Origin of the sequence: Gordonia aquimaris (genome assembly GCF_026262595.1) — a bacterium.
Taxonomy (GTDB): Bacteria; Actinomycetota; Actinomycetes; order Mycobacteriales; family Mycobacteriaceae; genus Gordonia; species Gordonia tangerina.
Window position 1 is genome coordinate 56,386 of sequence record NZ_JAPKFM010000017.1, and the last position, 55,672, is coordinate 112,057.

The 55,672-nt window shown below is 66.9% G+C and carries 58 protein-coding genes, 4 tRNA genes and 2 pseudogenes (1 of these 64 cut by a window edge); 35 read left to right on the top strand and 29 right to left on the bottom strand.

Translation table 11 applies throughout. The annotated features are described in order from the left end of the window. Positions 1-119: 119 nt before the first annotated feature. From OSB52_RS15905 to OSB52_RS15915, 3 genes are read right to left on the bottom strand one after another with little or no spacing between them, the layout of a single operon-like run. A complete protein-coding gene (locus OSB52_RS15905; RefSeq protein WP_266062669.1) occupies positions 120-932 on the bottom strand; it encodes a mycofactocin-coupled SDR family oxidoreductase in 813 nt (270 codons plus the stop codon). Positions 933-977: 45 nt separating this feature from the next. Next, entirely contained in the window at positions 978-1,598 is a 621-nt protein-coding gene (locus OSB52_RS15910) for a TetR family transcriptional regulator (protein ID WP_266062670.1), read from the bottom strand. A gap of 19 nt (positions 1,599-1,617) precedes the next feature. Continuing rightward, positions 1,618-3,852, bottom strand: a complete 2,235-nt coding sequence (locus tag OSB52_RS15915) for an MMPL family transporter (RefSeq protein ID WP_235725797.1) — start codon at positions 3,850-3,852, stop codon at positions 1,618-1,620. Positions 3,853-4,043: 191 nt separating this feature from the next. Here OSB52_RS15915 and OSB52_RS15920 point away from each other — a divergent pair, with 191 nt between their 5' ends. Together OSB52_RS15920 and OSB52_RS15925 are read left to right on the top strand one after the other, a co-directional pair. After that, positions 4,044-4,667, top strand: coding sequence for an alpha-ketoglutarate-dependent dioxygenase AlkB (locus OSB52_RS15920; RefSeq protein ID WP_235725796.1), 624 nt, complete (start codon positions 4,044-4,046; stop codon positions 4,665-4,667). A 101-nt stretch (positions 4,668-4,768) separates the two neighbouring features. Continuing rightward, positions 4,769-5,320, top strand: a complete 552-nt coding sequence (locus OSB52_RS15925; protein ID WP_266062671.1) for a hypothetical protein — start codon at positions 4,769-4,771, stop codon at positions 5,318-5,320. A gap of 41 nt (positions 5,321-5,361) precedes the next feature. Here the strand turns inward: OSB52_RS15925 and OSB52_RS15930 are convergent, their stop codons facing one another. The 10 genes and pseudogenes from OSB52_RS15930 to OSB52_RS15975 all read right to left on the bottom strand — a co-directional run bounded on the left by OSB52_RS15930 (position 5,362) and on the right by OSB52_RS15975 (position 15,114). Continuing rightward, positions 5,362-6,237, bottom strand: coding sequence for an oxidoreductase (locus OSB52_RS15930; protein WP_266062672.1), 876 nt, complete (start codon positions 6,235-6,237; stop codon positions 5,362-5,364). A gap of 74 nt (positions 6,238-6,311) precedes the next feature. Beyond that, positions 6,312-8,012: an adenylate/guanylate cyclase domain-containing protein gene (locus OSB52_RS15935; protein WP_372475369.1), complete on the bottom strand. Its 1,701-nt coding sequence runs from the start codon at positions 8,010-8,012 to the stop codon at positions 6,312-6,314. Between the two features lie 186 nt (positions 8,013-8,198). Continuing rightward, positions 8,199-8,747, bottom strand: a complete 549-nt coding sequence (locus tag OSB52_RS15940; protein WP_235725793.1) for a YceI family protein — start codon at positions 8,745-8,747, stop codon at positions 8,199-8,201. 119 nt (positions 8,748-8,866) lie between these two features. Next, positions 8,867-9,625: an SDR family oxidoreductase gene (locus tag OSB52_RS15945; RefSeq protein WP_266062673.1), complete on the bottom strand. Its 759-nt coding sequence runs from the start codon at positions 9,623-9,625 to the stop codon at positions 8,867-8,869. Then, a pseudogene (locus OSB52_RS15950) lies at positions 9,622-10,418 on the bottom strand (enoyl-CoA hydratase/isomerase family protein). Before OSB52_RS15950 ends, OSB52_RS15945 begins: the two are co-directional and overlap by 4 nt. Positions 10,419-10,518: 100 nt before the next feature. Then, positions 10,519-11,121 carry an NUDIX hydrolase gene (locus tag OSB52_RS15955; RefSeq protein ID WP_372475368.1) on the bottom strand — a complete coding sequence of 201 codons (603 nt, stop codon included), beginning with the start codon at positions 11,119-11,121 and terminating at the stop codon, positions 10,519-10,521. A 90-nt stretch (positions 11,122-11,211) separates the two neighbouring features. Next, positions 11,212-12,243: a hypothetical protein gene (locus tag OSB52_RS15960; protein ID WP_235725804.1), complete on the bottom strand. Its 1,032-nt coding sequence runs from the start codon at positions 12,241-12,243 to the stop codon at positions 11,212-11,214. Between the two features lie 140 nt (positions 12,244-12,383). Beyond that, positions 12,384-12,791 carry an STAS domain-containing protein gene (locus tag OSB52_RS15965; protein ID WP_235725791.1) on the bottom strand — a complete coding sequence of 136 codons (408 nt, stop codon included), beginning with the start codon at positions 12,789-12,791 and terminating at the stop codon, positions 12,384-12,386. Between the two features lie 191 nt (positions 12,792-12,982). After that, the gene (locus OSB52_RS15970; protein WP_235725790.1) at positions 12,983-13,735 is read right to left on the bottom strand and encodes a 3-hydroxybutyrate dehydrogenase; all 753 of its coding nucleotides are present in this window, start codon (positions 13,733-13,735) and stop codon (positions 12,983-12,985) included. Then, a complete protein-coding gene (locus tag OSB52_RS15975) occupies positions 13,732-15,114 on the bottom strand; it encodes an MFS transporter (protein WP_266062674.1) in 1,383 nt (460 codons plus the stop codon). The genes OSB52_RS15970 and OSB52_RS15975 overlap by 4 nt, the downstream gene beginning before the upstream one ends. Before the next feature lie 117 nt (positions 15,115-15,231). Here OSB52_RS15975 and OSB52_RS15980 point away from each other — a divergent pair, with 117 nt between their 5' ends. Then, positions 15,232-16,185: a LysR family transcriptional regulator gene (locus OSB52_RS15980; protein WP_266062675.1), complete on the top strand. Its 954-nt coding sequence runs from the start codon at positions 15,232-15,234 to the stop codon at positions 16,183-16,185. 18 nt (positions 16,186-16,203) lie between these two features. On the opposite strand, the gene OSB52_RS15985 is transcribed toward OSB52_RS15980, so the two are convergent. The 3 genes from OSB52_RS15985 to OSB52_RS15995 form a co-directional block, all read right to left on the bottom strand. Further along, positions 16,204-16,277, bottom strand: a tRNA-Phe gene (locus tag OSB52_RS15985). A gap of 39 nt (positions 16,278-16,316) precedes the next feature. Beyond that, positions 16,317-16,390: transfer RNA gene (locus tag OSB52_RS15990), tRNA-Asp, on the bottom strand. Between the two features lie 53 nt (positions 16,391-16,443). Further along, positions 16,444-16,516: transfer RNA gene (locus tag OSB52_RS15995), tRNA-Glu, on the bottom strand. Positions 16,517-16,705: 189 nt separating this feature from the next. On the opposite strand from OSB52_RS15995, the gene OSB52_RS16000 reads away from it, so the two are divergent. Both OSB52_RS16000 and OSB52_RS16005 read left to right on the top strand, forming a co-directional pair. Next, entirely contained in the window at positions 16,706-17,170 is a 465-nt protein-coding gene (locus OSB52_RS16000) for a hypothetical protein (RefSeq protein WP_235725787.1), read from the top strand. A gap of 81 nt (positions 17,171-17,251) precedes the next feature. Further along, positions 17,252-17,327, top strand: a tRNA-Lys gene (locus OSB52_RS16005). Between the two features lie 227 nt (positions 17,328-17,554). Here the strand turns inward: OSB52_RS16005 and OSB52_RS16010 are convergent. Then, positions 17,555-18,652 (bottom strand): annotated as a pseudogene (locus tag OSB52_RS16010) (site-specific integrase); the annotation flags it as partial. A gap of 2 nt (positions 18,653-18,654) precedes the next feature. After that, positions 18,655-19,170: a helix-turn-helix domain-containing protein gene (locus OSB52_RS16015; protein ID WP_266062676.1), complete on the bottom strand. Its 516-nt coding sequence runs from the start codon at positions 19,168-19,170 to the stop codon at positions 18,655-18,657. 162 nt (positions 19,171-19,332) lie between these two features. On the opposite strand from OSB52_RS16015, the gene OSB52_RS16020 reads away from it, so the two are divergent. The 19 genes from OSB52_RS16020 (at position 19,333) to OSB52_RS16110 (ending at position 33,273) form a co-directional block, all read left to right on the top strand. Beyond that, complete coding sequence (locus OSB52_RS16020) at positions 19,333-19,596, top strand: hypothetical protein (protein ID WP_266062677.1); 264 nt, start codon at positions 19,333-19,335, stop codon at positions 19,594-19,596. Positions 19,597-19,698: 102 nt separating this feature from the next. Then, positions 19,699-19,935: a hypothetical protein gene (locus tag OSB52_RS16025; protein WP_266062678.1), complete on the top strand. Its 237-nt coding sequence runs from the start codon at positions 19,699-19,701 to the stop codon at positions 19,933-19,935. Beyond that, positions 19,932-20,111 (top strand): hypothetical protein, encoded by a 180-nt coding sequence (locus OSB52_RS16030; protein ID WP_266062679.1) that lies wholly within the window; start codon positions 19,932-19,934, stop codon positions 20,109-20,111. The genes OSB52_RS16025 and OSB52_RS16030 overlap by 4 nt, the downstream gene beginning before the upstream one ends. Then, positions 20,108-20,284 carry a hypothetical protein gene (locus tag OSB52_RS16035; protein WP_266062680.1) on the top strand — a complete coding sequence of 59 codons (177 nt, stop codon included), beginning with the start codon at positions 20,108-20,110 and terminating at the stop codon, positions 20,282-20,284. The genes OSB52_RS16030 and OSB52_RS16035 overlap by 4 nt, the downstream gene beginning before the upstream one ends. Further along, entirely contained in the window at positions 20,281-20,604 is a 324-nt protein-coding gene (locus tag OSB52_RS16040) for a hypothetical protein (RefSeq protein ID WP_266062681.1), read from the top strand. The genes OSB52_RS16035 and OSB52_RS16040 overlap by 4 nt, the downstream gene beginning before the upstream one ends. Next, a complete protein-coding gene (locus OSB52_RS16045) occupies positions 20,601-20,849 on the top strand; it encodes a hypothetical protein (RefSeq protein WP_266062682.1) in 249 nt (82 codons plus the stop codon). Before OSB52_RS16040 ends, OSB52_RS16045 begins: the two co-directional genes overlap by 4 nt. A 1,124-nt stretch (positions 20,850-21,973) precedes the next feature. After that, the gene (locus OSB52_RS16050; protein WP_266062715.1) at positions 21,974-23,347 is read left to right on the top strand and encodes a DNA primase family protein; all 1,374 of its coding nucleotides are present in this window, start codon (positions 21,974-21,976) and stop codon (positions 23,345-23,347) included. Between the two features lie 452 nt (positions 23,348-23,799). Further along, a complete protein-coding gene (locus OSB52_RS16055; RefSeq protein WP_266062683.1) occupies positions 23,800-24,123 on the top strand; it encodes a WhiB family transcriptional regulator in 324 nt (107 codons plus the stop codon). A 2-nt stretch (positions 24,124-24,125) separates the two neighbouring features. Then, a complete protein-coding gene (locus tag OSB52_RS16060; RefSeq protein ID WP_266062684.1) occupies positions 24,126-27,995 on the top strand; it encodes a phage tail tape measure protein in 3,870 nt (1,289 codons plus the stop codon). Next, positions 27,995-28,282: a hypothetical protein gene (locus OSB52_RS16065; protein WP_266062686.1), complete on the top strand. Its 288-nt coding sequence runs from the start codon at positions 27,995-27,997 to the stop codon at positions 28,280-28,282. The genes OSB52_RS16060 and OSB52_RS16065 overlap by 1 nt, the downstream gene beginning before the upstream one ends. Before the next feature lie 38 nt (positions 28,283-28,320). Continuing rightward, the gene (locus OSB52_RS16070; protein WP_266062687.1) at positions 28,321-28,662 is read left to right on the top strand and encodes a hypothetical protein; all 342 of its coding nucleotides are present in this window, start codon (positions 28,321-28,323) and stop codon (positions 28,660-28,662) included. Continuing rightward, positions 28,662-28,820 carry a hypothetical protein gene (locus tag OSB52_RS16075; RefSeq protein WP_266062688.1) on the top strand — a complete coding sequence of 53 codons (159 nt, stop codon included), beginning with the start codon at positions 28,662-28,664 and terminating at the stop codon, positions 28,818-28,820. The genes OSB52_RS16070 and OSB52_RS16075 overlap by 1 nt, the downstream gene beginning before the upstream one ends. Beyond that, positions 28,807-29,415: a hypothetical protein gene (locus OSB52_RS16080; protein WP_266062689.1), complete on the top strand. Its 609-nt coding sequence runs from the start codon at positions 28,807-28,809 to the stop codon at positions 29,413-29,415. Before OSB52_RS16075 ends, OSB52_RS16080 begins: the two co-directional genes overlap by 14 nt. A 2-nt stretch (positions 29,416-29,417) precedes the next feature. Continuing rightward, complete coding sequence (locus OSB52_RS16085; protein ID WP_266062690.1) at positions 29,418-29,693, top strand: hypothetical protein; 276 nt, start codon at positions 29,418-29,420, stop codon at positions 29,691-29,693. Then, entirely contained in the window at positions 29,674-30,171 is a 498-nt protein-coding gene (locus OSB52_RS16090) for a hypothetical protein (RefSeq protein WP_266062691.1), read from the top strand. Before OSB52_RS16085 ends, OSB52_RS16090 begins: the two co-directional genes overlap by 20 nt. After that, positions 30,155-31,645 (top strand): terminase large subunit domain-containing protein, encoded by a 1,491-nt coding sequence (locus tag OSB52_RS16095; RefSeq protein ID WP_266062692.1) that lies wholly within the window; start codon positions 30,155-30,157, stop codon positions 31,643-31,645. The genes OSB52_RS16090 and OSB52_RS16095 overlap by 17 nt, the downstream gene beginning before the upstream one ends. 212 nt (positions 31,646-31,857) lie before the next feature. Next, positions 31,858-32,319, top strand: a complete 462-nt coding sequence (locus OSB52_RS16100; RefSeq protein WP_266062693.1) for a P-loop NTPase family protein — start codon at positions 31,858-31,860, stop codon at positions 32,317-32,319. Next, positions 32,303-32,830 carry a helix-turn-helix domain-containing protein gene (locus OSB52_RS16105; RefSeq protein ID WP_266062694.1) on the top strand — a complete coding sequence of 176 codons (528 nt, stop codon included), beginning with the start codon at positions 32,303-32,305 and terminating at the stop codon, positions 32,828-32,830. The genes OSB52_RS16100 and OSB52_RS16105 overlap by 17 nt, the downstream gene beginning before the upstream one ends. Further along, on the top strand, positions 32,827-33,273 hold the full coding sequence (locus OSB52_RS16110) for a hypothetical protein (RefSeq protein ID WP_266062695.1): 447 nt from the start codon (positions 32,827-32,829) through the stop codon (positions 33,271-33,273). Before OSB52_RS16105 ends, OSB52_RS16110 begins: the two co-directional genes overlap by 4 nt. 411 nt (positions 33,274-33,684) lie before the next feature. On the opposite strand, the gene OSB52_RS16115 is transcribed toward OSB52_RS16110, so the two are convergent. Next, positions 33,685-35,556 (bottom strand): NHL repeat-containing protein, encoded by a 1,872-nt coding sequence (locus tag OSB52_RS16115; protein ID WP_266062696.1) that lies wholly within the window; start codon positions 35,554-35,556, stop codon positions 33,685-33,687. Positions 35,557-35,846: 290 nt separating this feature from the next. Here OSB52_RS16115 and OSB52_RS16120 point away from each other — a divergent pair, with 290 nt between their 5' ends. Genes OSB52_RS16120 through OSB52_RS16130 form a run of 3 tightly spaced genes read left to right on the top strand, consistent with a single transcriptional unit; the run spans position 35,847 to position 38,727 of the window. Then, complete coding sequence (locus OSB52_RS16120) at positions 35,847-36,587, top strand: (Fe-S)-binding protein (protein ID WP_235725770.1); 741 nt, start codon at positions 35,847-35,849, stop codon at positions 36,585-36,587. Positions 36,588-36,646: 59 nt separating this feature from the next. After that, complete coding sequence (locus tag OSB52_RS16125; RefSeq protein WP_266062716.1) at positions 36,647-38,095, top strand: LutB/LldF family L-lactate oxidation iron-sulfur protein; 1,449 nt, start codon at positions 36,647-36,649, stop codon at positions 38,093-38,095. Further along, on the top strand, positions 38,092-38,727 hold the full coding sequence (locus OSB52_RS16130; protein WP_266062697.1) for a LutC/YkgG family protein: 636 nt from the start codon (positions 38,092-38,094) through the stop codon (positions 38,725-38,727). Before OSB52_RS16125 ends, OSB52_RS16130 begins: the two co-directional genes overlap by 4 nt. Here the strand turns inward: OSB52_RS16130 and OSB52_RS16135 are convergent. Both OSB52_RS16135 and adhP read right to left on the bottom strand, forming a co-directional pair. Beyond that, positions 38,714-39,634 carry an alpha/beta fold hydrolase gene (locus OSB52_RS16135; protein WP_266062698.1) on the bottom strand — a complete coding sequence of 307 codons (921 nt, stop codon included), beginning with the start codon at positions 39,632-39,634 and terminating at the stop codon, positions 38,714-38,716. The genes OSB52_RS16130 and OSB52_RS16135 overlap by 14 nt on opposite strands. Before the next feature lie 57 nt (positions 39,635-39,691). After that, positions 39,692-40,723, bottom strand: coding sequence for an alcohol dehydrogenase AdhP (gene adhP, locus OSB52_RS16140; protein WP_235725766.1), 1,032 nt, complete (start codon positions 40,721-40,723; stop codon positions 39,692-39,694). Between the two features lie 181 nt (positions 40,724-40,904). Between adhP and OSB52_RS16145 the strand changes: the two genes are divergently transcribed. After that, a complete protein-coding gene (locus OSB52_RS16145; RefSeq protein ID WP_235725802.1) occupies positions 40,905-41,816 on the top strand; it encodes an alpha/beta fold hydrolase in 912 nt (303 codons plus the stop codon). 41 nt (positions 41,817-41,857) lie between these two features. Here the strand turns inward: OSB52_RS16145 and OSB52_RS16150 are convergent, their stop codons facing one another. From OSB52_RS16150 to OSB52_RS16175, 6 genes are all read right to left on the bottom strand, one after another. Continuing rightward, a complete protein-coding gene (locus tag OSB52_RS16150; RefSeq protein ID WP_235725763.1) occupies positions 41,858-42,793 on the bottom strand; it encodes a CopD family protein in 936 nt (311 codons plus the stop codon). 7 nt (positions 42,794-42,800) lie between these two features. Next, the gene (locus tag OSB52_RS16155) at positions 42,801-43,346 is read right to left on the bottom strand and encodes a copper resistance CopC family protein (protein WP_266062717.1); all 546 of its coding nucleotides are present in this window, start codon (positions 43,344-43,346) and stop codon (positions 42,801-42,803) included. Next, the gene (locus OSB52_RS16160) at positions 43,339-44,064 is read right to left on the bottom strand and encodes a DUF1775 domain-containing protein (RefSeq protein WP_266062699.1); all 726 of its coding nucleotides are present in this window, start codon (positions 44,062-44,064) and stop codon (positions 43,339-43,341) included. Before OSB52_RS16160 ends, OSB52_RS16155 begins: the two co-directional genes overlap by 8 nt. Positions 44,065-44,179: 115 nt before the next feature. Beyond that, positions 44,180-44,707 (bottom strand): YtxH domain-containing protein, encoded by a 528-nt coding sequence (locus OSB52_RS16165; protein WP_266062700.1) that lies wholly within the window; start codon positions 44,705-44,707, stop codon positions 44,180-44,182. 100 nt (positions 44,708-44,807) lie between these two features. Then, complete coding sequence (locus tag OSB52_RS16170; protein WP_266062701.1) at positions 44,808-45,551, bottom strand: GntR family transcriptional regulator; 744 nt, start codon at positions 45,549-45,551, stop codon at positions 44,808-44,810. Positions 45,552-45,571: 20 nt separating this feature from the next. After that, positions 45,572-46,723: an acyl-CoA dehydrogenase family protein gene (locus OSB52_RS16175; protein ID WP_235725757.1), complete on the bottom strand. Its 1,152-nt coding sequence runs from the start codon at positions 46,721-46,723 to the stop codon at positions 45,572-45,574. Between the two features lie 201 nt (positions 46,724-46,924). Here OSB52_RS16175 and OSB52_RS16180 point away from each other — a divergent pair, with 201 nt between their 5' ends. The 3 genes from OSB52_RS16180 to OSB52_RS16190 are packed head-to-tail and all read left to right on the top strand — an operon-like array spanning position 46,925 to position 49,923. After that, complete coding sequence (locus OSB52_RS16180; RefSeq protein ID WP_266062702.1) at positions 46,925-47,770, top strand: HpcH/HpaI aldolase/citrate lyase family protein; 846 nt, start codon at positions 46,925-46,927, stop codon at positions 47,768-47,770. Then, the gene (locus tag OSB52_RS16185) at positions 47,767-48,765 is read left to right on the top strand and encodes a MaoC family dehydratase (protein ID WP_266062703.1); all 999 of its coding nucleotides are present in this window, start codon (positions 47,767-47,769) and stop codon (positions 48,763-48,765) included. The genes OSB52_RS16180 and OSB52_RS16185 overlap by 4 nt, the downstream gene beginning before the upstream one ends. Positions 48,766-48,780: 15 nt before the next feature. Beyond that, positions 48,781-49,923, top strand: coding sequence for a CoA transferase (locus OSB52_RS16190; RefSeq protein ID WP_266062704.1), 1,143 nt, complete (start codon positions 48,781-48,783; stop codon positions 49,921-49,923). A gap of 76 nt (positions 49,924-49,999) precedes the next feature. Here OSB52_RS16190 and OSB52_RS16195 read toward each other — a convergent pair whose 3' ends face one another. After that, the gene (locus OSB52_RS16195) at positions 50,000-51,157 is read right to left on the bottom strand and encodes a CaiB/BaiF CoA transferase family protein (RefSeq protein ID WP_235725801.1); all 1,158 of its coding nucleotides are present in this window, start codon (positions 51,155-51,157) and stop codon (positions 50,000-50,002) included. A gap of 191 nt (positions 51,158-51,348) precedes the next feature. Here OSB52_RS16195 and OSB52_RS16200 point away from each other — a divergent pair, with 191 nt between their 5' ends. From OSB52_RS16200 to OSB52_RS16215, 4 genes are read left to right on the top strand one after another with little or no spacing between them, the layout of a single operon-like run. After that, on the top strand, positions 51,349-52,425 hold the full coding sequence (locus OSB52_RS16200; RefSeq protein WP_266062705.1) for an MBL fold metallo-hydrolase: 1,077 nt from the start codon (positions 51,349-51,351) through the stop codon (positions 52,423-52,425). Further along, positions 52,422-53,183, top strand: coding sequence for a crotonase/enoyl-CoA hydratase family protein (locus tag OSB52_RS16205; protein ID WP_266062706.1), 762 nt, complete (start codon positions 52,422-52,424; stop codon positions 53,181-53,183). Before OSB52_RS16200 ends, OSB52_RS16205 begins: the two co-directional genes overlap by 4 nt. Positions 53,184-53,239: 56 nt before the next feature. Next, positions 53,240-54,157 (top strand): LysR family transcriptional regulator, encoded by a 918-nt coding sequence (locus tag OSB52_RS16210; RefSeq protein ID WP_266062707.1) that lies wholly within the window; start codon positions 53,240-53,242, stop codon positions 54,155-54,157. Between the two features lie 4 nt (positions 54,158-54,161). Then, positions 54,162-55,046, top strand: a complete 885-nt coding sequence (locus tag OSB52_RS16215; protein WP_266062708.1) for a LysR family transcriptional regulator — start codon at positions 54,162-54,164, stop codon at positions 55,044-55,046. A 13-nt stretch (positions 55,047-55,059) separates the two neighbouring features. On the opposite strand, the gene OSB52_RS16220 is transcribed toward OSB52_RS16215, so the two are convergent. After that, a protein-coding gene (locus OSB52_RS16220; protein ID WP_266062709.1) for an acetyl-CoA C-acetyltransferase crosses the window boundary here: on the bottom strand, positions 55,060-55,672 show its 3' portion. The gene runs 611 nt beyond the window's last position; only the last 613 of its 1,224 coding nucleotides appear in the window; its start codon lies off the right edge, out of view; its stop codon occupies positions 55,060-55,062.

Sequence of the window (55,672 nt, forward strand, 5' to 3'; positions counted from 1 at the left end):
GGACGGGCGCCGCTACCCAACCAACGACACGGGCGGCCGTGCATGGCGTGGCACGCCGCTACCCAACGAGGAACGGACAGCGGGCTCGCAGGCTTGCGCCGACTGATCCGGTGAGACCGTCAGAAGTACTGGGCCCCACCATCAATGGAGATGTGCTCGGCGGTGATGAACTTCGATTCGTCGGAGGCGAGGAACGCGACGACGTTCGCGATCTCCGACGGCTCGGCGACGAACTGGTTGAGGAAGGTCATCCCCATGCCGGCCAGGCGCGGATTGGCCGCGTTGGTCTCCTCGATCCGCGCGACCATCTGTCCGGAGCCCATCGGCGTGGCGACGGCACCGGGGTGGATGCTGTTGACCCGGATGTCGTGATTGCCCAACTCCGCAGCGAAAGCCCGTGTCATCCCCACCAACGCATGCTTGCTGGTGGTGTAGTGAACCATGAAGGGCTGCAACTTCTTACCGGCCAGCGAGCTGGTCAGGATGACCGATCCGCCACCTCGCTCGATGAGATGCGGCGCGGTCGCCGTGACGGTGTTCCACACGCCGATGACGTTGATGTCCATCACGTCGCGGAAGCTGGTCGGAGTCACCTCGTCCCAGGTCTCCGGAATGCAGATGCCGGCATTCGCCACCACCACATCCAAGCCGCCGACCATGGCGACGCCCTCGGCGACGACCTCCCGGAGCGCCTCGAGATCTCGCACATCGCATTGCCGCAGGTGCGCCGCGGCGCCCTGCTCCTCGACAAGACGACGGGTCTCGTCGAGGTCTTCCGGGGTGGCCGGGTCATACGGTACGCTGGGCAACGGGCCGGCGATGTCGACGCCGACGATGGTCGCCCCTTCAGCTGCGAGTCGGACGGCGTGGGCACGGCCCTGGCCGCGGGCCACACCGGTGATGAAGGCGATTTTGTGGTCGAGTCTTCCCATGGTGTGAAGTCCTTTCGTGAGCCGATGCCCGAACTGGTCTCCCACTCAGAGCGGCAGACCCTGTTCCAGCAGATCGACCGCGTTGAGCAGGGTGGCGAGCAGGTCGTCGTCGGTGGGGTCATCCCTGGATTGTGCGAAGTGAAACATCACTCCGCCCGCGGCGGCAATGAACACCCGTAGGCGAAGGTCATCGGACTGCACGCCCAGGTAGTCGGCGAAGAAGTCTGTCGCCTCCGAAATCGCTCTGTCGCTTTCGATCTGGTAGGCGGTTCGCAGCGTCGGCTCGGACTGGATCAGCCGCATGCGTGCGGAGTTGCTCACCCACTCGTCGGCGGTCCCGATGCGGAACATCTGTCCGATCAACCGGCGCAGCAGATCGAAATGCCCCAGCCCGGGCGGGATGGCGGCGATTGCGTCGTGCCGAGCTTCCTCCAGATCGTCGGAGATGACGACCTGCTCCTTGGAGGCGAAGTACCGGAAGAACGTGGTGTGAGAGACCTCTGCCTCGCGCGCGATCTGCTCAACTGTCGTGTGGGTGTAGCCGTACTCGGCGAACAGCTTCATCGCCGCGTCGCGGATCGCTTTGCGGGTGCGAATCTTGTTCTTCTCCCGCAAACCGATCCGACGCCCCGGGCCGCAGCCCGGGGACGTCGTCGGTGTGGCCATTTGTCGGTGACCTCCCTGATCAGGTCGCCGGGGCGACCGCCTGCCGCTCGTTGTCGGCATCGAGGTGTTCGAGCCCGCGGTCGCGGACCGCACCACCCTCGATGTCGAAGTTCACCACAAGACGATCCAACCACTTCGGCAGCCCCCAGGCGCGATCACCCAGCAGAGCGATGATCGCCGGCACCACCATCATCCGGATGATGAAGGCGTCGAACGCCACTGCCACCGCAAGCGAGAAGCCGAGCATCTTGGCCGTGGTGTCAGGCGCGAGCATGAACGCGGCGAACACGCTGATCATGATGATCGCGGCGGAGGTGACCACACGCGCACCGTGCCGATATCCGGCGATGATGGCGTCCTTGGCGGACATCCCGTGGATGTACTCCTCGCGCATTCGGGTCACCAGGAACACCTGATAATCCATCGCCAGGCCGAACACCACGCCGATCAGGAAGATCGGCAGGAACGACAGGATGGGCTTGGTGTTGTCGATCAGGCCCAGTGCGCCTTCCTGGAAGAAGAGCACCGTCATGCCGAAGGTGGCGAGCACGGAGAAGATGAAGCCGAGGGTGCCGATCAGGGGCACCCAGATCGAGCGGAAGACGCCGATCATGATCAGGAATGCCAGCCCGACCACGACCACCAGATACGGGATCAGCGCACTGTCGAGTTTGGCCGACAGATCCGACAGGATCGCCGTCTGCCCACCGACATGCAGTTCCACCCCGGCGGCTTCGGCGGTGGGCGCGTAGTCGCGGATCGTCTCCATCAGATCGTGCGTTGCGGCATCCGATGGCGCGCTGATCGGCGTCACCGAGATGAGTGCGGTGTCCGCTCCCACCTGTGGCTGCGGTGTTCCGTTACCCATCCAGGTGAGCGTGGCGGCGTTGGCCACGTCGTCGAGCGTCGCGATATGTTCCACGGCACTGTCGGCCGCAGCGCTGACGTCACCGTCTTCGGTGTGCAGCACCACCAGCAGCGGCCCGTTGATGCCCTCACCGAAACCGCGCTGCAGCAAGGTCTGCGCCTGCGCCTCGTCGTCGCTGGTCAGCGACATGCCGAGTTCCATCTTGGACATCGGGATCGCGGCCAGAGCCAGCACGGCGAGCCCCGCGACGATGAACGGGATCGGCCGATTGACCACTCTGCGACCGACTTTGACGCCCACGGTATCGAAGGTCGCACTCTCCTCAGCGTGCTTGATCCACGGTATGCGCGGGGTGAAGGCGAATCGGCCGACCGCGCCGAGCAGCGCCGGGATCAACGTGAGAGCTGCGACCACCGCCATGAACACGGCGACCGCGGCGCCCATACCCATCTGGGTGATCAGCGGGATGCCGATGACCATCAGGGCTGCGACGGCGATGATCACGGTGAGGCCGGCGAAGACGACGGCCGATCCGGCAGTGCCGACCGCTCGGCCGGCCGCATCGGCGGGATCACCACCCCGCATGCGCTCGGTCCGGTAGCGGGACACGATGAACAGCGCGTAGTCGATCGAGACGGCGATGCCGAGCATGGTGACGATCGCGGTAGCGGTCTCGTTGATGCTGAGGAACTCCGCCGACAGCGTGAGCAGCATGATGGTGATCATCACGCCCACCAGGCCGGTGACCAGCGGGATGAATGCCGCCACGAGCGCACCGAACGCGACGATCATGACCACGAAGGCGACCGCGAAACCGATCAGCTCGGCAGTCCCACCGGCCTCCATGACCTGCATGAGCGAGCCGGTGGCCTCCACCTGCAGGCCATCACCACTGTGCTGGGCGAGGATCTCCTGCAGCTGCTCCTTCTCCTCGACGGTGAGATCCATGATCTCGATGTTCTGGCGGATCTGGATCAGGCCCACCCGACCTTCGTCGCCGAGGACCGACGCGCCGATGGTCGGGTTGGCCTGCGCGGCCACCACCGGGTTGACCACGGTGCTCGCATCGGTCAGATCGGGCAGTGACTTGAGGTCCTCGACCAGCGCGTTGATCTGATCGGTGTGCGCGGCCAGCCCGTCGTCGGCGGCCACGAGCACGCTGGTCGACGCTTGCGACTGCTGCTCCATGACCTGCGGGAAGTATTCCTCGATCTGCGAGGTGGCGGTACCGGAGTCGGTACCCGGCAGGCTGAAGTCCTTCGCGAACTTCGGGCTCAGCGCGCCCACCAAACCGGCCACCGTGACGGCGGCGAGCAGCCACGTCGCGATCACCCACCATTTGTGTCGGAAGCAGAATCTTCCGACTCGGAACAGCATTGAGGCCATCGTCTCCCTCTCGGATCGGCGGATCGCCGGCAGTCAAAGGTGTTAGTGACTACCACTTGTTACTGGATAACAACAAATGTCGGATTTCGCCAGCGAGTCCGTCGCCAGAGTGTCGAGTGCCTCCCTCCGCGCACCGCCGTGACGCGCACAATATCGAACACGCGTTCGCATGAGTCGGTATGCTCGCGTTCATGACCGCAGGTATGCAGTGGTCGCTGTTCGACCAGTCGACCGACACGGAGTTGCGCTCGCTCGACCGCACGTCCCGACACGTGCTGTCGGACGGCGCGTGGGTGGATCTACGTCCCGGATGGGTCGCCGGTTCGGCCGCACTCTTTGACCGCCTACACACGGCCACTGCATGGCGCGCCGAGCGACGACGCATGTACGACCGGGTGGTCGACGTCCCGCGGCTGGTCGCGACCTACCATTCCGCCGAATCGTTTCCCGACCCGATGCTCGTCGCCGCACGTGACGCACTCAGCGGCCATTACCGCCGCGAGTTACCCGAAGGGTTCGCCACCGCGGGCCTGTGCCTCTACCGGGATGGTTCCGACAGCGTTGCCTGGCACGGCGACCGGATCGGGCGGGGCTCACACGAGGACACCATGGTGGCGATCGTGTCGTTGGGCTCACCCCGGCCGTTGCTGCTGCGTCCACGCGCCGGCGGCCCGTCGGTGCGCTTCGTGGTGGGCCCCGGTGACCTGCTGGTGATGGGCGGCAGCTGCCAGCGCACCTGGGAGCACGCGGTACCGAAGGCCTCCGGGGTCGGCCCACGCATCAGCGTCCAGTTCCGCCCCCGCGGCGTGTGGTGATCGGCGCAACCGAAATTCACCCGTTCTTGTCGCCCCGCCAACATGGTCACGGTCGGTGGTGGTTGAATCGACGAGAAGGTCCACGCATCGGGGGGTTGTCAGTGAGTCTCAAGTCGCGCTTGTTTGCGCTCGCCGTCGGATCGGCGGCGGTGGCCATCGCAGTCTCCGCCGCACCCGCCCTCGCCGCTCCACTGGACTCCGTCTTCGGCAGCGCAGGCAGTTCCGGTTCCGGGAGTGCGGGCAGTTCGGATCTGCTCGATGCCGGTAGTTCAGCACTCGGCTCCTCGGGCGACAAGACCGAGCACTACGGCAAGCTGGGACGCGACAACGCCCCCAACGGGGTGAGGTCGATCAACGTCTGGGTGTACGCGCCGAACACGCAACCGATCAGCCCGGGTGTGTATCCCCGGAACTCACAACTCGGCGTCCGCTACAACTCGACGATCGATGCCGGGCCCGTCGTAGACGGCGACGAATGCGCGATGCAGATCCGGTTGAGCGGGCCGAAGGTGCCGAAGAAGGCGCAGCTCTTCAGCACGCAGGATTGCACGTCGGTCAAGCCCTACACGCTGCGCGCTCCGGGGTCGTACTCGATCAGCGTCACCGACACCATCTCCGGCGCCTCGAACGCGATCACCTTCGACGTCCAGTAGGCGCGGCCGCCCTTCGTGACACTCGGCTGGCGCCTCGTTCCTCAGACCACGAAGTCGGTCTTCGTGAGCTGTTCGGACATCGTCCACAGCTTGTCTCGGACGCCGGCGTCGTCAGCACGCTTGTGGTAGCCGGAGACACCCGGGGCCCCGCGGCTGCCGAACATCTCGGTCGGACCGTAAAAGGTGCCGTTCGTGGCATCCGGCGATGTCGCGGCGTACAGCGTGGGCAGCGCACCCTCGGCGGCACTCTGCGCGAAGATCTTGTTGCCGAACTTCATGAACACGTCCTCGACCGTCTCCGATCGCCCCTGTAGCTCCGTGGCCGCGTAACCGGGATGCGCGATCATCGAGCTCGTCGACGACCCGGCCGCGGCGAGCCGCTCGGCCAACTCCTTGCCGAACATCAGATTCGCCATCTTTGAGTCCCCGTACGCACGCCACCGGCGGTATCTGCGCGCCTCCCAGTTCAGATCATCGAGGTCTATGCGTCCAATCTGATGCATGGATGACGAGAGCGTGACCACTCGGTCGGCGATCTTGGGCAGTAGCAGCGCGGTCAACGCGAAGTGTCCGAGATGATTGGTGCCCATCTGCATCTCGAATCCATCGGCGGTGCGGCGCATCGGAATCGCCATGACCCCGGCATTGTTGATCAGCACGTCGGCACCATCGCAGCTGTCGGCGAACGTCCGCACCGATGCCAGATCAGCCAGATCCAACTGTGCCACAGTCGCATTCGGACCGATTTCGGCTGCCACCGGCTGCGCCTTGTTGACATTGCGGCACGCCAGGGTCACGGTGGCACCGGCCTTTGCCAACGCTTTCGCCGTCTCGGCCCCCAGACCGCTGTTGGCTCCGGTCACCACGAACCGGCGCCCGGTCTGATCCGGGATGTCCGCGGTCGTCCACTTGCTCATCATGCCTCCCCATCGATGCTGTGCGCTGACTGCCAGCGACGCTATGGTCTCCGACCAACGTCGTCAACGAGCGATCACAACTGCCCGGTGACCCGGCGCGCCGGCCGGAGCAGACCGGCCACCACCGTGCCGATCGAGATTCCCGGCGGGCGCGTGGCAATCGAGCGCGGCGCGAACACCTGAGTCGGCTCACTGCGACCGCGCAGTGACCGCGTCCCCACCGGAATCCACTCACCTGCCTCGTCGTCGGTGGCGCAGGCCAGCGCCGCACCCGACGCCATCACCGAGCTGCCGGACTGTTTGGCCAGATCCGACAACCGCGCGCTTTCGTTCACCGCGTCACCGATCACCGTGTACTCGTAACGGGTCTCGGCGCCGATGTTGCCGGCGAACACCGTTCCGTAGGAGATACCCATTCCCCACCCGATGTCGAGTTCGTCCCCCAACCGATCGGCGAGGTCACGCGCCGCGGACAGTACCGACGTGGCAGGGTCGTCGAGTTCCACCGGCGCGCCGAAGATCGCCAGCGCCGAGTCGCCTTCGAACTTGTTGACGAAGCCGTGATGGCCGTCGACCACGTCGGCAACGATGGTGAAGAAGTCGTTGAGCAGCTCAGCGGTGGCCCCCGGATCCTGCCGCGCGGCCATACCGGTGGAGTCGATGATGTCCACGAACAGCACACCGACCGTCGCGTTGACTCCCCGCATCCCCTCGCCGTGTTCGAGTGCCTGCGCCGCGACGGTGTCGCCGACATGGCGGGCGAAGAGCTGCCGCATCCGCTCGCGCTCCTCGAGTCCGATCACCATCGTGTTGAAGCCGTGCTGCAGCACGCCGAGTTCGGAGGAGTCGTAGACAGGCACCCGGACGGTGTAGTCGGCCGCGTCCACGCGCGTGACCGCATGGTGCAGATCGCTGAGCGGGTCGGCGATGGAACGACCCACGAGGGTGATCACCCGGATACCGGCGACCAGCGCCACCACCCCGAGGATGATGATCGTCCAGTCGACCGGACCGCTGACCGGCGGGAGCATATCCAACCATCGCCCGAGATTGAGCAGCAACAACCCGAACATCGGTACGGCGGAGCTCACCAGCCACACCGCGATCATCCGGCTGCGGACACCGTGAAAGACGTGTCGCGCCGGGAAGTCACGGAAGGCGACCACCGCCAGCGGTCGGGCCGCCCGTTCGGCGAACAGATAGGTGATACACGAACTCGACATCGCCGCGAGTAGAAAGGCCGCGGCGACCCCGGCCGTGCGCGACGACGACGGGTCGTCGGCGACGACGGCGTAGGAGCCGACGGCGGTGGTCCAGGCGGCCAGCGTGGCGATCACCTGATTGCGCGGTATGTGACGGATGGCTGCGCGGCGAGCACGATCGGCGGGTATTCCGCTCACGAACCAATCGACCTGCGGTTTGATCAGTAGGACGCCGAACAGCATGTTGGTCAGCGTGCCGACGATGATGCCGGTGAGCACTGCCGGGAAGTTGGGGGCGCCGACCGTGCCCTCCAAGGTGAGCTGACTGCCGTTGTACGCCAGCTGCACCAGCAAAAAGGTCTCGATGCCGATCGCACAGTTCGTACCGATCAGCGCGATCGCGGCGGCTGCGGTCGCCCGCCGCGACATGCGGGCGCGTTGTGTGCGGGGCAGTTCTGCGAGGTCCCGAACGTTGGTGCCGCCGTGGCGGCCCCACAGGTATCGCGGCAGTGCCTCGCCGTGGATGTACGGCCACGCCCGTTGCAGGGCGGCGTGGCCGAGTGGTCGCGCCATGACGGCCACCTCCTGCGCCGGTAGGTACCTGCAGGGTACCCATGACCGACGGCGGCGGGCAGGGCCTCGAGGTCCCGGATGCCCCCGGCATGCAGAACGGCCGGCTCCACGGCCTCGGGGGATGAGGGGTTCAGGTGTGGAGCCGGCCGACGCTCCGGCCGATCGGGCCGGACGTTCGTGATCGGATCAGGCAGGCTGGTTGGCCTCGATCTCGAGCGTGATGGTGACCTTGTCGCCCACCACGACGCCGCCACCTTCGAGCGGCATGTCGATGTCGATGCCGAAGTCCTTACGGTTGAGGACGGTGCTCGCCTCGAAGCCGGCGACCGCGCCGTGGCCCATGCCGGGGTTCGTGCCGTTGAACTCGAGGTCCAGTTCGACCGACTTGGTGACGCCCTTCAGGGTGAAGTCACCGGTGAGCACGTAGTCGTCGCCCTTGGGAGCCACGCCGGTCGAGACGAAGGTGGCCTTCGGGAATTTCTCGGCGTCGAAGAAGTCGGCGGACTTGATGTGTCCGTCGCGCTGATCGTTGCCGGTGGTGATCGAGGTGACGTCGATCTCGGCCTGCACCGAGGGGGTGCCGTCCTCGGCGATGGTGATGGTGCCCGAGAAGGTCTCGAAGTTGCCGCGCACCTTACTGACCATCAGGTGCTTGACGGAGAACGCGACGGCCGAGTGAGCCGGGTCGATGGTCCAGGTGCCGGTTGCGATGGGGGCGGCTACGGCTGCGGTCATGGTGATACCTCCAATGGGTGTGGTCTTGGGTCTGGTGGGCGCTTTCGACCCAACACCACCTTAAACGGACCGCAGTCCGATTGCATTCCCGGGCCGGCAAAAAAACTTCCGGGGCAATGTCAGCGCGTGGTGGAGATCCCTCCATCGACCGGGATCACTGCGCCGGTGAGGTAGCTACCGGCCCTGCTCGTCAGGTACACCGTGGTACCGATCACGTCATCGGCCCGGCCGATACGACCCAGCGGAGATGAGGCCGCGATCTCATCGCCACGTTCGGCGAGGAAGTGAGCCATCATGCGTGATTCGAACGGGCCGGGCGCGATGGCGTTGACGGTGATGTTGCGCCACCCGAGATGTCCGGCGAGGTGTCGGGTCAGTTGGTGGACGGCGGCCTTGCTGGCGGAATAGGAGTACGACTCGGTCTGCGGGACCCGGATGCCGTCGATGCTGCCGATCATGATCACGCGCGCTGGGTCGTCGACGGTTGCAGACGCCAGCAACTGCGGGAGCAACGCCTGGGTGAGGGTGAAGGGCGACTGCACGTTGAGATCAAGGACCCGGTCCCACGCCGAGTCCGGGAAGTCCTCGATCGGCGCACCCCAGGTGGCGCCGGCGTTGTTCACCAGGATGTCGAGCCGATCCACCTCAGCGCCGACCTGCGCGGCCAACTCCCGGCACCCCTCCGGGGTGGACAGGTTGGCCTGGATCGCACCGAGGCCGGCGGCGCGGGCCTCGGCCAGCGCGGGCTCCTTGCGCCCGGCGATGATGACGCGCGCCCCGCGATCGGCCAGACCGTGCGCGATCATCGCGCCGATCCCGCTGGTGCCGCCGGTCACGAGCGCGGTCTTGCCGCTGATGTCGAAGAGGTCAGTGGTCATCGTCGTCGGTACTCCGGTCGTCGTTTCTCGAGGAACGCGGCCGTTGCCTCGGTCCGGTCGTCGGTCATCGCGGTGATCATCTGTTGTCGGTTCTCGAACTCCACCGTCGCGGAGAACGAGTTCGACTCGACCGCCGCCCACATCCCCACCTTGGTCATCTCGACCGACAGCGGCGGGTTGGCGAGGATCGATTCGGCCGTGGCGATCGCCGCGGCCAGCAGGTCGGCCTGCTCGACGACGTAGACAAGCAGCCGTACCGCAACGCGTCGTCGGCGTCGAACTTGCGGCCGGTCAGCATCAATTCGTGTGCGCGGCCGGTGCCGACCAGTCGCGGCAGCAACCAGGACACCCCGATGTCGCAGGCGGAGAAGCCCGCGCGGATGAAGCCGACCGCGAAGACGCTGTCGGTGGACCCGATCCGGATGTCGCTGGCGCTCACCAATGCCAATCCGCCGCCGGCCGCCGCACCGTTGACGGCCGCGATGACCGGTTGGCGTAGACCGTGCAGACGGCGCGCCAGACCGGAGATGTCCTGCTGGCGTTCAAAACTCGCGATCATGACGCCATCGTCGACCGAGTCGTCGTCGCCATACCCCCGCAGATCCAATCCGGCGCAGAACGCCCGACCGGCGCCGGTGAGGATCACCACGCGACAGTGCTGGTCCCGGTCCAGCTCGTCGAGTACAGCCGTGAGATCGCGCACCAACGCGGCGTTCAGCGTGTTCATCGCGTCACGGCGGTCCATCGTGACGATGGCGATCTCCCCGCGATGCTCGACGGCCACCGTCGTCATCGACCGGCTCCGGTCATGTCGTGGATCACATACGTGGTCATGCTGTCGTTGGTACCACCCCCGGCGCCACACCTAGGACCGAGGTGGCGAATCTGGTGTCCTAGCGCCAGGCGAAGACGGGCTGCTCGAACCCGTCGACGCGGGTATGCCGTTCGCGCAGGACGACTTCGGCGAACTGATAGATCACCGCCGCAGTCGGTGCGTGGACCAACGCACCCACGATGGGCAGCTGGATGACGGGACGGTCCGATTGCGGGATGGTGAGGAACCGCGGCTCGACCATCAATTCGTCGAAGGTGACGAAGAAGAGTTGGGCAACCTCGTCCGGGTTGGGGTCCGGAACGTGCGTCTGGTCGGACCAGCAGACGACTGGCGTGATCACGAACCCCGATCGGGTCGGGTAATCGTCAAGCATGCCGAGCACGCTGTCTGCGGGGAGCTCGACGCCGATCTCCTCGTGTAACTCCCGCAAGGCGGCCGTCGGCTGGTCCTCCCCCGGGTCCAGTCGCCCGCCCGGTAGTGCGTACTGCGCCGCGTGACGGCGCATCGTTGCGGGTCGCTTGGTCAGCCAGATCCCCTGCTGTCCGTCCTGTTCGGCGATGGTGATGGCAACCGCCGCCGAGCGCGCGTCCGGCAGGTCGGCCGTGTGTCGTCGGAATCCGGAGATCCGCGCGGCTACGGCGGCGCGATCGAGAGTGCTCACCTTCCCAGTTGACCACGCCCGGCGCTCGACCAGGATGAGTGCGTCCACATGGGAACTGACATCCACGGTGGTTGCTTCCGGGTGTGAGAGTCAGATCCGCGCGTTGTCGTGGGCGGAGGTCTGCCGTCCGAGGTGGTAGCTGATGACCGCCAGGCCGAACAGCCCGACACCGAGATTGATCAACGCACCAAACCCCTCGAGGGCGAAATCGACCAGGGCGTTGGTCACGGTGAACACCAAGGCGGCCATGCGGAGCGACCGCAGCGGCCACACGCTGTCGGTGCGACGACGTGCGATCATCGCCGGCAACGACAACCCGAGGGTGGCGATACCGCTGACGAACAGAATCCAGTTCGCCGTTGGGTTGCGGCTGATCTCGAAATAGAGGTCGATGTCCCCCATCTCCCTCGTGTTGAACGTCCAGGCGAGGACTCCGAGGACAAATGTGAATGCCGAACTGGCCACCAGCAACCACCCCACCACCGGCACCCAGCGCGGGCTGCGGAAGAAGTCGGGAATCAGCCCGGTCGCCCGATCACGCAGCCGCATCAGGCGATCCGGCGTGTCCGCGCTCGCATCCAGCAGTCCACGTATGTGACCGATCGCCGTCGGGTCGGCGCCCTGGTCTTTGGCTACCTCGAGGAAGCCGACCGCCTGCCGGCGCCTGCGGGCGGGCAGACCATGGGAGATACCGTCGGCGGCAATCGTGGCGGCGTTGGCCATCGCTTCGGCGACTGTCGGCTTCTTGACGTCGCGGACGACACGACTGATCACCAGCACCGCGACGACCAGGATGTACATGATCTCGGCCGACGGTCCATAGAAGTAGTCGTTGTTCTTGGTGATGAACTTCCCGATTTCATCCAGGAACAGCCCGAAGCCGATGCCGCCCATCACGATCGCGGTGACCCGGGTGGCCGGACCCAAGAAGAGCCAGCCGATGATCAGCGCCAGCATCATCAGCGCACCACCCCACAGGGCGTGCGCGATGTGCAGCGTGCCGCCACCGACCTGCGGATAGCCGGTGAGCTGCAGGTAGAGCCGAGTCACCAAAATCGTGCCGATGGCGAAGATCAAGAACCATTCCACCGACGTGGTGCCGTAGATACTGCGGATCATCACCGCGTTGGCCCTATTGCGCGTCGGTCGCGATGTCGTGGGTCGCGAGGTCATGGACGCAGTATCGCGTGCACCGGTCGGGCCGGGCGGGCGTTCACGCGATCAGGCCGTGCGCACGGCCCAGACGAAACACGCTAACGCGACTACCGCGTGTCGACCACCAGGCCTCCGGCGCCGAAGAGGTCGAAGAGCAGGCGCGTGGCGCGAGCCGGGGCGACGACGTCGACACGACCGGCGGCGACCAGTGGATGCTCGGCAATCGTGCCGACCGCGCGCGGGCTCATGAAGGAGACGTCGGCGAGGTCGACCATCACCCGGGCGTACCCGGCGCCGGCGCGGGTCATCGCGCGCTGCAGATCTCCGCATGCCGCGAGGTCGATCTCACCGGTCACCCGCAGCCAGACGGTGCCCGCAGAGCGTCGTTCGACGGTGAACTCGTAGAGCGGAACCGTGTGCTGCCGGGGTGTTTCCGCCGAGCCGATGACATCGAAGACGTCGATCGCGGGGATCGTGTCGCTCTGGTCATCGGTCGGAAAAGGAGCAATGGTCATGGCGTCACCGATCGTCGCAGGGGCACTGATCCGCCGTCACGGACGTGCTCTACGCCAGATCCGCCGGTAACCAAAAACTACCGGCGGGATCGGACACGCACGCACGCACGGGACATCAGTGATACCGCACTGAGATGACAAGTCTCGAAACGGTAACGGAACGCAACTCGACATTCCAGGCCCCCGCCCGTTCAGCGGGCACTCCACCCGCCGTCCATCGGATACGACGAGCCAGTCACCATGGCGGCAGTGTCGGATGCCAGCCACGCAACCAACTCGGCGACCTCACTGGGCCGCACGAGACGCTTGACGGCGCTCTCGGTGAGCATCACCTTCTCGACAACCTCACCTGCGTCCATCCCGTGCACACGCGCCTGGTCGCTGATCTGCCGGGCCACCAGCGCGGTCTCCACATAGCCGGGATTCACGCAGTTGCTGGTGACCCCACGTGAAGCGCCCTCCAGTGCAACGGTTTTCGACAACCCTTCCAGCGCGTGCTTGGCGGTGACATAGGACGACTTGTAGGCCGACGCCCGCAGTCCGTGGATCGACGAGACGTTGACGATCCGGCCGAATCCGCGCCCATACATCCGCGGCAGCGCGGCACGGATCAGCAGGAACGGGGCCTCGACCATCACCCGCTGCATCCGGCGAAAGGTGTCCGGCGCCATCTCCTCGATCGGCGCGACCGATTGGATACCCGCGTTGTTGATGAGGATGTCGACATCCAACCGGAGACCATCGAACTGTTCGGTGTCGCAGAGGTCGACGTGCCACGCCTCACCGTCGAGATCGGCCGCGACCTGCTTGGCACCGACCTCGTCGATGTCGGCGACGACGACGTGTGCGCCACGCTCGGCGAGGGCGCGGGCACAGGCCTGCCCGATGCCGCTCGCCGCACCGGTGATCAACGCGCGTCGCCCGGCAAGCTCCGCCGTGCTCATACCGACACCCCTTCCCGGCGTGGCGCGACGTGGAGGAACTGCGCCGCATCGGCGTCGTCGATCGACTGCAGGGACAGTCCTCTGGTCTCGCGCGCCGCGATCACCGCGATGATGGTGACGACACAGGCCGCGGCCAGGTAGATCGCGATCGGCACCGACGAGTCGAACCGACTCAGCAGCGACGCGGCGATGATCGGCGCGAGCGATCCGGCGACGATCGAGGTGACCTGGTAGCCAAGCGAAACGCCGGAGTACCGCATTCGAGTGGGGAACATCTCGGCCATCATCGCGGGCTGCGGCGCGTACATGAAGGCATGGAAGACCAGGCCGCTGATGATCGCCAGCATGATGACGCCGTAATGGCCCGTGTGCATGAGCGGGAAAGCGAAGAATCCCCAGGCGGCGGTCGTCACCGCCCCGAACAGGTAGACCGGCCGGCGGCCGAGACGATCGGCCAGTCGTCCGACTATCGGGATCACGGCGAGGTGAACGGCGTGGGCCGCGAGCATCCACCACAGGATGTCGGCGGTGTCGGCGTCGACGACGACCTTCAGGTAGGTGATCGAGAAGGTCACGACGAGGTAGTACATGATGTTCTCCGCGAAGCGCAGGCCCATCGCGGTGAACACGCCACGGGGGTATCGCTTGAGCACCTCGATCGCACTGAACGACGATGTCTTGATCTCCTCGGCCTCGCGTTGTGCGGCGACGAAGATCGGCGCGTCGGTCACCTTGGTGCGCACGTAGTAGCCGACCAGCACGATGACCGCCGAGAGCCAGAAGGCGATACGCCATCCCCAGCTCAGGAATGCGCTGTCGGGCAAGGTGGTGGTGAGCACCAGCAGCACCACTGTCGCGACAAGGTTGCCGACGGGCACGCCTGCCTGAGGCCACGATGCCCAGAACGCGCGGGATCGGTTGGGGCTGTGCTCGGCCACCAACAACACGGCCCCACCCCACTCACCCCCGACGGCGAAACCCTGGATGAACCGCAGGGCGACGAGCAGCGCGGGCGCCCAGTAGCCGATCTGGCCGAATGTCGGCAGACATCCCATCAGGAAGGTGGCCGCTCCCACCAGCACGAGACTCAACTGCAGCAACTGCTTGCGCCCGTACTTGTCGCCGAAGTGACCGAACACGACGCCGCCGAGCGGCCGGGCCACGAAACCGACGGCGTAGGTGACGAATGCGGCGATGATGCCGTCAAGCTCGTTGCCGGTGTCGGGAAAGAAGACCTTGCTGAAGACGAGGGTGGCTGCGGTGCCGTAGAGAAAGAACTCGTACCACTCGACGATCGTGCCGGCCATGGACGCGGCGACGATACGACGCAGGCCCGACCGTTCGTCGCGCGACGACATCGCAGGTTCTGCACTGGACATGCTCACTCCTTCGCGGGAATTTCATGTGATTCGGGTCACGTGTCGCTCGAGTATTGAATGAACATGAATGCGCATGCAATGCTCAGATCGGCGATGGGCATCTGCAAAAATGCAGATATGCCTGCTGACTTGCCGAGTCCGGACGACCTGCTGGTTCTTCTCGCCGTGGGTCGCAGCGGGCGCTACACCTCGGCCGCGGACACGCTCGGCCTGAACCACACCACCGTCGCGCGTCGGATCGAATCCCTCGAACGCACGATGGGCGGCCGAGCACTCGCCCGCGGCGCGGGAGGCTGGGAATTGACCGATCTCGGTCGGCAGGCGTTCGCCGCCGCTGAGCGCATCGAAACTGCCCTGCGGGCACTCGAGGCCTCCATCGATGGATCGCCGAGCCTGAGTGGCGTGGTCCGGATGTCGGCCACCGACGGGTTCTCCGCCTACCTCGCCGCACCCGCCGCGGTGTCGGTGCGGCGGCACCATCCGGCAGTGAGCGTGGAGATCGTCACCGCCACCCGACTCGCGTCGCAGCACCGCACCGGCCTCGACATCGAAGTCGTCGTCGGCGAGCCGCATGTGCACCGCGCCGAGGCGATGCGTCTCGCCGACTACCGCCTGGGTCTCTACGCCTCGCGCGGCTATCTCACCGAACACCAGACGCCCACCGGCCCCGGGGATCTCACTGCTCACCCGCTGATCTACTTCGTCGACGCAATGCTGCAGGTGGACGATCTGGATCTGGCCCGGACCCTGGTCCCCCAGATGCCCGAATCTGTGACGTCGACGAACGTGTTCGTGCACGTCGAAGCCACCCGCGCGCACGCCGGCATCGGACTGCTGCCGTGCTTCATGGCCGACCGGCACGACGATCTGGTCCGCGTGCTGCCCACTGTCGGAGCCGAACTGACCTACTGGCTGGTGACGCGGACCGAATCGGCCCGGCGCCCGGAAGTCGCCGTGGTGGTCGACGCCATCCGCGCGATCGCGGACGCGCGGCGAGCCGAGTTGTTGGGTGATCCCTCCGGAGCGGTTGCCGCGAACGCGACCCCTGACAACACAAAACCCCCGGAGTGATTTCCGGGGGTTGTGACGTGGCCAGGGCCGGGATCGAACCGGCGACCTTCCGCTTTTCAGGCGGACGCTCGTACCAACTGAGCTACCTGGCCGGACGGCACCCGAACCGAATGCCTATCGCAAGAGACTTGCGACCCTGACGGGACTCGAACCCGCGACCTCCGCCGTGACAGGGCGGCGCGCTAACCAACTGCGCCACAGGGCCATGTTCTGTTGTGTTGCACTCTCTCCGACCCCCGCGAAGGGTCCGAGCAAGCGTACCCCCTACGGGATTCGAACCCGCGCTACCGCCTTGAAAGGGCGGCGTCCTAGGCCGCTAGACGAAGGGGGCCGGTTCTCCGTGAGGAGGTCTCCGTTGGGAGCCGACTCAGCTTAGGACACTCTCTCGACAATTCACAAATCGGGAGGTCGGACGCTGTTTCCACGCCATTACACCGGTCGTGTGAAAGCCACGTCTTCGCGTCCCCCGAGTGGCCACCCTTCGCTGAAAACGATCCGGCATTCATGATAGGCAAGAGAGATGGGGGAACAACTCTTCGTGCGCCCGGTCGACCCGTCGACGAACGGTCGGACGGCACCGTTCGACGACGCATCGATCCGAAGTTTCGTCGCACGACACCTGCTCCCGATCGCCACGGCCGACCTCGACGCCGACGATGCGCCTCCGGTGGACGGAGGTCGCCGAGTCGCCGGGACCACGTACGTCGACAGGTCGGGGATACGGGTGGACATCGGCCCGGAGGCGATCGTGGTGCACGAATCCGGCCACGCAGCCGAGCAGACGATCTTCGCCGCCCTGACCGAGATCGGGGGCATCGCGATCGACCCCGAGCAAGCACTGGCGATCAGCTGCGACGTGACCTGGCTCGACGCCACATATAGCCCGATCGACACGCTGGTTGTGGTGTCCACCGCCACCGAGTTGAGTGCGGCGATGCGCACAGTCCTCCCGGAAGCCGGCATCGTCGACGGTCGGCGGCGATGAGCGGCACCGACGACGTACCGACCCGACGACGGTGCCGTCGATGATGCCTGTAAACTCGTCGTCGCCCTGCCCGCAGGGCACGCCCCTATAGCTCAGTTGGTAGAGCTACGGACTTTTAATCCGCAGGTCCCAGGTTCGAGCCCTGGTGGGGGCACCATCCTGACCAGGCGATTCGCTTCTTGGCGAGTCGCTTTCGTCGTCCGTAGACCCCTCGGTGGTCACATATTGGTCACACGAACTGTCGGTGTGGTCACGCGGCTGGTCACGGCCAGCGCGTGGCACGAGAGCCGCGGCCGCCTCCGCGGCCTGGGCGCCGACGCCGTCGAGTAGGTGGCTGTAGGTGTCGCTCGTGATGCTGATCGAGCTGTGGCCGAGTCGCTTGGACACGACAGCGATCGGTACCCCGGCGGCCAGCATGAGCGAGGCCTGACCGTGTCGCAGGTCGTGCAGACGGATACGCCGCAGGCCCGCCTCGTCGGTCAGCTCGTGGAACCGCTCGGTCACGTCGGCCGGCGGGATCGGTGAGCCGTCCTCGCGGGCGAACACGAGGCCGTGATCGTCGTAGGCGCTCCCCCACTCGGCCCGCTCGCCCTCCTGGGTGAGCCGTTGCGCCATCAGCACGCCGAGCGTGCCTGAGTCGAGGTCGACCACACGGGCCTCGCCACTTGAGGTCTTCACCGGGCCGAACCTGTACTGACGGTGCTCGCCGCCGCAGAACGGACACTCAGCCCCGGTGCCGTCCACCTCGACGATCTGCTGATTGACCACCAGCCGAGCCCGGTCGAAGTCGATGTCGTCCCAGCGGATGCCGACCGCCTCACCGCGGCGCAGGCCGGTCATTGCGATCGTCTCGAACAGCGATCCGAGCCGGTCGGTCTGCGCGTGGTCCAGGAACTTGCCGAGGTCGGCAGCCTCCCACGGCTTGACCTTCGGGCGCGGCGCGCGCGGCAGCTCCATGTCGGCGGCCGCGTTGAAGCTCACCAGATGCTTGCGCTTGGCCGACGTGAGCGCGCTGCGCAGCGTGGCATGAACGCGGCGTTGAGTGGCCGGTGACAGCGGTTTCGGGTTGCGCCGCTGCCCTTTTCCGATCTGCGCATCCTTGGCGGGCTTGGCCGGCGCCTTCGCGATCTGCTGCAGCATGTGCTCGACGTGCGTGGCCCGCAGATCCCGCAGCCGCACGCGGCCGATGTGCGGCACGATGTAGGACTCGACGTGCTGGCGGTAGCTGCGCAGCGTGGTCGGGCGGATTCCCGCCTGTTCCTTTGCGGCGAGCCAGGAGTCGAGGTATTCGGCAAGGGTGAGTCGCTGGTCGATGGCGACGACTCCGGTACGCACCTCGGCACGCCGCTCGTCGCGGGCCTCCTCGGCCTCCCGCTTGGTGCGGAACCCACGCTTGCGCTCCTGGCGGCGCTTGCCGGTGGCCGGGTCGACACCGAGGTCGACGACGTACATCCATCCTTGCCCGGATCGCTTGACGCTCATGACTACTCGCCTTCGTCTTCGTGGTGGCGATTACCTTCGTCGAACAGCGCGATGAGTGCCGCAACGGTCTCGACCCCGCCGTCGATATCGTCGACACCCCAGCCCGCGATCTCCCTGATCTTCTTCATCTGGTCGGCAGCCTTCGAAACCTGTGAATACAGGTGGAAGGTCCGCTGCCGCAGATGCTCTGGAAGATCAGTGAAGCGATTGGTTACCGCGAACTCCGATGCGTCGATCGTCGCGCCTGTTGGCATATCAATGCCTTCGACGTCACCGGGCGGCAGCATGAGACTCGACACCGGCGTGCGAAGCACGTGCGCGATCGCGACCAGCTCTACCGCGGTGAACGCACGCTTTCCGCTCTCAGCCATCCAAACCGCCTGCCGACTCCATTCTTTGCCAAGCAGTGGACCCAGGCGCCGGCCGAACTCAGTCTGAGACACCTTCTCACCGAGCGGTGACGCCAAGGACTCCCGCAGCACCTGGATTCGGTGGCCGATGACTTCTTCGATCTTCACATTCTCTGCCCTCCATCATGGTCATCATTTATCGATGTTCGTCTACAGGATGACAGAGAAACAGACGTGCGTCCATAGTTGACAATCAAGCGCGTTCGGTGTTCGCTTTGATGTAGACGTTCGAATGACGTCTACATGGAGGCCAACATTCGGAGGAAGGTCATGACTCAAACACGTAAGACGGCGACCATCTCGCTCAGCGAGGTTCGCGCGATGTGTGAGCGCGAGGCTGTGGTCGAGCTTCGTCCAGCGCTCAGGATCTTCGGAATCAGTGAGCCGACCGGCTACCGGATGGCGAAGTACTGCCCAGACCAGTTGCCGTTCAAGGTCTTGCGCGTCGGTAGCCGGTACAAGGTGCCGACCGCGAGTCTCCTGGCAGCGCTGGACATTCCGGCCGCAGACGCAGATCGGCAGCTCACCGCGTGACCGCGGCGCGAGCACGACAACAGACAAAAAAATGACCGGCCAGAGCACCAACCTCTGACCGGTCCAGATCAGACCACCAACGCCACCGAAGGAAGAACTGACATGACCACGATAACCCACACCGAGCAGCAAACGGGCAATCCTGCGTTCGCCAGCGGCTACCGCCGCGCGACCAATGACCTCGCAGCGCTGGACCTCGAGCCCAAGACTCAGCGCGAGGTCGCCAGGATCATCGCTCGCCAGATCCCGTTCGGCGGCCCCGATCACCGCTGGGGGTACCGCTCGGCACTCGTCGACCTCGTCAACCGCGAGCACACCGTATCGGCGGTGAACCGATGACCGTCGAAACCTGGGGACTGCGCACCGGCTCGGCCGTCTGGGTCGGCATCCATGGCCGCGAAACCGTCCCCTGTCGCATCGTCCGCTTTCGGCGCGACTGCGTCGTCGTCCGCTGGGGCGACGGCACCACCGACGAAGTCCACCCCGACGATCTGCGCCAGGAGGTCGCCCGATGACCCGCGACGACTGGATCGACCGCCTCGCCGAGGCGTTAGACGCCTTCGAGGCACGCCAGCACACCACCGAGCAGTTGGCAGCGTTCGCGGTCTACCTGGAAACGCTCAACGGCACCCACGGGCAACCGAAAGCACCGCGGCTCCACCTTGTGACTGGTGGTGACGCCTCATGACGACGGCTACATACCGCAACCTGTCCGACCGCCGCGACGACGTGATGATGGACCGCGAGTGCATCGCGCTGCTCACTGGCGCCGACGTCGAGGACATCCCATCGGCGGAAGCGCTCGATTGGCCGGCGGCATTGCTGCGCAACGGTCGTCGGCGTCTCAAGGAGTACGAGGCCATCACCGGCCGCTCGAACCCCGACATTCGCGATCTGCTCGTCCACTACGCCCAGCGCGACGGCGTCGAACTGGTGCGCCTGGTCGGCGAGGACATGCAGACGGTGGTCGTCGCAGGACCAACACCAACAGGAGGCGATGCCGCATGAGCTGGCAGACGTTCGACACACGACGACGAGACGGCCGCTACGGGCCGTGGGCGATTGTCAACGGCCGGCGCATCAGCGCCGACGTCATCTTGATGCAGCGCGAAGAGGACACCGGCAGCACGCGCGTGGTGCTGGGTTTCCTCTGCGGCCTCGAATACGTGCCCGCCGAGAAGATCCCCGGCTGGTCGGGCGAGATCAGTACCGAGCTGCCGTACACCGTCCTTGAGCCGGTGAAGCCCGCGTGACGGCGGCATCTCATGACAACGGGCTCGTCGAGGACACCACCTCGGCGGGCTCGTCGTCGCCTGCCCTGCGCCAAGTCATCGACTTTGCCACACTGCTGGATCTGCTCGGACACAAGAGTTTCACCGCGATCGGGGTCAAGTCAGTCGGCAGCGACTTCGAGGCAATGATCACCACGGCCGCCGATGCGGCCGGCATGGCTGACGTCGCCGACTCCGACGTGTGGTTCGGCGTCAATCCGGTCGAAGGTCCTGTTCGCCGAGGGCGCGGCAACGAGCAGCAGGTGACCGCGCTCACCTGCCTGTGGGCCGATCTCGACGTGAAGCCGGGTGCGTGTCCTGATCTGGCCACTGCACACTCGCTCGTCGACGACATCAGCATCCTCATCGGCTCCAAGCCGTCAGCCGTCATCTACTCCGGCCACGGACTGCAACCCCTGTGGCTCGTCGACGCCGCGGACTCGGCGATCTCCACCGAGGACGAGCGACAGCGCGCCGCATCCACCGTGCGCCGCTGGGGACGCCTGGTGGCGATGGCCGCCGCGAAACGGTCCATCGAGGTCGATTCGGTCTTCGATCTGCCCCGCGTGCTCCGCGTTCCGGGCACGCGCAACCACAAGGCCGAACCGACGCTGGTCTTCGCGCTCAGCGACATCGGCCGCCCGCTGTCGCTCGACGAGATCACCGACCGCCTCGACGAATACGCCGTCGTCGACCCGAAGCACACCGACACGCTCGACCAGCCCGTCGACACCAGCAGCTACCAGTGGGCCGAAACCACCTGCGGCTACACGCACACCATGATCACCCGCTGGCGTGACGACGTGCCGAAGGCGGGGCGGCATCAGTGGCTGCTCGGTCAGTTCACCCGCCTGGCCGCCGCACGCCGCTACGGCTGCCTCACCGCCGCCGACCACGCCAAGGGTGTACGCACCCTCGACGCCCGCATGCGCGAGCTGTGCGCCCAGGGCGAGCCGCGACCGGTGCCGCCGAGTGAGATCGCTGATGCCCAGTCCTGGGGCGAGATGACCGCGGCCTTCATGACCGACGACGCGGTGCGCGACAGCGAACTCGGCGGCCACCTGCACACCCGCGACATGATCCCCGACAACGTGAGCGAGCTGGCGATGACGCACGCCTCGACGACGATCCCCGACCATCCGGTGGCCAAGAGCGAGATCCACCGCGGACAGGTGCGCATGGCCTACCGCCTCGCGGCCGTCTACGGCGGCAAACTGCTCCACGTCACCGGCCTCGGCTGGCACCGTTGGGACGGGCAACGCTGGGCCTACGACGACACCGGGGCGGCCAGCCGCGCGGTCCTCGACATCCTCGAACGCGCCTGGCTTGAAGCGCGCGACGACAGGGATCTCGCCACCGATGTACGCAAGTGCGAGTCCCACGCGGGCATCACCGGCGTCCTCGGCATAGCCGGGGCGCTAACCCAGTTCGCGGCGACCGTGCGCGATCTCGACGCCGACCCCTACCTCATCAACACCGCCAGCGGCACACTCGATCTGCGCACCGGCACGCTACGGCCCCACGACCCCGCCGACAGGATCACCAAGGTCACCCGCGCCGCCGTCGACGATGGCCCCGGCCACGGCTGGTCGGCGTTCCTCGAACGTGTGCTGCCCGACCCCGAGGTCCGCGAATACCTACAGCGGGTGGCCGGCGTCGGGCTGCTCGGCAAGGTCAACGAACACATCCTCGCGATCCTCACCGGCACCGGCGCCAACGGCAAAGGCACGTTCTACAAGGCGCTGTGCTGGGCGCTGGGCGACTACGCCAGCACCGTCGAGCCGGATCTGTTCATGCATCGACCCGGCGCGCATCCCACCGGCGAGATGGACCTCATGGGGCGGCGCGTCGTCGTCGTCAGCGAGTCGGAGAAAGACCGGCGGCTGGCCGAGGCGACCATGAAGCGACTCACCGGCGGCGACACCATTAGGGCGCGGCGTATGCGCCAGGACTTCGTCGAGTTCGAGCCCTCGCACACTCCCCTGCTCATCACTAACCATCTGCCGAAGGTATCCGGCGACGACCCAGCGATCTGGCGGCGACTGCGCGTCATCCCGTTCTCGGTCGAGATCCCGCCGGCCGAGCGCGACAAGACACTCGACGAACGCCTGCAGGTCGAAGCCGACGCCATCCTCGCGTGGGCGATCGCCGGATGGCACGACTACCGGCAGCGCGGAGACCTCGCCGAGCCCGCGGCGGTCGTGGTGGCCACCGACGACTACCAGAAGTCCGCCGATGCGGTGTCCCGGTTCATCGACGAATGCTGCGTCACGACGAGTCCCGCGCAGAAAGCCACCGTCGGGCAGCTCTTCGAGGCGTGGGAGAAGTGGCGCGCCGAGGACGGAACCGAATCGATCAGCCGCAAGGCGTTCGGCCTGTCCCTCGATCAGCACGGATACCCCGTCACCCAGGTCTCGAACGGTAAGCGGTGGCGCTCAGGAATCGCTCTGTCAGCCGAAGAAATGGAGGCCGCATCGTGACGATCAGTGCGTGTAGTGCGCGTGTACAGGTTCGTCCTACGTGTGCGCACACAGGAGTTCATACATATGTCGCGCACTATGCGCACTTTCCCAGGTCAGCGGACTTTGGCGGTGCGGCATGAGTCGACGACCAACACTCAGTTCACGTCTGCACTCCCTCGGCGGCAAAGCCAAGCTCGGCACATTCGACCGCGAAGAAGAGGACCAGCTCGCCGAGCTGCTCGACCTGTTCGGCGGCTGGGTCAACCGTCGGCCTCGTCGTGCGCGAATGATGCGCGCAACCTCTCCGTCCCCCCGGTGGCCTCGGACTTCCGAAACGTCGCGCACACGCACGAGCCCGCTGACAGCGACAGCCGACGTGACCACCGTGTGACCACCGATTCGCTGACCAGCACGGATGACACTGCCAGCGGATATGTAATCCGCAGGTCGAGCGAGCAGGACGGTGACCAGTGAGCCGCCCCGCGAGCATCCACGATCCCGGCATCGTCCCGTTGCTGTCAGCACTGCTGGCCGGCACCCCCAAGCTCGACGGTGCCCGCTGCATCGAGCGGCCTGACCTGTTCGACCCGCGCGACCGCGGCGAACCGTTGAAGGCAGCCCGCGCCCGCCACCAGCAGGCCGCCGCACTCTGCGATTCCTGCCCCTCAGTCGCCCTCTGCCGAGCTTGGGCGGCCACCCAGCCGCGAGAGCTACACCGTGCCGTCGTCGGCGGCATACGACCCCGCCTCGCAGGCGAGCACACCACCCCCGCACCTCAACTGATTGGAGCTTGACCATGGCACTCGATGTTGGAGGCCTCAAGGCCACCCTGGAGCTCGACACCCGCCAGTTCAAACAGGATCTCGCCAAGGCCCGCGAAGAATTCCTCGACGTCGGCCGCACCGCCGAGAAGGCCGGCACCTCCACCGCCAAGGCGTTCGACGGCACCGGCAACGACATCAGCCGGGAAGCCGACCGCGCGCAGAAGGGCCTGTCGTCGGCATTCACCAAGGCCGAGGGCGATGCCCGTACCTCGGCGGGCGGCATCACCGACGCCTTCCGTAAGGCTGGCAGCGACAGCGGCGATTCGTTCAAGTCCTCGCTGTCGGGCATGGTGTCGGCCGCTGGCGACTCCGGCGGGCAGGCTGGCCTCGGCTTTGTCGATGGCTTCGCCCCCCGCATCGCCTCCCTCGGCAGCAAGGCAGGCCCCATCGGCGCCGCCCTGGCCGGCACGGCCGCCCTGGGCCTGGCAGCGGGCACCCTGCTGGCCGACCAAGTCCAGAAGGGCTTCGAACTCCAACAGCAGCGCGGGCGGACCTCGGCACAGTTCGGCTGGACCGACCAGCAGATGGAGCAGGCAGGCGCAGCGGCGGCCGACGCCTACACCGGCGTCTTCGGTGACAGCGTCAACGAGAACATGCGGGCGGCAGGCCTGGCGATGCAGTCGGGGTTGCTCGACGGCAATGCGACGGCCGAGCAGATCCAGCCGGTCATCGAGAAGTTGCAGACGGTGTCGGGTCTGATGGAGACCGACGTCACCGAAACCGCCCGGGCCGCGGGTCAGGCGGTGCGTACCGGGCTGGCCGACAACGCCACCCAAGCCCTCGACCTGATGACCGCCGCCCAGCAGAAGGGCCTCAACCTGTCGGGCGATCTCACCGACACGCTCATCGAGTACGGTACCCAGTTCCGCAAGGTGGGCTTGGACGGGCAGGACGCTCTCGGCCTGATCAACCAAGCGTGGCAAGCTGGCGCCCGCGATACCGATATCGCCGCGGATGCCATCAAGGAGTTCACCATCCGCGCCACCGATGGCTCGGAACAGACGGCAGGGGCCTTGGAGGGCCTGGGGCTCAACGTCGGCGAGATCACCGACCAGCTCGCCCAAGGTGGTGACGGTGCTCGCGCCGGTCTCGACACCATCCTCGACAAGCTGCGCGAGATGCCGGCCAGCGTGGAGAAGAATCAGATCGCCGCAGCGCTCTTCGGTGGTCAGTGGGAAGACCTCGGCGCCGCGTTCGACCACTTCGACCTGTCGAACGCGCGCGACCAACTGGGCCAGGTCGGCGGGGCGGCAGACGACGCCGCCGACCGGATGGTCAACGGGGCGACCTCGATCGAAGGCCTCAAGCGCACCGTCGAGGTCGCGTCGAACGAGATGCAAGTGGCACTCGCCGAGGGGTTCGGCCCGGTCGTGGCGAGCATCGCCGACGGCATCATGACCCACAAAGACGACATCATCGCCTTCTTCGCCGACAGCGCGGCGGCGGCACTCGATTTCGGCATCGGCATGGGCAACACGGCGGCGGCGGTCCTGCACATCTGGGGCACCACCACCGGCGGCATCGCCGACATGGTCGGTTCGATGGTCGAGTCGATCGGGTCGGGCATGGCGCTGATCGGCGGCATGATCTCGCATATCCCTGGTCTCGGCGGTATCGGCGACGACCTCGAAGAGGCCGGCCACAAAGCCCGCGGCATGGGCGATGCGATCGCAGGCATGGGCGAAAGCGCGCACGGCGCAGCCAATTTCATCGCCGACGAACTGGTGCCGGGGATGGCCAGCGCACGCGACTCGATCAGCGCCACCGGGGATGAGGCCCGCGACACCGCCGCCGGCATGGACATCCTCACCGCCTCGGTGATCGGTATCCCAGACGAGAAAACCATCCTCATCAACGACAACAGCCCCGAGACCAAGGCTCGCCTCGACGAGCTGGGGTTCAAGGTCGAGACGCTGCCCGACGGCACCGTGCGGGTGACCGCCGACACCGAGCAGGGCGAACGCACGATGGACGAGTTCGTCAACCGACCCCGCAGCGCCAAGGTGGTGGTCTACGCGGTCGACGAGAACGGCAACTCGGTCACCATGAACTCGCAGTTCGGTCAGGGCCTCGGCGTACTCAAGCGCGCCGGTGGTGGACCGATCAACGGTCCCGGCGGGCCTCGCGACGACATGGTGCCACTGTGGGGTTCGGCCGGCGAATTCATGCAGCAGGCCGCCGCGGTCGACCACTACGGCCTCGGGTTCATGCACGCGGTCAATAACCGACGCTTCCCGAAGGGACTGGCGAAGGGCTACGCGGGCGGTGGGCCGATCGGCTACGGGCTGCCCGCCGGCAGCGGCGGCGGCGCCGACTTCCCCGACTGGATCGACGCGATGGGCGCCCAGTACGGCGTCACCCCGTCCACCTACGCCGGTCATCAGGAGTCCGACCGCGGCGAAGCGGGCTACGCCCCGAACCCGCAGGGACTCAACCGGGGCATCGACTGGTCTGGCTCGGTCGGCCAGATGCAGGCGTTCGCCGAGGCGATGATGGCCGCCGCCCCGGGTGATCCGTCGATCGAACAAGTCATCTGGATGAACCCGCAGACGGGCCAGAAACTCGGCTGGCACGGCCGCAGCCCCGACACCGACGGCAGCTACTACGCCGCCGACTACAGCGGCCACACCGACCACGTCCACACACGGTTCAGCGCCCAGGTCGGCGCACAGGCCCCCGTATCGGGCGTCCCCGGCGTGTCAACGGTTCCGCTGACCCAGAACCCCGACGGCACCTGGACATCGCCAGACCCGGCGTGGGCAGCCCTGATCGCCCGGGAATCCGGCGGTGACCCCGACATCGTGCAGGGCATCCAAGACGCCAACTCTGGCGGCAACGAAGCCTCTGGCCTGTTCCAGATCGCGCGGGGCACCTGGTCGGGTTACGGCGGCACCGAGTTCGCCGCAACCGCCGGTCAGGCCACCCCCGAGCAGCAGGCCGAAGTTGCCGCGCGCATCTTCAACGCCGAGGGCGGCAGCCCCTGGGGTTCAGGTCTGCCCGGTCGCGAGGACGAGGCCGGGTTGCGGGCAGGACTGACCACCACGTCGGCAGCGGGCCCGGGAACCGACCTCGCCGCCGCGACCGCCGGCGTGCAGCCGGTGATGGTCACCAACTGGCCCAGCGGACTGACCACGACGACGGTGCCGGCACCGCGGGCACCCGAGGCCGACACCACCCCGGTCGCGACCCCCGTCGAGCCCCGCGAGCCCGACGCGTCGGTCACCTCGAAGTACTTCCCCGGCCAGGAACTCAACGTCTACGGCGGGCTCTCCGAGGACGACCTGATCAAGCAATACCCGAGCATGCACCGCTTCGGGGTCGGCGGCACCATCCCCGGCGTCGGCGATGCCGACATCGTGCCCATGCTCGGCACCCCCGGCGAGGAGGTCATCACCAAGAAGGCCGCCCAGCGGTGGCGACCACTACTCAAGGCCATCAACTCCGGCGCACTGCCCGGTTACGCCAACGGCGGCACCATCGGCGGGTTCGCCGGCTACACCGACTCGTCGAGTGACGTCATGGCGCCGAACAACCTGTACGACTGGCTTGGCCTCGGCGTGGGCGCCGGATTCGCGGGCCTGTCGGTCGTCGAACCGTATGCCCAGTCCGCGATCTCGGGCAAGTGGAACCTCGGCAGCATCACCCCGCAGATCAACACCGGCACCAACACCTCGGCGATCGCCTCCGACGTCATCAACGAGGTCGGCGGCCAACTCATGGAGGTGCTGCAGGTGATCGCCGCCAACACCGCCGAAGGTAAGAACGTCACCGTCCGCGTCGAGCAGAAGAGCCCCGGATTCAATGCCCCGCAGTTGTCGGCGATGGCCAACGGGGTCGGCTGATGAGTCACCGACCCCGACGCGCCAAGCGGCTCAGCCACAGCTACGGCGTCACCACGTCCCCGCGGGAGGGCCGCGCCCAGGCGCTCGACTTCATCGCCGCCTACTGCGACGGCGCGGTCATCGATCTCGGATTCGACGTCGACGAGAACACCGCGGTCCTGCTCGGCGGCCTCGCCCACTACGCCCACGCCTACGCACAGATGATGTGGCCCGACCTCGACGACACGGCACGCGCTGCCGCGCTGCGACTCTCAGCACGCCAGGTGAGAGCCAAACACACAGCCTGACAACAGGATTCAGCACCCCCAACAGAAGGAGAAACATCATGACCAGCCCCGACGTGCACCACATCAGCACCTACCGCGCCGGCGGAATCCACGCCGACCTCGGCTTCGTCGACACCGACGGTGTCTATCACTTCGCCAACGGCCGCCGCGTGCTCGCCAACGGCGATGCCCTCGACCCCACCGGCACCAAGGTCGCCAGCAACGCGGTCGTCCTCGCCGACGGCACCCTACGTCGCGGCGACGGCCCCCAGGACGGCCTCGACGCCGCAGCGAACACCGCCAACGCCAAGCACAGCGTCGACAGCCGGTACCAGGACGCCTACGACGCCGACACCGACCTCACCCCTGCTGAGGTCTTCGCCGCGGTGGATGACGCCTGATGGCCTGGAACGACCTCGATCGTGCGATCGGCAAGGCCCTCGACGAGCGCCGCCCCGAACGCAAGGCCGACACCACCAAGACCTACACCAGCATGGCCGACGCCTTCGCCGACCACATGACCCCTAAGACCAAGGAGACGACCGATGACGACGACTGACCCGACCCTCGACACCGCCCAGACCTACGCCGAACTCGCCGAGCGAGTCCGCAACGGCGACACCACCATCACCCGCCAGCAGCTCCGTGAGGCCAAGGAGGCCGAAGAGTTCGCGGAGTTGGAGGCCGAAGCCGCCCGACGCGCTCAGCAGGCCACACAGGCCGCCGAACGCGAGTCCGGTATCGAGCAGCTCAACGCCGACTTCGAGCGCTTCGTCGGCGCCGACAGCGTCCCGGCACGCAAGGCCTACGCCAAAGCGGTCGCCGCCCTGGCTGAACTCGCCACCGCGGTCGACGACCTGCAGGCCAAACGAACAGATCTGCAGGCACAAGCATCCGCGCTCGGTGTCCCGCTGCCCTATCACAACAGGGCCATCAACCAGGGGCGCGATGGATACATCCAGTACGCGGTGACAGAGGCCAGCGGAAAACAGCAGCCGCACCCGCACCCACTGTGGTCCGACAAGCAGTTCGCCGAGCACGACGCCGCCCAGCAGCGCATCGCCGAGGAACAGGAACGCCGCCGCGGCGAGCACGAGAAGAACCACGAGATCGTCGTCGACCACGGCTTCGGCAACTACACGCGGCGCTTCTAACGATGACCTCCTCGACCGTCGAGCAGCCCGGGCGACAGGAGGCCATCGCCCGGGCGCTCGATGTCATCGCCCAAGCCCTCGACCCCCTCGACGGCGAACACACCCGGCTGCGCTGCCACCCCGACGACGCCGGCTGGATCGCCGCGCTGATCAACTTCGCCGCCCAACGCGAACGCGAGACCAACCCCGATCTCGACGACCTCCACATCGCCGCCAGCCTGCGCGGCACCGCCAACCTACTCCGAGAGGTGGGAACCCTTGGCATCCAACCAACCTGACCAGAACAGCGACGGCAACGTCGTGCCCATCGGCAGCAAAGGACCCGCCCGCGGCTACTCGTGGGAACCGTTCAAGGCCAACCACACCAAGAGCATCAAGCACGGCGCCCGCTCCGAGCGGATGATCACGCCGCTGGCCGAGGTGATCGGCAACAGCCTCCTCGAACAGCACAGCCGACTGCGTGACCCGCTCTACCGCGAAGCGGTCCTCGAATACGCCCGCGTGCTCGCCCAGGTCGAACTCTTGCAGGCCTACGTCGACGAACACGGCATGTTCCGCGAGGACGGCACCACCAACGGCGCCGCCGACTACCTGCTGCGTGTGCGCAAACACGCCAGCAACCTCGCCGACCGCCTCGGATTGACCCCGCTGGCCAACGCACGCCTCGGCAAAGACACCGCCGCCGCCCAGTTCGACGTCGCCAAGCTGATGGCCGAGATCGCGAAACAGGAGAACAGCCGTGACGACAGCGCCTGACATCACCGCCGACGACTTCCGCGCCGGCCTACGCTCGGCCGACAAATTCGCCGAACACCTCGTCGGACAACCACTGTGGCCCCACCAGCGCGACATGGTCACCAACCCCGCCCGCTACCGGATGATGTGCGCCGGCCGCCAGGTCGGCAAGTCCCGCGCACTGGCCATCGAAGCCCTGCACACCGCCTACACCCGCCCCGGCTCGCTGACCCTGCTCATCTCCGCGGGAGAAACCGCCTCGCTGCGCCTGCTCGAAGAATGCGCGTCGCTCGCGATGGGCTCGCCGATGCTGTCGGGTTCGGTCCTCGACGACCATAAGAAGCAACTGACCCTGTCCACCGGGTCGCGGATCATCTCGGTACCAGCCTCCCAGAAACAGATCCGCGGCTGGCCGGTCGACCTGCTCATCATCGACGAGGCCGGATTCGTCGACAACGAGATCTGGCGCGCCGCCGAACCGGCCATCATCGCCCGCCCCGGCAGCCGCATCATCCTGTCGTCGTCACCGTGGGGCGGCATCGACCACTTCTTCCGCCAGCTCTGGAACCGCGGCATGACCGCCCCCGACGAGCGCTACGCCTCATTCCACTGGCCGACCTCGCTCAACCCGAACGTGTCGGCCGACGACCTCGCCGCCATCCAGGAACGCGAACCGTCGCACTACTTCAACCGCGAATACCTCGCCGAGTGGACCGACGAGGCCGGCGCCTTCTTCACCACCACCGAGATCGACGAGGCCACCGCGCCGTACACGCTGCTCGACCCGATGACCGCCCGCAGCGACTACCGCGTCGTCGGCGGCATCGACTACGGCATGGCCCACGACGCCAACGCGGTGGTCTACCTGGCTGCCTCCGGCGACCCCGACCTCAACGCAAACCGCTACGGCGACGACCCCGTCTTCTGGATACCGGCCATTGAGCAGCACTACCGCATGGCCTACGCCGACTTCATCGACCGACTCGTCGACCACTCCCGACACCTGCACGTGCAGCGGTTCATCTCCGAGACCAACGGCGTCGGCGCCATGCCCACCCAGATCCTGCGCGACCGCATCACCCAACAGACGATGGCCGGCGGCCGTCACAGCATGGTCAACGCCGTCACCACCACCGCAGCCCGCAAGAACGCCGGATTCAGCCGCATCAAGGTACTCCTGCAGCAAGGCCGCCTCGTCCTGCCCCAGCATCCTGACCTGCTACGCCAGCTCCACGCACTGACCTACGAACAGATGGACAGCGGCACCCTGAAGATCTCGGTACCCGAGAATATCGGCCACGACGACCTCGCGATGGCCCTGATGCAGGCCGCCTCGGTCATCAACACCAACAGCGCCAGCGCGATCGCCTGGCCATCAACACTCGGCGGCAGCGGCGACATCCTGTCGACCGCTCGCGGCACACGCATCCCGACTCAGCCATCATGCAGCCCCAACGAATCAATCTTCTGGGGCGGCAAGGGCGACAAGGTCTGAGAGGCATCATGAAGATGATCGCGGCCACTGGTGAATCCCACTGTTGTGATTCACTTTTGGCGACAGTATGGCGATCATCACCGGAATAACACCGCTCGGCGTGCGTTATCCTGGTGTGGACACGGACTTTAGTAGCGGCTAAAGTCTCGCCAATGGCCTGCGTAGAGCGGAGGTTGGTATTCAGAGGGCAGATACATGATGTGGAGTGCGCCGTGCGGACGGACATGTCGTGTCCTGCGGGACAGTTCCTCGATGCACTCAAGCGAGGCGTGTGGGAGCCCGACCCCGACGCCGAGTCCATCCCCAGCGACGAACAGCTTGAGGACTGGGCATGTTTGCTGAACGCGATCAAGTTTTGGGCGAACGAGGGAGAACCACAGTACACCCGTACCGTCGAGTACCTTCGTAGCGGAATTTGGGAATTCAAGCGAGGCGCGAAACGCCTCTCCTTTTACGACACTGACGGCAATGGTAGCTACACCGAGAAGCGTAAGCTTCAGCACTTCAGTGAGTCGGAGCACCCTGACAGCGACTACTGGTATATCCCCGACTTCGACCAGCAGATTCGTCTCGGTCACGCCTTCCCGAAAGTCGGACAGAAGACCGAACCGGACGACCTGCAAGACGCCGAAGTGGTCCGAGAGGAGGACTTGGAACATGACCGACAGGAATAGTTCGCTGTATGACGAGGTCGCGGCGACCGACGTGGGTGCCCAATCATTGGCAGCCGCCGATCTGGCAGGTCAAGTCATGCGTCTACTCGAACAAGCCGTTCGAGAAGCTGGCGTCGATCAGAAAACGCTCGCTTCCCGCTTGGGCGTCACCGAGGGCCGCGTGTCGCAGGTTCTGAATGGCGATGGCAACCTTCGAGTCGCCGCAGTTGGTCGCTACCTTCGCGCGCTCGGATACGAGGTCACCCTGTCAGCCAAGCCTGTTGATGGCGATGGCGAAGACCTGCCCAAACGGCGGAGCCGATCGGAAACGAAGAACCCCGCCGGCGCCGAATGGCGCGGAATATTGGCCGGTGACCTGACTGACGTTGGTCTCGCGCGCTCGTACACTACGGCGATGGAAATCGGCTTGCCGATGGCGAGCCTCCGCTGTAGCGAACTGAGTATGACAGTTGTCGACGGCAATTGGGGCAACTTCGACGCGTTTGGCATGGAAGTCGCAGACTACCGATGAGCGAAGCCGGCAATATTCGGCAGATCGACGACCCACACGATCTGCTCGAGCTGGTCGAGCTGACCGACGTTCGGTTCTACGAGAGCGCGGCGAAGCGACGACTTGACGGATCTGAGCGTGGTGACGATACATTCCGGGTTGCAGTGCGCCACGACGATCAGGAGCTCGAAATCCGTTGCCGGACACGTATCGAGTCCGACGCCGCGACATTCATCGCGGACGCCGGCGCTGTATATCAACTAACCGAGCCTGTTGAAATATCACCCCAGGCGCTAGAGACGTTCGTAGGGCGCGTCGGCGTAATGGCCGTGTATCCGTTTCTTCGCGAAGCGGTCAGTCAGGGGGCTGCGCGACTGACTGTAGCCCGGCCGTTGCTGCCTATGCTGGTTGGCGGAAATGTCCCTCTTGAGCGCGACGAGAGTTCGCACATAGAGGATGACTGACCCTATTGGTCACACCGTGGTCACACGAGACCAATCGACAGCGGATAATCCCGGTCGACACTCGACCGCAGAAACCGCCCGCGAACTGCTCATTCTATCGACGGCGGGTGATCCTGATCGACCTCGGATGACGGCGGATTCCGTCTTTTAATCCGCAGGTCCCAGGTTCGAGCCCTGGTGGGGGCACCATCGTTGTCGGCCGACGTCGGCTACGTTCCCGATCCGGCCAGTGGTCACCGCCACCGGGCCACGGGCAGGCGCCGACCCCGGGCTACGGTCAAGCCCGTCCCCTGCTACATCGGTCTGATCGTCAGTGCTTTGATCGCGACGTTGTATGACTCCATCTGCCCGACGCACACCATGAGGCAAGGATGAGACCGGTGACAGCGATCATCCCGTGCCCTGCGGAAACTAGTGCTGAACCGGCGCCGCCATTCCCACGAAGGCGACGATGTGGTGGCCACCCGGGTTGCTCTGGATGGGCACCTCGTCCCAGTTGTTGGCGACCCACACATTGCCCGACTGATCCACCGCCACACCGGTATTGCGGACAAGTCCGTCGAAGGCATAGCCGGTGATCTCCGGCGAGATCGGCGCTCCGGTCCTCTTTCCGGGCGGGCAGGTCCGGGTGTTGACGCCGCAGAAATGTGACAGCCGTTTGCCACCGAAGTTGGCGACCCACACATTGCCGTCACCATCGGTCGCGATTCCCCACGGCAGAGTCGCGCCGCCACCGTAGAACGGTCCGGCCACCGGCTGTCCGTCCGGGCTGATCAAGCTGACCGAGCCGATCGTGGACGGTGTGCTGGGCCGCTCGGGGCACGGCAGGGTCACCGCCCCCGAGTTGGCCACCCACACGTTCCCGGCCTTGTCGGCCGCCACCCCCATCGGCTTCTGGAACATCCCGGTCAACGGGGGCCGCACGGGCTTACCCGTGTAATCCAACACCGCGACATTGTTGCTCTCCATACCGCTTACGAAGACATGCCTGCCGTTGTCGACCACACCGAATGCCTGCTTCAGTCCGGCGTCGATGGTGCGTGCGCGGGACCGGTCACCATCGGGGTACACCGTGACCGTGCCCGACCCACAGTTGGCCATCCAGAGACTGCCGCGCCGGTCGAAGGTCATGCCCTGCGGCCAGTCCAGGCGTCCCTGCGTGTACCCGGTGGACGGCGAGATCGGCTGCCCCTGTGGAGTGAACTCGGACACCGAGTTGTGCGGTGGCTGATCGGGGCACCCGGGTGCGGCGAATCCGTAGTTGCTGGCCCACACGTTGCCCGACGGGCCGAGCGTGACACCGAAACCTGACCCCGAAAGACCACCGCCCCGGTACGGTGATCCGTCGACCATCGCGCCGTCAGGTCCGAACTTGAACAGCATGTCGCTGGCACACACGGGAACCCGCCGGTCCGAGTTGTAGACGTAGTTGTTGTTGACCCACAGGTTGCCCTCCGGATCGATGGCGAAGTTGCCGGGACCGTCGATCAGGCCGCCGCCACCGTCGAAGCGCAGCGCCAACGTCCAGGACGTGGGCGGCAGGGCGACACCCGGCCCGAACACCGGCCGGGTTTTGGCCAGGGTGAACAGCTCCAGTGCCTTGTTGCCCGGGTTGCGGGTGATCGAGGCGAACGCCCGCAAGCTGTCCGGCGGCACCGGCCAGCCCGGGGTGGTCGCTCCCGCGCGCAGGGCGTCACAACCCGATGTCGCCGCGACGCAGGCGGCGAGCATGTTGGTCATCGAGGTGAAGGTGGCAAGTGTCGAGGTCTGTCCGCCGTTGGGTGAACTGGTGATCACCCGGCCCAGCCGGCCGGTCGCGACATCGACCAGGTTCGGCACCATCGACGCGGCATTGACCACGCCCGGCGCGCGACCGGTGATGCCCGCCGTGCCGAGGAACTGCGCCATCGCCACACCGGTCGCCACCGTGGTGCGCTCGTTGAGCACCACCCGTCCAGAATGGCCGGCCGGCAGCACGGTGGCGAAGGTCGGCCGGTTGCCCTGCCCCGGCGCCTTCGCAGTCAGATACAGCACGGCACCCGGTCCCGGACTCGCGGACACCGGCACGACAAAGGATCCGTTGGGCGACGTGGTCGCGCGACCCACCACCCGCGCGGCCTGCGATGGCGACCCCGACATCGCAGCGGTGACCGCCCACCCGGCGCCGTTGCCGGTCGACGGGTTCACCGCCCCGCCCACCGAGTCGCCGGGCGCACCAAAGGCCGGGACCGTGATGCTGCCGGCCAGCACCACGGCCAACGCGGCGATCAGCGGAGCAGCCAAGCGATATCGCTTCCTCGAACCACCCTCACCTGATTGACTGGTCTGCGATCTGACGGAAACATGAGAGCCGTTGGTACGCAAGGTGAAACCGCCTTGTATTCCGGCGCGTCGGGGACTGCTCGCGACTGACGCCGTGCTGAGGATGACCAATTCGGTGCTCTCGCATGGTAAACGACTGCCCTACATTTTTCGCCACAAACAGCCAAATGCACGTAGACCGGACGTGTGGGGTCCGGCGCACATTCGGCCATCGGGCTGCGCTCGTCCACCGGGTGAGGGATGATCGCAGAATGAGGGTCGCCCTGTTCGCCACCTGCTTCAACGACACGATGTGGCCGGGCACCCCGAAGGCCACGGTGCTGCTGCTCGAACGCCTCGGTGTCGATGTGGAGTTCCCTCTCGAGCAAACCTGTTGTGGGCAGATGTTCACCAACACCGGCTATGCCGACGAGGCGATCCCCGGTGTCCGCCGCTTCGTCGATGTGTTCGCCGCGTACGACGCCGTGGTGGCCCCCTCGGGTTCCTGCGTCGGCTCGGTGCGCCACCAGCACCGCCTGATCGCCGACCGGGCCGACGATCACACACTGCGCTCGGCCGTCGACACCATCGCACCAAAGGTGTATGAGCTCAGCGAGTTCCTCATCGACGTGCTCGGAACAGTAGACGTCGGAGCTTATTTCCCGCATCGGGTCACCTATCACCCGACGTGCCACTCCCTGCGGATGCTGCGCGTCGGGGACAAGCCGTTGCGACTGCTGCGGGAGGTTCGCGGCATCGACCTCGTCGAATTGCCCGAGGCCGAGCACTGCTGCGGCTTCGGGGGCACGTTCGCGATGAAAAACGCCGACGTCTCGGTCTCGATGGGATCGGACAAGTGCAGCAATGTGAAACGCTCCGGCGCCGAGGTGGTCGTCGCCGGTGACAACTCCTGCCTGGCACACATCGGCGGACTACTGAACCGAGAACGGTCGGGCATCCGCACGATGCATCTGGCCGAGATCCTGGCCGCCACCGAGCGGGAGCCGGTGTGAGCGCCCAGTCGACGACCGGCGGTCATCCCCATGTCGGGGTGACCACCCAGTTCGTCGGCATGCCGACGTTCCCGGACGCGGCGCGTTCGGCGTTGGCAGACGCCACCCAGCGGCGCAACCTCGCCCACGCGACGGGGATCATCCGAACCAAACGTGCCGAGGTCGTCGCCGAGCTGGACAACTGGGAGCAATTGCGCGCCGCCGCAGCAGCCATCAAGGACCAGACCCTGCGACATCTCGATCAACATCTGATGCGGTTCGAGGAGAATGCCACTGCCGCCGGCGCGGTGGTGCACTGGGCTCGTGACGCCGAGGAGGCCAACCGCATCGTCATCGATCTCGTGCGCGCGGCCGAAGCCGACGAGGTGGTGAAGGTGAAATCGATGGCCACCCAGGAGATCGAGCTCAACGAAGCACTCGCCGATGCCGGAATCGACGCCTGGGAAACCGATCTCGCGGAGCTGATCGTGCAACTCGGCGACGACTGGCCCAGTCACATCCTCGTGCCCGCGATCCACCGTAATCGAAGTGAGGTCCGGGAGATATTCCGGCATCGCATGGGTCAGGTGGGACGGCCCGCTCCCGACGACCTCACCGATGAGCCACGCCGGCTGGCCGAAGCCGCTCGGCTTCACCTACGGGAGAAGTTCCTTCGGGCGAAAGTCGGGATCAGCGGCGCCAACTTCGCGATAGCCGACACCGGTAGCCTCGTCGTGGTGGAGTCCGAGGGCAACGGCCGGATGTGCCTGACCTTGCCCGAGACGGTGATCTCCGTGGTGGGTATCGAAAAGCTGCTACCGACCTGGGCAGATCTCGAGGTCTTTCTACAGGTGTTGCCCCGCTCGAGCACCGGCGAGCGGGAGAACCCGTACACGTCGGTGTGGACAGGGGTCACCCCCGGCGACGGGCCCCGCAACGTGCACATCGTGTTGCTCGACAACAATCGCAGCACCGTTCTCGCCGACGAAGTGGGTCGCGATGCGTTGCGGTGCATTCGCTGCTCGGCGTGCCTCAACGTCTGCCCGGTGTACGAGCGAACCGGTGGGCACGCCTACGGTTCGGTGTATCCCGGCCCGATCGGCGCGATCCTCACCCCGCAACTGCGCGGCACCGGTTCGGCCGTCGACGCCTCGTTGCCCTTCGCGTCGAGCCTCTGCGGCGCATGCTCGGATGTGTGCCCGGTCGCCATCCCCATCCCAGAACTGTTGGTCCATCTGCGCACCCGCGTCGTCGACGAACACCGGGGCGGCATGCCTACCCCCGAGACGGGGGCGATGAAGGCGATGGCGTGGATGTTCGGGAGTCATCGCCGACTCGAGGCCGCACAGCGGGCGGCGACGGTGGGCAACCGCCTGCTGGGCCGCCGCACGAGCATCGGCGCGCTGCCCGGTCCGCTCGCGGGATGGAGTTCGGCCCGCGACATCCCGGTCCCGCCGGCCGAATCCTTCCGACAGTGGTGGAAGCGCGAACGGTCCGAGAAGGCCGATGAGCGCGGGGCCGCCCAGTGAACGCCCGCGAGGAAATCCTCAGCCGGGTCAGAGCCGCGCTCGCCGACGTCACCGATCCCGATCCCGCCGAGACGCGGGTGGACTGGTCCTACGGTGAGATCGTCGACACCGGCGACCTTCCGGTGGTCGACCGTTTCGCCGAGCGCGTCGCCGACTATCGCGCTGCCGTCGAACGCGTCGCAGAGCACGAGTTGGCGGCCGCCGTCAGCGCGGCCCTGTCGGGGGTGGGTGGCCCGATCTTGGCCGACGACACGGTGCGCCGCCGCCTCGACCTCCCCACGCTCGACTGGCTCGACGACGATCAGCTGTCGCCCCGCGAACTGGACAGCGCCGGAGCCGTGGTGACGACCGCCGCGGTCGGAATCGCCAACACCGGCACCATCGTGCTCGACCACAGCTCCGGACAGGGTCGGCGGGCCTTGTCGCTTGTGCCGGATGTGCACGTGTGCATCGTGGATGCCGGCCAGGTGGTCAGCGACGTCCCGGAAGCGGTCGCTCACCTCATCGGGATCGGTGCGCAGAGCCGCCCGCAGACCTGGATCAGCGGCCCCAGCGCGACCAGCGACATCGAGCTGGACCGGGTGGAAGGCGTCCACGGCCCGCGGGCCCTGCACGTGGTCATCGTGGACTGAGCGAGGCATCCTCCGGCGTCGGGGGTACCGGCGCACTGGCGTCCTGCACCGCATCGACCGCGTCGACGAACGGCGGGATGAAGAACTGCGCGCCCAACACACAGCACGCGTGCCCGCCGTCGACCTCGAAACGGCGAGCCGCCGGGATGCCGTCTATCAGCAGTTGCTGGCGCGCAGGCTCCACGACACGGTCACGCACCGAGACGACCACCGACGTCGGGACATCGATCTCGGCCAGCCAGCCGCGGGAGTCGAAGCCACCCAAGCCCTCCCCGAAGTGGCCCAGGTGCGACAGCGGGGTGGAGAAGAACTGCCGCAGCGCCCACACCGAGGTGTGACCGACGGGATCGTCGAGCCGGTTGAGCCGTGGTTTCGGGAGTGCCCGGTACATACCGGTCATCAGTCGTCCGGTGCGATGCGATTGGGCGCGCAGGTCCGGGTCGTTGGTGCTGAAGTACGGGCCCGTCGAGCACAACACCAATCCCGAGACCCGCCGGCGATGGCGTCGCCAGACCAGTTGGGCGATACCGCCGCCCATGGAGAAACCGGCGGCGGTGAACCTCTCGATGCCGAGTTCGTCGGCGAGGGCCGCGACGTCGTCGGCGCAGTCGCGCAGATCGAACCGGTCGGATCGGATGCCGCGGCCGTGCCAGCGCTGATCCATCGTGATCACCCGGTATCGCTTGTTCAGCTCCGGGATGACCGGATACCAGCAGAGCAGCCCGGTGGTCAGCACCGAGTGCAGCAGAAACACCGCGGGTGCATCGCGCGGTCCGGAGTCGGTGACGAACACCGGGCCCCGGTCCGGGAGCTCGACCATCGTCCCGGACGGGACGTCGCGCGCCGGATACGGCCGCAGCACATGACCGAATGCCCGACCCACGCCGCGGACGAACTGAGAACTCATGGACTCGACGCTACGCGCTTTCGGTTGAGAATCTGCTGTGCTCACCTCAGCGGACGCTCACCGATAGTCGATGACCATCCGACCCTCGATCGCACCCTTCTCCATCCGCCCGAAGACCTCGTTGATCTCGTCGAGTCGCATCGTCGCGACGGTCGGCTTGATCAGCCCGCGTGCGTAGAAGTCGAGCGCCTCGGTCATGTCCTGCCGGGTACCCACGATCGAGCCCCGGATGGTGAGTCCTTTGAGCACCACGTCGAAGATCGGCGCGGGGAAATCGCCCGGCGGCAGGCCGACGAACACGATGGTTCCGCCGCGCCGGGCCATGCCGATGGCCTGACCGAATGCCTGCGGATGGACTGCGGTGACGAGCACGCCGTGGGCGCCACCGGTCTGTTCTTGCACCGCGACCGCCACATCAGTGGTCTTCGCGGCGTTCACGGTCACCTCGGCGCCGAGGTGACGGGCGAGGTCCAGCTTGTCGTCGGCGATGTCCACGGCCGCCACCCGCATGCCCATCGCCTTCGCGTACTGCACGGCAACGTGACCGAGTCCGCCGATTCCGGAGATCACCACCCACTGCCCGGGTTTGGTGTCGGACACCTTGAGCCCCTTGTAGACGGTGACCCCGGCGCACAGGATCGGGGCGACCTCCACCGGGTCGACCCCATCCGGGATCCGCGCGGCGAATCGCTCGTCGACGAGCATGTGCGTCCCGAAGGACCCGTTCACCGAGTAACCACCGTTGCTCTGCTTCTCGCACAGCGTCTCCCAGCCTGTCCGGCAATACTCGCAGCTCCCGCATGCCGACCACAGCCACGCGTTGCCGACCTTGTCGCCCACCATCAATTCGGTGACGCCGGGGCCGAGGGCAACCACCGTCCCGTAACCCTCGTGCCCGGGCACGAACGGTGGTGACGGCTTGACCGGCCAGTCGCCGTGTGCGGCGTGCAGGTCGGTGTGGCAGACCCCTGAGGTCTCCAGTTTCACCAGCGCCTGGCCGGGGCCCGGTTCGGGGAGGTCGAGTTCGGTGACTTCGAGCGGATCGCCGAACGCGGTGACCACCGCCGCTGTGAACTTCTGATCTGACATCTCACACCACCTGTCGTCTCAACGGATCCCCCGGACGCTTCCAGTCTTCGCGATCCGGGCCGCGGCGGGCGCGGTTTCGGGTGAACAATCGGTTCAGGCGGAACCTCGGCGGCTCTCGAATCGGCAGCGAAGAGCAGGCCGCGTGATCCACAACACACGCGAACGTGGGATGCTCGAGGACATGATGGACATAGACCGCCCCAAGATCGAGGGGTCAGTGACCGTCGGAGACGACGGACAGCGTCGTATCGGGTTCGCCGAGTTCGGTTCGGCCACCGGACGCGCACTGTTCTGGCTACACGGCACTCCGGGCGCACGACGACAGATCCCGACCGAGGCGAGGGCGTTCGCCGCGCAGCACGGACTGCGCATCGTCGGCCTCGACCGGCCCGGGGTCGGTTCGTCGACGCCGTACCGGTACCGCAACGTGGCCGAGTTCGCGTTGGACCTCGAGATCGTCGCCGACGCACTCGGTATCGAGGAGTTCGCGGTCATCGGTCTGTCCGGCGGTGGCCCGTATGCCCTCGGTGTCGCGCACACCTTCCCCGACCGGGTCGTCGCCGCAGGTGTCCTCGGTGGGGTCGCCCCCACCGTCGGTCCCGATTCCGCGCCCGGCGGCGCCATGCGACTCGGGCGCGCGGCGGCGCCGGTGCTCGGTGTTGCCGGCGCGCCGATCGGCAAGGTGGTCAGCTCGGTACTCGGCGTCGCCCGTCCGATCGCCGACCCGGCGATCGCGATCTATGGCCGATTGTCCCCGGAAGGGGATCGAGAGTTGTTGTCGCGGCCGGAATTCCGCGCGATGTTCCTCGACGACCTATTGCACGGCGGCTCCCGTCGGATGGAGGCGCCGTTTGCCGACATCGTGGTGTTCTCCCGGGACTGGGGCTTCCGCGTGTCCGAGGTGACCGTGCCGGTGCGTTGGTGGCACGGCGACCGCGACCACATCATCCCCCACGCACACGGCGAACACATGGTGGCCATGCTCCCCGATGCCAAGTTGTTCACCATGCACGGCGAGAGCCACCTCGGCGCTCTCGGCCTCTCCGTGGAGATCATCACCGAACTGCTGACCGTGTGGGACCAGCCGCGCTGAACCGTCGAACACCGAGCGCATCGACAGATACGGCAACCCGCTCAGGGTGCGGTGCCCGCGAGGCCCACGGCCAGCCCGAGCACCACACCCATCACCGCGAGTTCCACTGTCGCCAAACGCAACGAGGTGGCCTCGCTGAGCTGATGCCGGTCGACGCCGGGAACCCAACGGCGCCGCGCGTACACGCCCAGCCCGATGAGGATCACCAGGCCTACCGCCTTGGCCAGCAGGACGCGACCATAACCGGTGTCGAGCAGGTCGCCGAGGCCGATCTGCAGCGCAGCGCTGATCAGCCCCGTCGTCGCGATCCCCGCGACCGCCCACAGTGCGCGGGAAGAGAACTCCGGCAACGCCGAGGCCCAGCCCCGGCGCCCGCGGACGACGAGCACCATCGCGGCCAGGGTGCCGCACCACCAGGCGGCGGCAAGCGCATGCGCACCGACCAGGATCGGCCCGATCGCGTGTTGGCCAGGGTGGCCGGTGATCGACGTCGCGAGCACTCCGACGCCGGCCAGCAGCGCATAGGAAGCTGCAGGTGGTGCCGCGCGGCCGGTGAGCTCCACACACACCAGCCCGACCACCAGACACGAGGCGACCAGAGTGACCATCTCGGGGGCCCCGGCCCGCAGCGTGTCGACGAACTGACCTAGCCCCACGGCGGTCGGTGCCCGACCCGACTGATCGGCGGTTCGCAGCCAGGCCGCCACCGCGACCCCGACGAACCAGGCCGCACCGGCCACACCCACCGCCACCGGCGACGGCACGAGCCCGAGAACCGGGAGCGAACCGAGACCCACGAGGAGCACCGCGGCCGCCAGCGCGACCGTGTTGGGCAATGACGTCGCGGCCGGGCCGGCGGGAGCCGCAAGCAGCCAGCATCCGCCGAGACCGACAAACATCGCGGCCGACGCCGCGGCGATGGCCGCCGCCCGCTGCCGCTGATGCACAGGCCCGCGGCGTCCCGCCGTCGTGTTCATCGCACCGTCATACCGACCGGCCCGACCGCCGCGACAGTACGACGACCACGCCGAGTCCACCGACGAGCACCAGCACTGCCACGACGATGAACGGCCACAGCGGTGGACCGTCGTCGCCGGAGTCGGCCGCGGTGTCGGCGACCGGTCCAGGCGTCCCGGACCCGGCGACGGTCAGCTCGAAGCTGCGCTGTCCGTCGACGGGATGTCCGTCGGCCGAGGTCACCCGATAGTTGAGCGTGTAGGTGCCGGTTGGCCCCAGTTCACGCAAGCCGACACTGAGCCGTGGGCCGTCGACGACGGCGTCGCCGTCCTGCCAGTAATTGCCGTCCGGGCCCACCACGGTCAGCACCGCAAAGGCTTCCTGGAGCGGCTCGTTGAAGGTTACGGTGGCCCGCGCCGGACTCGACTCCACCCGGGCTCCGTCGTCGGGGTCCGATGAGACCACCTGCGAATGGGCGTGCGCCTCGGGCGCGGTGACGACGCCGAACAGGGCGGAGCACAACACCCCCGCCACGACTGCGACGGCAGTGGTGATCATCCGACTGCTACGCATCATCGGAGCCGCTCTCACCGGTGCCGGACGACTTGGCAGCGCGGCCGGCGCGGGTCAAGGCGGCCACGCCGAAGACCGCACCGAGCGCACCGACGATCAGTCCGATGCCGCCGAGCCACCGTGCGGTGTCATCGGTGGACGAGTCGGCGGCCTCGGCAGTGGTCTCGTCGGACGCCGAACCCGTGCCGTGGTGGCCACCGTCGCCATCGGCGACCGGCAACGTCAGCACCGGCGCGGGGTGGTCGGGTTCCGCACCATCGGCGCCCATCGGCTCCGACCACGAGACCTCCTCGCCGTCGCCGTAGGTCTGGGTTGCGGGCAGGGCGATGCTGTCCTCCTCCGGGAACGGTCCGCCCGAGATACGGAACTGCGCGAACTCTCCGACGGGGACCCCGGGGCTGCCCGGCAGCGCGGACCAGGTGATCGAGGTGACCTCCTCGGTGGACGGGTCCTTGGTCACCGTGGACCGCCAGCCCGACATCACCTCGGGTCGGGCGGACTTCAGGTTCGGCAGGGTAACGGTGAGTGTGGTGGTAGCGGCGGTCTCGGATTCGTTGGGAACCACGAGTGTCACCACGCCGTAGCCGCCCTGGGTGAGGGTGGGCGCGGTGGCCGACACGTGGGCTGCGGCCGCGCCGGCACCGGCCAGCGTGCCGGCGGCGGCGATGGACAAGGCTGCGGCGGGTGCCGCGAGGCATCGGATCATGCGGTTGTTCATGGTGAGAAGTCCTGTCTGTGCGGGCACCTCAGCGCCCCGGTGCTCGCGCCGGCCGATGCCGGCGAAGGGGTATGCCCGGCGAGCCGAAACGCTGCCAGGCATCGATGTCGAGGAATCAGGACCTACCGGGCGGGGCTCGTACGCCGCAGCCACCGATGACCAGCGCGCCACCCGACCGGAACATCTCGCGACTGATCGCCGCAACAGTGTGGGATGCGATGACCGATATGACGGTGATCGCGCGAATTGTCGAGGTCAGCGCGGCGAGTAGGCCGGCCGCCACGACGATGAGCAGCGCACTGACCGGGATGGCGATTGCGTGCGTCACCGTCATCGGGAGCAGGGCGTGCTGGTCGATGTGCATCGCCGGATGCCCGACCGACATCGCCACGTGCGCAGCCAACTGCGCCGCGGTGAGCGCGATGACCGCCGACAGCGTCGCCTTCAATGTCGATCGACGTCGGAGATCGCCCATGGCCAGCGTGGTGAGGACACCGATGGCAGCGGTGAGCAGCATGCCTCCGGTTGAGGGGAGCGCGCCGGCACCGAGCCCGTGGGCGGCCACCGCAACCACCGGCACCACGACACCGGCGGCGACACGCGTCAGCGTGTCACGGCCCCGGTCCGATGGCGTCCTGCTCATGAGGCCTCATCCTAATGACGCCTCACGGCGGTTCTGCGGGCAGATTCGCCTGGAGCGCTCGCGGCACCGGCCGAGCGTGGCGGGAGGTTCGAGTTGAGCCTCACCGGGCCCCGCGGCGAAGGGTGACCCGATACGTGTAGTGCTCGGGGAGGAAATGGCTGATCGCGAGTTCCACCGCGTTGCCGGCCGCATCGGTGTAGAGGCGGTCGACCCGCAACATCGCATGCCCCTCGGCGCACTGCACCTGTTCGGCCACCGCAGCATCGGCCGACGCCACCGTGATCGACTGCGCCGCCTCGGTGATCGGATGCGGCAAATGCGGCTCCAACAGCCCGATCATGGTGTGAGTACTGGTGGCACCGTGGGCGAGTTCGACGCGATCGGCCACCAACCGTCCCACCGATTCCGGCCACCACACGGTGGTCGACACGAATGGCACACCGTCGTGAAATCGCCGAAACGTCAACCGGTGGACCAGATCGGTGTCGAGACGCAGCCGCCCGGCCGCGTCCAGATCCACCTGACGACGCGGCGCCGACACCACTTCCATCGTGGTGTCGGCCGACAGGTTCATCAGATCCTCGATGGAACCGAGTTGGCGAAGATAACGCCCGGCCCCCTCGGTGGCGAAGGTGCCCCGGCCGGGCACCCGATACACCGACCCCTCGGCCACCAGGTCCTGGAACGCGCGCCGGACGGTCTGCCGGCTCAACCCGAATTCGTCGGAGAGTTCGGACTCGGTGGGCAGACGCACCCCGCCGCGATAGCGTCCCTCGGCGATCTGCGCGCGCAACGTCGCGGCGAGCGCCCGGTAGGCCGGTTCGGCGAGACCACGTGAGCTCATCGAGCTGATCCTATCGGCCCTCAGATGCCGCCCCGGGAAACGAGTTGGGCGGCGATCACGTTGCGCTGGATCTCGTTGGTGCCCTCACCGACGATCATCAGCGGTGCGTCCCGGAAGTACCGTTCGACGTCGAACTCGGTGGAATAGCCGTAGCCACCGTGAATCCGAACCGCGTTGAGGGCGATCTCCATGGCCATCTCGGAGGCGTAGAGCTTGGCCATCCCCGCCTCCATGTCGCAGCGTTCACCCTTGTCGTACTGTTCGGCGGCATGCCAGGTCAGTTGCCGCGCAGCGGTCAGTTTGGTCGCCATGTCGGCCAGATAGTTGCCGATGGACTGGTGTTTCCAGATCGGCCGACCGAACGACTCCCGCTGCTGCGCATAGGTCAACGAGTCCTCGAGCGCCGCGGTCGCCACACCCAGGGCGCGACACGCGACCTGGATGCGTCCGGTCTCCAAGCCCTTCATCATCTGCCCGAAGCCCTTGCCCGGCGTCGTGCCGAGGATTGCCGAGGCGGGCACACGGTAGCCGTCGAAGGACAGCTCGCAGGTCTCCACGCCCTTGTATCCGAGCTTCGGTAGGTCACGCGAGACCGTCAGCCCGGGGCCGTGCTCGCACAACACGATCGAGATCCCGCGGTGGCGGGGCTCGGCGGCCGGATCGGTCTTGCACAGCAACGCGATCAGTCCAGAACGGCGGGCGTTGGAGATCCACGTCTTCGACCCGGAGATCACCAGATCGTCACCTTCGGCCTTGGCCACGGTCGACATGTTTTGCAGATCCGAGCCCCCGCCCGGTTCGGTCAACGCCATCGTCGCCCGCATCTCGCCGGTGGCCAGACGGGGCAGGTAGTTCTGCTTCTGTTCCTCGGTACCGAACAGCGTCAGCAACTTGGCCACCACGGTGTGCCCGCCCATCGCCCCGGCCAGACTCATCCAGCCGCGCGCCAATTCCTGAGTGACCTGCGCATAACACGGCATCGATACCGGCGAACCGCCGTACTCCTCAGGCACCGCCAGACCGTAGATGCCGATCTGCTTCATCTGCTCGATCCAGCGCTCCGGATACTCGTTCGCGTGCTCCACGTCCTGCACGGTCGGCTTGACGTCGCGGTCGATGAACGCGCGCACCGTATCGACCAGGAACGACTCCTCGGCGTTCAAGCCACCCATAACCTACCTCGCCAATCCCACGTGTTAGAAAACCAATTTGTACGGCCATATTCACCGTCGGACATGTCCCTGTCAAGACTCGAGGCGCACTTCCCAAGTTATGGGCACGTCTGGTAAGAGTCAGAGGACCATATTTGGCCGCACATTTTGCCATCGCAATGGCACCCCGGCCGATCGAGACCAACGGATCGAGGCTCGCCGATGCAGACCGTTCGACGACGAGCAGTGCTCGTCGCACCCGCCTCCGACGACCGAAAGGCCCGCAAGGCGCTCGCGTCAACCGCCGACGAGGTCGTACTGGACCTCGAGGACGCCGTCACCCCGGAGAACAAGGAATCAGCCCGAACGGCCGCCGCCGCCCTGGTCGCCGAATTCGGTGCGCAACGACCGGTGTCCATCCGGGTCAACGCCTTCGACACCGAGTGGTTCACCGACGACCTCGCGGCGTGCGCGGCGATGGGCGAGGGCCTGAGTGCCGCCGTGATGCCGAAAGCCGAGTCGCCTGAGCACCTCACAGAGGCAGACCGACTACTCGGCGACTCCCCCGCCGCGCTCCAGATCCTCGTCGAGACCCCCACCGGCATCCGCGATGTCGCGCACCTGTGCGCGGCCACCGACCGACTGGCCGCGATCATCATCGGCTACGCCGACCTCGGTGCGGCACTGGGTCGCTGGCCGTCGGCACCACCATCGGTGTGGCATCCGATCCAGGAGAGCGTCCTCGTCGCGGCCAGGGCGGCAGGCGTGTCCGTGGTCGACGGGCCGCATCTGACCATCGCCGACGACGACGCATTCCGAAACGCCAAGACCTGGGTCCGGGACCTCGGCTTCGACGGCACATGGGTCATCCATCCCGCCCAAATCGATTCGGCAACAGAAATTTTCACTCCCGACCCGGAGTCCGTCGAGGATGCACGGCGCGTACTCGCGGCACTCGAGGAGGCAGCCGACCGTGGCGACGGAGCCGCGGAACTCGACGGCCGGATGCTCGACGAGGCACTGGCCGTCTCGGCGCGGCGTGTGCTGGCCAAGGCGGGTCCGGCATGACCCGGGTCGTCGCCGTGGGCGGGCCGTACTTCGACGACCTCGCCGTCGGCCAACGGTTCGACGACGCGCCCTCGGTCACCATCACCGACGGAATGGCCGCCGCACATCAGGCCATCCTGGGCGATCGAATGCGGTTGTCGCTCGACACGGAGTTGGCCCGGCGTGTGACGGGCGTGGCAGCACCGGTCGCCCACCCCGGGCTGGTCTGCGACCTGGCCATCGGCCAGTCCACTCTCGCCACCCATCACGTCAAGGCCAACCTGTTCTATCGCGGACTCCGATTTCTCCGGTACCCGCACGTCGGCGACACACTCGCCACCACGACCGAGGTCGTCGGACTGCGGGAGAACTCGGCCAAGCCGGGGCGGGCACCGACCGGGCTGGCCGCACTGCACATCGTCACCACCGATCAACAAGGTCGACGCGTGCTGGACTTCCACCGATGCGCGATGTTGCCGCTGAGCGCCGGCCCGAAACCCGACCGCACACCCGCCGCCGACGACCTCGCCGACATCGGCGACACGTCGTCGGAACCCGTGCTGCCCGACTGGGATCTGTCCGAGTACCGAAACTCTCTGCCCGGACAGCACTTCTCCCCAGACCTGCGCGACACCGTCTTCACCTCGAGCGGGGACGTGGTGTCCAGCGCCCCCGAACTCGCGCGACTCACCCTCAACATCGCGGCCACCCACCATGACGCCCGCGTCGGGCAGCAGGGGCGACTGGTGTACGGCGGCCACACGATCGGCCTCGCGCTGGCCCAAGCCACTCGAGCCCTACCCAACCTCCTGACCGTGCTGGACTGGGAAGGGTGCGATCACACCGGCCCGGTGCACGAGGGCGACACCCTCACAAGCGACCTACACGTCGAGACCGCCACCACACTCGACACCGGCGGCGGCATCCTCGGACTGCGCTCGACGGTGGTGGCCGAGGAACCCGACGGAACCCGACGTCCCGTACTCGACTGGCGCTTTCGCGCCTTGATGGCCTGATCAGAGGAGCCACACATGACCAACCCCGCCCCTCCCCTCGCCGGTCTGCACGTCGTCGAGGTGTCGAGTTTCATCGCCTCCCCACTGGCCGGACTCACGTTGTCGCAGTTGGGTGCCGACGTCACCCGGGTCGACCCGATCGGTGGTGCGGCAGACGTCCATCGGTGGCCGGTGACGGCAGACGGCAAGTCGATCTACTGGACCGGCCTCAACAAGGGCAAACGATCGGTGACCGCCGATCTGCGCAGCGACGACGGACAGAGAATGGTGCAGCGGATGGTCGCCGACTCGGGACCCGGCGGCGGAATCCTGCTGACCAATCAGGCCGGACGATCCTGGATGAGCCACGAGACCCTCTCGGCGCTGCGGCCCGATGTCATCACCGTGGAGATCCTCGGCCGCACCGACGGCACCCCGGGCGTCGACTACACGGTCAACGCGGGCCTCGGATTCCCGCAGATCACAGGCCCTACCTCCCATGCGGATCCGGTCAACCATGCGCTCCCGGCCTGGGATGTGGCCTGCGGGCTGTATGCGGCGCTGGCCATTTCGTCCGCGGTGCGGCGTCGGGAACAGTCCGGCGTCGGGGCACAGATCACGCTGCCGCTCGAGGACACCGCGCTGTCGATCGCGAGCGCGCTGGGATATCTGACCGAGCCGCAGGTCAACGGCCACGGCCGCTCCGGCACCGGAAACGACGTGTACGGCACGTACGGAACCGATTTCGCCACCGCAGACGGTGGCCGATTCATGATCGTCGCGCTGACACCTCGACACTTCCGCGACCTGCTGGAGCTCACCGGAGTCGGTGATGCGGTGGCCGCCGTGGAGAAGGCACTCGGCGCCGACTTCGGCCGCGAGGACGACCGGTTCACGCACCGCACCGTGCTCAACGGGCTGATCGCCCCCTGGTTTGCCGCCCGGTCGACAGCGGACGTGGCAGCGGCGCTGGAGAAGTCGTCGGTGCTGTCACAGCGCTACCGCACCTTCGACGAGGTGGTCGCCGACGGCGACCTGAGCACCAATCCGATGTTCAGCGCACTGGATCAACCCGGCATCGGCACCTTCCTCGCCGCCGGCCTGCCCGCCGCCTTCGACGGCGAGCACTACACCACCGGCCCCGCCCGCGCCCTCGGCGCCGACACCCCTCGCAAGTAACCCAAGCAACTCGACCCACGGAGGCCGCGAAACTGCGTTCCGTCGGCCTCCGTGCCGGCCGCGATGTCCGGTCGGGTTACCGGTGGTTCTCCTCGAGCTCCGCGAGGATGGCTTGGGTGTGTTGGCCCAGCGCGGGCACATCACCCATCGGGAGCTCGACGTCGGCGAAGGTCATCGGCGGCAGTACCGCACGTATCGGGCCGGCCTCGGTACCGACCTCGCGCCATCGGTCGCGTTCGGCGAGCTGCGGATGCGCGACGACGCCGTCGAGCTCGCGGATCTCGGCGGCCGGTACCCCGGCCGACGCGAGGGCCTCGTCGAGCTCGGCCGTGGTGAATCTCTTGGTTTCGGCGGCGACGAGGTCGTCGACCTCGCCGCGCCGCCGGACCCGCTCGATGTTGGTGGCATAACGCGGATCGTCGGCCAACTCCGGGCGGCCCAAGACGTCGTCGATCAGCACCCGCCAACCACGGTCGTTCTGCACGCCGATGAGGATCTCCCCGTCACGTGTCGGGTAGCGGTCATACGGCACGATCGCGGCATGGCCGACCCCCGAACGCGGGATCTGACGGTCACCGTAGAGCCGCATGTACAGCGGATGACCCATCCATTCGACCGTCGCGTCGAACATCGACACCGCCACCGCGGCGCCCGCGCCGGTGGTCGCACGCCGGAGCAGGGCGCTGAGCACCGAGGTCAGCGCGTACATACCGGCCGCGATGTCGGAGGTCGGGACCCCGGTCTTCGCGGCCTCGTCGGCAGAACCGGTCACCGAGATCAACCCGGTCTCGGCCTGTACGAGCATGTCGTAGGCCTTGCGCTCGCGGTACGGTCCGGCGTCGCCGTACCCGGACATGTCGACCACCACCAGACCGGGATTGTTCCGACGTAAGTCCTCCGCACCGAATCCGAGCCGCGCCGCCGCCCCGGGCGCGAGATTCTGCAGGAACACGTCGGCGCGCGCGATCAACCGTCGGAGCACATCACGTCCGGCATCGGTCTTCAGATCCAGCTCCATCGACTCCTTGCCGCGGTTCAGCCATACGAAGTGCGACGCCAGACCGTGCACGGCGTCGTCGTAGTCCCGGGCGAAGTCGCCCTCGCCGACCCGCTCGATCTTGATCACCCGCGCTCCTAGATCGGCGAGGTGGCGGGTGGCCAGCGGTGCGGCCACCGCCTGTTCCAGGGCGATGACGGTGATCCCGGCCAGTGGCGGGCCCGCAGAGTTGTCGATCACCGGGCAACAATCGCCCGGCCACGACCACCGCGTCAACCGGTACGTTCCCTGACGCACGTGATTGCGCATAGGCAGTTCCTCATCGAGCGTGAGCCGGACCCACTTTGAACGCGATCCGGGGCACGTGGTCGGATGGAAGTTGATGCGCGCAACTGTCTGAAGCTGCGGGCGACGATCTGGAGGTGCAGATGACCACGATCGAGGTCACCGGACATCGTCAACGTGAGGCGTGGGCAGAGAAGGTCCTGCCGCCGGTCGAGGAGGTCCGCCCGGGACTCTGGTCCATCCCCGTACCGATGGCTCCCAACCCTCTGCGGTACGTCCTGATCTACGCTCTGGTGCTGCCCGACGGCATCGCCCTGATCGACACCGGTTGGCCATCCGACGACGCCTGGCAGGCGTTGGTCGACGGAATCCATGCGACTGGCCACGACATCACCGAGGTCCGACACGTCTCGATCACCCATCTGCATCCCGACCATTTCGGTCTGGTGCCACGGCTGCTCGAACACGTCGATCCCGTCCTGGCGATGCATCACAATGATGCCCGCCACCTGCACCACGTCACCGAGGCCGAACTCGAGCGCCAGATCGCGACGGCCCGACACGAGCTCGAGGCGCTGGGCGCACCCGATGTCGTCGACAACGGCTTCCGACACATCGCCCGCCTGCCCAAGGGCCGCACGATCGACGTCGAGCTCGACCATGACGATCCACTCGACCTGCCCGACTGGAACGTCCGCGCATTGTGGACACCCGGTCATACCGCCGGACATCTGTGCTTTGCCGACGACGACGCCGGCGTCATCTTCACCGGCGACCACCTGCTGCCACGGATCAGCCCGAACGTCTCGACCAATGCGTTCCAGGCCCACAATCCGCTCGACCAGTACCTCGTTTCGCTGGCACACACCGAAAAACTCCCCGACCTCGAGGCGCTCCCCTCCCACGAGTACCGGTTCCGCGGACTCGCCGACCGTGTCACCGACCTCCTCGACCACCACGAACAGCGACTCCGGGAAATCACCACGGCGGTCGTCGACAATCCGGAGAGCACCGCGTGGGAGATCACCCGGTCGGTCACATGGTCGCGGCCGTTCGAACAGCTCGGCACGGACCTGGCGCGGATGGCCATGCGCGAGACCCATGCGCACCTCGTCGTCCTGGAACAACGCGGCGTCCTCACTCCGACCGAAGGCTCGCCCGTCCGCTGGAATCACGCTGCATCCGCCGCCGGCCCCACCGCTGACAGGAGTGTCCGATGAGTTCGGTGACCACCGAGTTCGCCGACGGCGTCGCCGTCATCACCATCAACCGTCCCGAGGCCAAGAACGCGGTCAACCTCGACGTCGCCGAGGGTATCGCGGCGGCCGTCGAGGAACTCGACGCCCGCGACGACCTGACGGTCGGCATCCTGACCGGCGCGGGCGGGACCTTCTGCGCCGGCATGGACCTCAAGGGCTTCACCCGCGGTGAGCGTCCATTTGTATCGGGCCGCGGCTTCGGCGGACTCGTGGAGGCCCCACCGAGCAAACCACTCATCGCCGCCGTCGAGGGCTGGGCACTGGCCGGAGGGTGCGAACTTGCGCTGTCCGCCGACCTGATCGTGGCCGCTCGCGACGCGCGGTTCGGCCTGCCCGAGGTCAGGCGCGGTCTGGTCGCCGCTGCCGGCGGCTTGTTGCGGCTGCCCAAGATCCTGCCGTACCAGCTCGCTATGGAGATCGCATTGACCGGCGAACCTCTCAGCGCGGCACGCGCACACGAGTTCGGGCTGGTGAACCGGCTGACCGAGCCGGGCGATGCCCTCGCTGGAGCACGACAGCTCGCGGCGACGGTCGCCGCGAACGGGCCGATGGCCGTCCGCGCCACCAAACAGGTCCTGTCGATGGCGATCGGCTACACCGACGCGGACCTGATCACCGAGCAGCGCCGCCACATCGACCCGGTCTTCGCCTCACAGGACGCCCAGGAGGGCGCGCTCGCCTTCGCCGAGAAGCGCGCTCCCCGGTGGACCGGGAAGTGAACGCTCGCCGGTGACCGAGCGCACACCGGTCACCGAGACCTCCGTACGATGAGTCCGTGGACCTGCACCTCGTCACCTACTTCGTCGCGGTGGTCGATCATGGCGGGATCACGAAGGCAGCCCAGTCGCTCTACATCTCGCAACCGTCGTTGTCACAGGCGATCCGAACCTTGGAGCGCCGACTCGGAGTCACCCTGTTCGACCGCTCCGGACGACGACTCGAACTGACCGAAGCGGGTCGCAAAGTCGAGGTCGCGGCACGCCGCATCCTCGACGACGTGGACCGCGCCAAGGCACGGGTCGCCGCCGTCCGTGAGCTTCGCTCGGGTCGCGTCGACGTGGTCACCCACAGCGCGTTCAGCATCGATCCGATGGTGGAGATCGTTCGCGTCTTCCGCGAACGCTTCGGCCACCTCGCCGCGCGCATCGTGGCCGCCGATGGCCCGAGTGGAGTTCTCGCGACGCTCCGCCGAGGGGATGCGGAGATCGGTCTGATGGACGCCTCGGCCGACCACGCCTCGTTCACGGCCATCCCGCTCGGCACACAGGAACTCGTCCTCGCGGTCCCGCCGGAGCGTGCCTTCGACCTGCCGGATCCGCTGTCCCGAACCGATGTTCGCGACATCCCGCTGGTGCTCGACATGGCCGATCCGGGCACTGCCGAGGTGCTCGCCGACGTGATCGCCGAGAACGGCCGCAATGTGGTCGTCGACTGCGCCCACCCCACCGCGACCTGGGACCTGGTCACTCGCGGCACCGGCGCCACCGTTGCCCCCGATATCGTTGCGCGGCAACAGATGCCCGGCGCACTCCGGTTTCGGATCGAACCACCGCTCACCCGCGGATTCGGGCTGGTGTTGCGCTCGGGCCGGCCGTCACCGGCAGCGATGGCTTTCATCTCGGTCGCACGCGGCCTCTTCGGCACCCAACCCGCACAGCCGTCCGCCGAACTGACCGACGTCGGTGATTGGTGATTCTGTGGAGCTACGTCAGATCGAGTACTTCCTCGCCGTCGTCGAGCACCAGGGCATCGGGGGCGCGGCAGGCGCGCTCGGGGTCGCCCAACCCACCGTCTCGCAGGCGCTGCGAGCGCTGGAACGGGAGTTGGGGGTACAGCTCTTTCACCGGATCGGACGCGGCATGGTACTCAGCTCCGCCGGACGGTCGATGGTGGGCCCGGCACGCCAGATCGTGCGTGACGTCGATGCCGTCGGAGATCTGCTGGCGGCCCCCTCCGACGAGTTGACCGGGCGACTCGACATCCTCGCGGTACCGTCGGTGGCGTCGGGTCCACTCGTCGACCTCCTGGTCCGCTTCCGATCCGAATACCCAGGTGTCACGGTACGTTTCGGCGAACTCCGAGACGAGACCCAAGCAGCGTCGACGATCGAGGACGGTCACTGTGAGTTCGCTGTCGCCCATCTGCCGATCGCCGGCGACGACCTCGAGGTCGTCGTGGTGGGTGAACAGGAGTACCTGCTCATCTATCCACCCGGGACCCCGGTACCCGACGGCCCGATCCCCCTCGAGGAGTTGCCGCCGGTGCCGATGGTGTTCGTGCCGCGGGGCCAGTCGGTCGCCGACGAGATCGAGGAGGCGATCCGCGTCGCCGGGGCCCGACCGCCGCTGGCCGTCCTCTCCGAGCATCGGGAGGAACGACTCCCGATGGTGCTCGCCGGCATCGGTGGGACGATGCTGGAGAAGTCGATGGCCGAGGCCGCCGCCGACCGCGCCGTCGTACGGACGGTGCAGCCCCGATTCGTCCGTCCGTTCGCGATTGCTTACGACCCCACCACTGTCTCCCCGGTCGGCCAGGCCTTCGTGGACCTGATCCGCACGGTCCTCGAAGCGAATGGGCGCTGATTGCGAAGGCGCGCTATGCCACCCGCTCGAAGACTGCCGCTAGTCCCTGCCCGCCACCGATGCACATCGTCTCCAGGCCGTAGCGCACCTGCCGGCGATCCATCTCCCGAGCCAGCGTCGCCAGCATGCGAACACCGGTGGCCCCCACCGGATGTCCCAGTGAGATACCAGAGCCGTGCACATTGGTGCGGTCGAAGTCGCCGCCGCTGCCGAACCGGCCGAAACCCCATTCCCGAGTGACAGCCAGTGCCTGCGCCGCGAACGCCTCGTTGAGTTCGATGAGGTCGATGTCCGACAGGGCCAGACCGGCCTTCGCGAGGGCCTTCTCGGTGGCGGGCACCGGGCCGATACCCATGGTGCGCGGCGGCACGCCGGCGACCGCCCAGGACACCAGGCGCACCAATGGCTTCAGACCGTGCTCGCGCGCGATCTCCGAAGTTGTCACGATACACATCGACGCGGCGTCGTTCTGCCCGCTCGCGTTGCCCGCGGTCACCGTGGCGTCCGGATCGGCTTTGGCCATGATGGGCCTGAGCTTGGCGAGCGATTCGAGAGAGACGTCGGGACGCGGATGCTCATCGGTGTCGATGACCTGATCGCCACCGCGACCCGAGACCGTCACCGGG

What these genes read in the sequence shown, in the direction of transcription:
- OSB52_RS15905 (WP_266062669.1), bottom strand. Translation starts at nt 932, where the DNA reads ATGGGAAGACTCGACCACAAAATCGCCTTCATCACCGGTGTGGCCCGC.
- OSB52_RS15910 (WP_266062670.1), bottom strand. Translation starts at nt 1,598, where the DNA reads ATGGCCACACCGACGACGTCCCCGGGCTGCGGCCCGGGGCGTCGGATC.
- OSB52_RS15915 (WP_235725797.1), bottom strand. Translation starts at nt 3,852, where the DNA reads ATGGCCTCAATGCTGTTCCGAGTCGGAAGATTCTGCTTCCGACACAAA.
- OSB52_RS15920 (WP_235725796.1), top strand. Translation starts at nt 4,044, where the DNA reads ATGACCGCAGGTATGCAGTGGTCGCTGTTCGACCAGTCGACCGACACG.
- OSB52_RS15930 (WP_266062672.1), bottom strand. Translation starts at nt 6,237, where the DNA reads ATGAGCAAGTGGACGACCGCGGACATCCCGGATCAGACCGGGCGCCGG.
- OSB52_RS15935 (WP_372475369.1), bottom strand. Translation starts at nt 8,012, where the DNA reads ATGGCGCGACCACTCGGCCACGCCGCCCTGCAACGGGCGTGGCCGTAC.
- OSB52_RS15940 (WP_235725793.1), bottom strand. Translation starts at nt 8,747, where the DNA reads ATGACCGCAGCCGTAGCCGCCCCCATCGCAACCGGCACCTGGACCATC.
- OSB52_RS15945 (WP_266062673.1), bottom strand. Translation starts at nt 9,625, where the DNA reads ATGACCACTGACCTCTTCGACATCAGCGGCAAGACCGCGCTCGTGACC.
- OSB52_RS15965 (WP_235725791.1), bottom strand. Translation starts at nt 12,791, where the DNA reads ATGACCATTGCTCCTTTTCCGACCGATGACCAGAGCGACACGATCCCC.
- OSB52_RS15970 (WP_235725790.1), bottom strand. Translation starts at nt 13,735, where the DNA reads ATGAGCACGGCGGAGCTTGCCGGGCGACGCGCGTTGATCACCGGTGCG.
- OSB52_RS15975 (WP_266062674.1), bottom strand. Translation starts at nt 15,114, where the DNA reads ATGTCCAGTGCAGAACCTGCGATGTCGTCGCGCGACGAACGGTCGGGC.
- OSB52_RS15980 (WP_266062675.1), top strand. Translation starts at nt 15,232, where the DNA reads ATGCCTGCTGACTTGCCGAGTCCGGACGACCTGCTGGTTCTTCTCGCC.
- OSB52_RS16000 (WP_235725787.1), top strand. Translation starts at nt 16,706, where the DNA reads ATGGGGGAACAACTCTTCGTGCGCCCGGTCGACCCGTCGACGAACGGT.
- OSB52_RS16020 (WP_266062677.1), top strand. Translation starts at nt 19,333, where the DNA reads ATGACTCAAACACGTAAGACGGCGACCATCTCGCTCAGCGAGGTTCGC.
- OSB52_RS16025 (WP_266062678.1), top strand. Translation starts at nt 19,699, where the DNA reads ATGACCACGATAACCCACACCGAGCAGCAAACGGGCAATCCTGCGTTC.
- OSB52_RS16030 (WP_266062679.1), top strand. Translation starts at nt 19,932, where the DNA reads ATGACCGTCGAAACCTGGGGACTGCGCACCGGCTCGGCCGTCTGGGTC.
- OSB52_RS16035 (WP_266062680.1), top strand. Translation starts at nt 20,108, where the DNA reads ATGACCCGCGACGACTGGATCGACCGCCTCGCCGAGGCGTTAGACGCC.
- OSB52_RS16040 (WP_266062681.1), top strand. Translation starts at nt 20,281, where the DNA reads ATGACGACGGCTACATACCGCAACCTGTCCGACCGCCGCGACGACGTG.
- OSB52_RS16045 (WP_266062682.1), top strand. Translation starts at nt 20,601, where the DNA reads ATGAGCTGGCAGACGTTCGACACACGACGACGAGACGGCCGCTACGGG.
- OSB52_RS16050 (WP_266062715.1), top strand. Translation starts at nt 21,974, where the DNA reads ATGACGCACGCCTCGACGACGATCCCCGACCATCCGGTGGCCAAGAGC.
- OSB52_RS16060 (WP_266062684.1), top strand. Translation starts at nt 24,126, where the DNA reads ATGGCACTCGATGTTGGAGGCCTCAAGGCCACCCTGGAGCTCGACACC.
- OSB52_RS16065 (WP_266062686.1), top strand. Translation starts at nt 27,995, where the DNA reads ATGAGTCACCGACCCCGACGCGCCAAGCGGCTCAGCCACAGCTACGGC.
- OSB52_RS16070 (WP_266062687.1), top strand. Translation starts at nt 28,321, where the DNA reads ATGACCAGCCCCGACGTGCACCACATCAGCACCTACCGCGCCGGCGGA.
- OSB52_RS16075 (WP_266062688.1), top strand. Translation starts at nt 28,662, where the DNA reads ATGGCCTGGAACGACCTCGATCGTGCGATCGGCAAGGCCCTCGACGAG.
- OSB52_RS16080 (WP_266062689.1), top strand. Translation starts at nt 28,807, where the DNA reads ATGACGACGACTGACCCGACCCTCGACACCGCCCAGACCTACGCCGAA.
- OSB52_RS16085 (WP_266062690.1), top strand. Translation starts at nt 29,418, where the DNA reads ATGACCTCCTCGACCGTCGAGCAGCCCGGGCGACAGGAGGCCATCGCC.
- OSB52_RS16105 (WP_266062694.1), top strand. Translation starts at nt 32,303, where the DNA reads ATGACCGACAGGAATAGTTCGCTGTATGACGAGGTCGCGGCGACCGAC.
- OSB52_RS16110 (WP_266062695.1), top strand. Translation starts at nt 32,827, where the DNA reads ATGAGCGAAGCCGGCAATATTCGGCAGATCGACGACCCACACGATCTG.
- OSB52_RS16120 (WP_235725770.1), top strand. Translation starts at nt 35,847, where the DNA reads ATGAGGGTCGCCCTGTTCGCCACCTGCTTCAACGACACGATGTGGCCG.
- OSB52_RS16125 (WP_266062716.1), top strand. Translation starts at nt 36,647, where the DNA reads ATGCCGACGTTCCCGGACGCGGCGCGTTCGGCGTTGGCAGACGCCACC.
- OSB52_RS16135 (WP_266062698.1), bottom strand. Translation starts at nt 39,634, where the DNA reads ATGAGTTCTCAGTTCGTCCGCGGCGTGGGTCGGGCATTCGGTCATGTG.
- adhP (WP_235725766.1), bottom strand. Translation starts at nt 40,723, where the DNA reads ATGTCAGATCAGAAGTTCACAGCGGCGGTGGTCACCGCGTTCGGCGAT.
- OSB52_RS16145 (WP_235725802.1), top strand. Translation starts at nt 40,905, where the DNA reads ATGATGGACATAGACCGCCCCAAGATCGAGGGGTCAGTGACCGTCGGA.
- OSB52_RS16150 (WP_235725763.1), bottom strand. Translation starts at nt 42,793, where the DNA reads ATGAACACGACGGCGGGACGCCGCGGGCCTGTGCATCAGCGGCAGCGG.
- OSB52_RS16155 (WP_266062717.1), bottom strand. Translation starts at nt 43,346, where the DNA reads ATGCGTAGCAGTCGGATGATCACCACTGCCGTCGCAGTCGTGGCGGGG.
- OSB52_RS16160 (WP_266062699.1), bottom strand. Translation starts at nt 44,064, where the DNA reads ATGAACAACCGCATGATCCGATGCCTCGCGGCACCCGCCGCAGCCTTG.
- OSB52_RS16165 (WP_266062700.1), bottom strand. Translation starts at nt 44,707, where the DNA reads ATGAGCAGGACGCCATCGGACCGGGGCCGTGACACGCTGACGCGTGTC.
- OSB52_RS16170 (WP_266062701.1), bottom strand. Translation starts at nt 45,551, where the DNA reads ATGAGCTCACGTGGTCTCGCCGAACCGGCCTACCGGGCGCTCGCCGCG.
- OSB52_RS16175 (WP_235725757.1), bottom strand. Translation starts at nt 46,723, where the DNA reads ATGGGTGGCTTGAACGCCGAGGAGTCGTTCCTGGTCGATACGGTGCGC.
- OSB52_RS16180 (WP_266062702.1), top strand. Translation starts at nt 46,925, where the DNA reads ATGCAGACCGTTCGACGACGAGCAGTGCTCGTCGCACCCGCCTCCGAC.
- OSB52_RS16185 (WP_266062703.1), top strand. Translation starts at nt 47,767, where the DNA reads ATGACCCGGGTCGTCGCCGTGGGCGGGCCGTACTTCGACGACCTCGCC.
- OSB52_RS16190 (WP_266062704.1), top strand. Translation starts at nt 48,781, where the DNA reads ATGACCAACCCCGCCCCTCCCCTCGCCGGTCTGCACGTCGTCGAGGTG.
- OSB52_RS16200 (WP_266062705.1), top strand. Translation starts at nt 51,349, where the DNA reads ATGACCACGATCGAGGTCACCGGACATCGTCAACGTGAGGCGTGGGCA.
- OSB52_RS16205 (WP_266062706.1), top strand. Translation starts at nt 52,422, where the DNA reads ATGAGTTCGGTGACCACCGAGTTCGCCGACGGCGTCGCCGTCATCACC.